Origin of the sequence: Photobacterium frigidiphilum (assembly GCF_003025615.1) — a bacterium.
Classification (GTDB): Bacteria; Pseudomonadota; Gammaproteobacteria; order Enterobacterales; family Vibrionaceae; genus Photobacterium; species Photobacterium frigidiphilum.
Genome location: NZ_PYMJ01000022.1, coordinates 57,672 through 99,185, shown reverse-complemented (window position 1 = coordinate 99,185; position 41,514 = coordinate 57,672). Strand labels below are relative to the sequence as shown.

The 41,514-nt window shown below is 41.0% G+C and carries 32 protein-coding genes and 1 pseudogene (1 of these 33 cut by a window edge); 19 read left to right on the top strand and 14 right to left on the bottom strand.

The features are described from left to right. Window positions 1–109: 109 nt before the first annotated feature. Both C9J12_RS19170 and aguA read left to right on the top strand, forming a co-directional pair. Window positions 110–895, top strand: a pseudogene (locus C9J12_RS19170) (amino acid permease); the annotation flags it as partial. 33 nt (window positions 896–928) lie between these two features. After that, window positions 929–2,020, top strand: coding sequence for an agmatine deiminase (gene aguA / locus C9J12_RS19165; RefSeq protein WP_107244176.1), 1,092 nt, complete (start codon window positions 929–931; stop codon window positions 2,018–2,020). Window positions 2,021–2,107: 87 nt separating this feature from the next. On the opposite strand, the gene C9J12_RS19160 is transcribed toward aguA, so the two are convergent. The 4 genes from C9J12_RS19160 to C9J12_RS19145 form a co-directional block, all read right to left on the bottom strand. Next, window positions 2,108–3,322, bottom strand: a complete 1,215-nt coding sequence (locus C9J12_RS19160) for an OFA family MFS transporter (RefSeq protein WP_107244175.1) — start codon at window positions 3,320–3,322, stop codon at window positions 2,108–2,110. A 158-nt stretch (window positions 3,323–3,480) separates the two neighbouring features. Next, complete coding sequence (locus tag C9J12_RS19155; protein ID WP_107244174.1) at window positions 3,481–4,203, bottom strand: LytR/AlgR family response regulator transcription factor; 723 nt, start codon at window positions 4,201–4,203, stop codon at window positions 3,481–3,483. Window positions 4,204–4,213: 10 nt separating this feature from the next. After that, complete coding sequence (locus C9J12_RS19150; RefSeq protein ID WP_170111822.1) at window positions 4,214–5,848, bottom strand: sensor histidine kinase; 1,635 nt, start codon at window positions 5,846–5,848, stop codon at window positions 4,214–4,216. A 168-nt stretch (window positions 5,849–6,016) separates the two neighbouring features. Then, the gene (locus tag C9J12_RS19145; protein WP_107244172.1) at window positions 6,017–6,934 is read right to left on the bottom strand and encodes a DMT family transporter; all 918 of its coding nucleotides are present in this window, start codon (window positions 6,932–6,934) and stop codon (window positions 6,017–6,019) included. 178 nt (window positions 6,935–7,112) lie between these two features. Between C9J12_RS19145 and C9J12_RS19140 the strand changes: the two genes are divergently transcribed. Continuing rightward, on the top strand, window positions 7,113–7,562 hold the full coding sequence (locus tag C9J12_RS19140) for an Lrp/AsnC family transcriptional regulator (protein ID WP_107244171.1): 450 nt from the start codon (window positions 7,113–7,115) through the stop codon (window positions 7,560–7,562). Between the two features lie 157 nt (window positions 7,563–7,719). On the opposite strand, the gene hpf is transcribed toward C9J12_RS19140, so the two are convergent. Then, on the bottom strand, window positions 7,720–8,076 hold the full coding sequence (gene hpf / locus C9J12_RS19135; protein ID WP_107244170.1) for a ribosome hibernation-promoting factor, HPF/YfiA family: 357 nt from the start codon (window positions 8,074–8,076) through the stop codon (window positions 7,720–7,722). Between the two features lie 664 nt (window positions 8,077–8,740). Between hpf and C9J12_RS19130 the strand changes: the two genes are divergently transcribed. The 6 genes from C9J12_RS19130 (at window position 8,741) to C9J12_RS19105 (ending at window position 15,529) form a co-directional block, all read left to right on the top strand. After that, a complete protein-coding gene (locus C9J12_RS19130; protein ID WP_011221896.1) occupies window positions 8,741–9,466 on the top strand; it encodes a response regulator in 726 nt (241 codons plus the stop codon). A gap of 145 nt (window positions 9,467–9,611) precedes the next feature. Further along, window positions 9,612–11,057 (top strand): ATP-binding protein, encoded by a 1,446-nt coding sequence (locus tag C9J12_RS19125; RefSeq protein ID WP_107244177.1) that lies wholly within the window; start codon window positions 9,612–9,614, stop codon window positions 11,055–11,057. An 83-nt stretch (window positions 11,058–11,140) separates the two neighbouring features. Further along, on the top strand, window positions 11,141–12,403 hold the full coding sequence (locus C9J12_RS19120) for an ABC transporter substrate-binding protein (RefSeq protein ID WP_107244169.1): 1,263 nt from the start codon (window positions 11,141–11,143) through the stop codon (window positions 12,401–12,403). 493 nt (window positions 12,404–12,896) lie between these two features. Next, window positions 12,897–13,181 carry a FeoA family protein gene (locus C9J12_RS19115; protein WP_011221893.1) on the top strand — a complete coding sequence of 95 codons (285 nt, stop codon included), beginning with the start codon at window positions 12,897–12,899 and terminating at the stop codon, window positions 13,179–13,181. 145 nt (window positions 13,182–13,326) lie between these two features. After that, window positions 13,327–15,330, top strand: coding sequence for a ferrous iron transporter B (feoB, locus tag C9J12_RS19110; protein ID WP_107244168.1), 2,004 nt, complete (start codon window positions 13,327–13,329; stop codon window positions 15,328–15,330). Window positions 15,331–15,340: 10 nt separating this feature from the next. Continuing rightward, window positions 15,341–15,529 carry a FeoB-associated Cys-rich membrane protein gene (locus tag C9J12_RS19105; protein WP_107244167.1) on the top strand — a complete coding sequence of 63 codons (189 nt, stop codon included), beginning with the start codon at window positions 15,341–15,343 and terminating at the stop codon, window positions 15,527–15,529. Window positions 15,530–15,610: 81 nt separating this feature from the next. Here C9J12_RS19105 and C9J12_RS19100 read toward each other — a convergent pair whose 3' ends face one another. Both C9J12_RS19100 and C9J12_RS19095 read right to left on the bottom strand, forming a co-directional pair. Then, window positions 15,611–17,290 carry a di-heme oxidoredictase family protein gene (locus C9J12_RS19100; protein WP_107244166.1) on the bottom strand — a complete coding sequence of 560 codons (1,680 nt, stop codon included), beginning with the start codon at window positions 17,288–17,290 and terminating at the stop codon, window positions 15,611–15,613. A gap of 361 nt (window positions 17,291–17,651) precedes the next feature. After that, complete coding sequence (locus tag C9J12_RS19095) at window positions 17,652–18,572, bottom strand: DMT family transporter (RefSeq protein WP_107244165.1); 921 nt, start codon at window positions 18,570–18,572, stop codon at window positions 17,652–17,654. A gap of 92 nt (window positions 18,573–18,664) precedes the next feature. On the opposite strand from C9J12_RS19095, the gene C9J12_RS19090 reads away from it, so the two are divergent. Further along, a complete protein-coding gene (locus C9J12_RS19090; protein ID WP_107244164.1) occupies window positions 18,665–19,591 on the top strand; it encodes a LysR substrate-binding domain-containing protein in 927 nt (308 codons plus the stop codon). A gap of 258 nt (window positions 19,592–19,849) precedes the next feature. On the opposite strand, the gene C9J12_RS19085 is transcribed toward C9J12_RS19090, so the two are convergent. Further along, on the bottom strand, window positions 19,850–21,076 hold the full coding sequence (locus tag C9J12_RS19085; RefSeq protein WP_227876413.1) for a DUF3179 domain-containing protein: 1,227 nt from the start codon (window positions 21,074–21,076) through the stop codon (window positions 19,850–19,852). Between the two features lie 113 nt (window positions 21,077–21,189). Then, window positions 21,190–22,092, bottom strand: a complete 903-nt coding sequence (locus tag C9J12_RS19080; protein WP_107244162.1) for a LysR family transcriptional regulator — start codon at window positions 22,090–22,092, stop codon at window positions 21,190–21,192. Between the two features lie 331 nt (window positions 22,093–22,423). Here C9J12_RS19080 and norR point away from each other — a divergent pair, with 331 nt between their 5' ends. From norR to C9J12_RS19065, 3 genes are all read left to right on the top strand, one after another. Beyond that, entirely contained in the window at window positions 22,424–23,992 is a 1,569-nt protein-coding gene (norR, locus tag C9J12_RS19075) for a nitric oxide reductase transcriptional regulator NorR (RefSeq protein WP_107244161.1), read from the top strand. A 187-nt stretch (window positions 23,993–24,179) separates the two neighbouring features. Beyond that, window positions 24,180–25,844 (top strand): hydroxylamine reductase, encoded by a 1,665-nt coding sequence (gene hcp, locus C9J12_RS19070; protein WP_107244160.1) that lies wholly within the window; start codon window positions 24,180–24,182, stop codon window positions 25,842–25,844. A gap of 192 nt (window positions 25,845–26,036) precedes the next feature. Beyond that, window positions 26,037–27,389, top strand: a complete 1,353-nt coding sequence (locus C9J12_RS19065) for a hybrid-cluster NAD(P)-dependent oxidoreductase (RefSeq protein ID WP_107244159.1) — start codon at window positions 26,037–26,039, stop codon at window positions 27,387–27,389. 437 nt (window positions 27,390–27,826) lie between these two features. Here the strand turns inward: C9J12_RS19065 and C9J12_RS30755 are convergent, their stop codons facing one another. The 3 genes from C9J12_RS30755 to C9J12_RS19055 all read right to left on the bottom strand — a co-directional run bounded on the left by C9J12_RS30755 (window position 27,827) and on the right by C9J12_RS19055 (window position 32,113). Next, window positions 27,827–27,985: a hypothetical protein gene (locus C9J12_RS30755; protein WP_006228515.1), complete on the bottom strand. Its 159-nt coding sequence runs from the start codon at window positions 27,983–27,985 to the stop codon at window positions 27,827–27,829. A gap of 299 nt (window positions 27,986–28,284) precedes the next feature. Continuing rightward, window positions 28,285–31,254, bottom strand: coding sequence for an alkaline phosphatase family protein (locus C9J12_RS19060; RefSeq protein ID WP_107244158.1), 2,970 nt, complete (start codon window positions 31,252–31,254; stop codon window positions 28,285–28,287). Window positions 31,255–31,456: 202 nt separating this feature from the next. Further along, window positions 31,457–32,113 carry an outer membrane beta-barrel protein gene (locus C9J12_RS19055; RefSeq protein ID WP_227876412.1) on the bottom strand — a complete coding sequence of 219 codons (657 nt, stop codon included), beginning with the start codon at window positions 32,111–32,113 and terminating at the stop codon, window positions 31,457–31,459. 360 nt (window positions 32,114–32,473) lie between these two features. Between C9J12_RS19055 and C9J12_RS19050 the strand changes: the two genes are divergently transcribed. Continuing rightward, window positions 32,474–34,456 (top strand): bifunctional metallophosphatase/5'-nucleotidase, encoded by a 1,983-nt coding sequence (locus C9J12_RS19050; protein WP_107244156.1) that lies wholly within the window; start codon window positions 32,474–32,476, stop codon window positions 34,454–34,456. A gap of 102 nt (window positions 34,457–34,558) precedes the next feature. Here C9J12_RS19050 and C9J12_RS19045 read toward each other — a convergent pair whose 3' ends face one another. Then, window positions 34,559–35,464, bottom strand: coding sequence for a LysR substrate-binding domain-containing protein (locus C9J12_RS19045; RefSeq protein ID WP_107244155.1), 906 nt, complete (start codon window positions 35,462–35,464; stop codon window positions 34,559–34,561). Window positions 35,465–35,559: 95 nt separating this feature from the next. On the opposite strand from C9J12_RS19045, the gene C9J12_RS19040 reads away from it, so the two are divergent. The 4 genes from C9J12_RS19040 (at window position 35,560) to C9J12_RS19025 (ending at window position 39,575) form a co-directional block, all read left to right on the top strand. Beyond that, window positions 35,560–36,168 (top strand): LysE family translocator, encoded by a 609-nt coding sequence (locus tag C9J12_RS19040; protein WP_107244154.1) that lies wholly within the window; start codon window positions 35,560–35,562, stop codon window positions 36,166–36,168. A 396-nt stretch (window positions 36,169–36,564) separates the two neighbouring features. Continuing rightward, complete coding sequence (locus tag C9J12_RS19035; protein ID WP_107244153.1) at window positions 36,565–37,551, top strand: TRAP transporter substrate-binding protein; 987 nt, start codon at window positions 36,565–36,567, stop codon at window positions 37,549–37,551. Window positions 37,552–37,608: 57 nt separating this feature from the next. Then, window positions 37,609–38,169: a TRAP transporter small permease gene (locus C9J12_RS19030; protein WP_107244152.1), complete on the top strand. Its 561-nt coding sequence runs from the start codon at window positions 37,609–37,611 to the stop codon at window positions 38,167–38,169. A 2-nt stretch (window positions 38,170–38,171) separates the two neighbouring features. After that, window positions 38,172–39,575, top strand: a complete 1,404-nt coding sequence (locus tag C9J12_RS19025) for a TRAP transporter large permease (RefSeq protein WP_107244151.1) — start codon at window positions 38,172–38,174, stop codon at window positions 39,573–39,575. 420 nt (window positions 39,576–39,995) lie between these two features. On the opposite strand, the gene C9J12_RS19020 is transcribed toward C9J12_RS19025, so the two are convergent. After that, entirely contained in the window at window positions 39,996–40,862 is an 867-nt protein-coding gene (locus C9J12_RS19020) for a hypothetical protein (RefSeq protein ID WP_107244150.1), read from the bottom strand. 522 nt (window positions 40,863–41,384) lie between these two features. Between C9J12_RS19020 and C9J12_RS30750 the strand changes: the two genes are divergently transcribed. Next, window positions 41,385–41,514, top strand: the 5' portion of a protein-coding gene (locus tag C9J12_RS30750; RefSeq protein ID WP_170111818.1) for a hypothetical protein. 38 nt of this gene lie beyond the right edge of the window; the window shows 130 of its 168 coding nt (coding positions 1–130); the start codon lies at window positions 41,385–41,387; its stop codon lies off the right edge, out of view.

The window sequence follows — 41,514 nt, the reverse complement described above, 5'->3', positions numbered from 1 at the left end:
AGTCGATCGCTCAATAACATTTTTAACCAAAGTGATCGGCATCGATGTTATTAGGTGATCGCCATGAATGGTATTGGCTGATCGGCATCAGTGTTATTGAGCGATCGGGATGGATGAAAATATGCAAGATGTACGTGACATGCCAAAAGCCATTTTTCTTGCCGCAATAATTACAGCCTTTCTTTATGTATTTGGTACTGTTGGTATTTTGATGGCATTGCCCGTTCAAGATATTGGCCTAGTTGCTGGTATTATCGATACGTTACGTAAATTGTTTGGTGAAGGTGATTTTGGTCAGATGATGGTCTATATTATCGGCACAATGGCACTGCTGACCTTCATTGGTAATATGGTGACATGGACAATGGGTGCAAGCCGTGCAGCAGCAGAAGCCGCAAGTGAAGGCGAACTGCCTGATGTCGTCGGTAAGATGTCTAAAAAGCATGATACCCCTATCGGTGCTAATAATATTACCGGTGCACTCTCGACTGCAGTTATCTTAGCGTATGCCATCTTTGCCCAAAGCAGTGATGAATTATTCTGGTCAGTGTTTGCATTTTCGAGCTGTATTTTCCTACTTCCTTATTTATTCATGTTCCCGTCGTATTTGAAGTTACGTATTAGTGATAGCCAATGTGAGCGTCCTTTCCGTGTACCTGGTGGCATGGGCGTGCAGTGGTTATTAAGCATTGTGTGTTTCCTTACTATTGCACAGGCTGTCGTGTTGTTCATTTTCCCTGATTTAATTTCATTCACTGTTAATTGGACATATAGCGCACCCGTATTAATTGGTGTGTTGCTGACTATTGCGATTGGCGAATATTTATTGAAGTTGGCTATAGCTAAGAAAAAACAAGCCAATAAATCAGAAGATTACCAAGAACATACTGCATAGCGATGGTATATATAAATTATAAAGGTGAATATCATGACTAAACAATTAAGCACAAGCCCAAAGCAAGATGGATTTAGAATGCCAGCAGAGCACGAGCCTCAATCTGCTATATGGATGGCATGGCCAGAGCGTACCGATAATTGGCGTTATGGTGCAAAACCCGCGCAAGCGACATTTGTAGAAGTCGCCAAAGCCATTGCGAAAACAACACCGGTCACTATGGTGGTAAGTGCCGAGCAGTTTGAAAATGCCCGCGTAGTATTACCGAGTTATATTCAGGTACTAGAAATGAGTACCGATGATTCTTGGATGCGTGATATCGGCCCTTCGTATGTGGTGAATGATCATGGTGAACGACGCGGTGTTGATTGGCACTTTAATGCGTGGGGCGGATTGGTTGATGGGCTCTATTTCCCATGGGATAAAGACGACGCTGTCGCACGAAAAGTGTGTGAAACGTTAGGCGATGATAGCTATCGTGCTCCTATCGTACTAGAAGGTGGCTCTATTCATGTGGATGGTGAAGGAACGTTATACACCACTGAAGAATGCTTGCTTCACCCAAGCCGTAATCCTGATTTAACTCGTGAAGAGATTGAAGATGTACTGAAATCAAATCTCTCTATTGAGAAGGTAATATGGATACCCCAAGGTTTGTATAACGATGAGACTAACGGTCACGTTGATAACTTGATTCACGTTGTACGCCCAGGTGAAATTGCACTGACATGGTGTGATGATGAAACGGATCCTCAGTATCTTATTTCACGAAAAGCGATGGACGTATTATTGACCGAGACTGATGCCAAAGGTCGCCAGATTAAAATCCATAAACTGCCGATGCCGGGCCCACTGTATATTTCAGAAGATGAAGCGAATGGTGTCGATGTATCAGAAGGGATGGAGCGAGTACCTGGCGAGCGTTTAGCGGGATCTTATGCAAACTACCTGATTTCAAATAATCATGTTATTTATCCGTTATTGGATGAAGTACATGATAAAGACGTCGCGCTGTTGTTAGCTGATTTATATCCAAACTATGAAGTAACGGGGGTGAATGCGCGTGAAATATTATTGGGTGGCGGAAATATTCACTGTATTACCCAACAAATTCCTAAGGTTTAATGAAGTAATCTATTCGTCATTGAGAAGATAGGGTGGAAAAAAAGAGAGAGCAATTGGCTCTCTCTTTTGATTTTTTGTGGTGAAGGGTTAAGCCATAATTGGTTGGTCAGGAAGATTATCTTGCTGTGAACCAGGAAGCTTGATAGTGAGCGCAATGATGAGCGAGATCACTAATAGCGCCAACATAAGGTAGAAGGTTGCTACGAATCCACCGAAGAGTGAGGCGACAATAGAGCCAACAATACTGCCGATACCAAAGCCAAGGTAAATTAAGCCGTAGTTTTTCGTTAGGTTGTTTAAGCCGAAGAAATCACTGATCAATGATGGGAACACGGTAATCGTGCCACCAAAACTAAATGCAATACATGCGACTGCAAAATAGAAACTAACTGTACTTTGGTGAGCAAAAAGTAGCGCACACACACCGATTAAGCAGATGAAGAGTGCAATAGCGATCACTTTAATACGGCTAATGTTGTCTGAAAGAATTCCCAGCACTAAACGGCCACTTAAGTTCGCGACGGCAATAATAGCGACTGATGTTGCAGCGATTGCCATAGGAAGATGCTCATAACTCTCACCGATATCTTTCGCGACACCAATAACATACAAGCCACTCATACAAACAGTTAGAAATACCAACGCTAGCATCCAGAACTGTGAGCATTTCACTGCCTCTGCTAGGGTGTAATCACGAACAGGCGTTTCTGCAGTATTTTGTTGTTCTTGTTTAGGGGCATCTTTCATCATTAGGCCACCAATAATGACCATGACCATGGCAATCACTCCCCAAGTGTTAAAAGTATTTTCTAATCCGGTATTCGTTAGGAAATACATATTGATGTATTTAAACCCAAGGCTACCTAAACCGTAAGCACCAATGGCACAAGCAGAGACCAAACCTTTACGCTCGGGAAAGAGCTTCACACAGTTCGATAAGGTCATCAGGTAACCGGTGCCGTCGGCAAAGCCCACTAACAAACCCGCGAAGACATACAATAAAATAAGGTTAGATGCATGGGCTGTCAGCAATAAGCTTGCACCCAATAATAGGCCAGAACAAATAGTGACTTTACGTACACCAAAGCGTTCTTGTAATTTACCAGATAGCGATGATGCAACGGCTAACGCTAAACTTAAAATACCAAAAGAAAAAGCCACACGGCTAACAGGCTCTGATAGCTTGTCTGCCAGCTGTGAGTTAAATAGACTCCACGTATACACCGACCCTAAAGCAAATTGGGTGATGATAGTGCCAAGCAACGTAAAGAGTCGATCTCGGTTTGATATCTGAGTCGCCATAACGTTAATCTCCAACGAATTTAAAAGCGTTAAGGTGACGTGTTTGTCACCTTGTTAAGCCACTAAAATACGGTGTACGTTGGAGATAACAATAGGGCGAAAAGAATAAAAAATGAAATGCAATAAGTGCGGAATGAAGTGCAATATAGCGGCATGAATTACAATTTCATTAATTCACGAAATGCTTTTATATTGCTACGACTCACTGGTATTTCACTACCGATATCGTGCACTTTAAGTTGGTAGGTGCAGTTTATCCAAGGAATGATTTCTTGAATCTTTTCTATGTTCACACAGTAAGAACGATGGGTGCGGAAAAAACTGTTTTCAGGTAAGCGATTAATTAATTCACTCATGGTGAAAGGGACAATGAAAGCACCTTCCTTGGTAAATACATTAGTTACTTTTTCATTGGCCATAGCATAATAAATATCGTCGACAGCGGTAACGAAAATGCGGTTGTCTTTAACCAAGTTAATGGTTTTAGCCCTGACTTTTTCGGGGGAGGTTACTTGGCATTGATGGGTTGCTTCTAGTTTGGCTAATAACCCGATGATGCGTTTTTCGTTCAGTGGCTTTAGTATGTAATCAAAGGCTTCAAGTTCAAAAGCATCGACCGCAAATTCTTTATAGGCTGTAGTAAATACAATATGCGGCTTTTCAGAAAATTGATGAATGTTACGTGCTAGCAACATGCCATCGATCGACGGCACATTAATGTCTAAAAAAGCAATATCGACCTTATGGGTTTGGAGATACTTAAAGGCCTCTAAACCATCCTCAAAGGTAGCAATAATCTGGATGTTACTATGGCGCTCAATTAAATACGTCAGCTCTTCCCTTGCTAAATATTCATCTTCTACGATTAGGGCTTTCAACATGGTGCGACCTTTATTTCAATTCGTTGACGTAAAATACGACTTCTGTGCCTTGCTCAAGACGTTTGATGTATAAACCTTCGCCATACAATAATGAGATCCGCTGATGTACATTCATTAAACCAATATGGTGGCTTTCCATCGTGCCGTTATAGAGCTTATCAATGGCATTTTGGCTAATCCCTATTCCTGTGTTTTGAATAGTTATTTTGAATCGTTCAGCATCCCGCTTTACCGAAATATTCACTTTACCGGGCTGACGAGAAGGCTGAATACCATGCTGAATCGCATTTTCTACCAGCGGTTGAATTAATAAACAGGGAATAGTGGGATGCACATCATCGACATCAAACGTTACTTCTAGCTTGTCACCAAAGCGAGCTTGCTCAATGGCGACATAATCTCTTACTTGTTGTAACTCTTCTTGGATATCGATCAAGTCATTATTACGTTCGAGGTTATATCGCAGAAAATCCGCTAAATTAGCAATCAATTGACGGGCTTTATCAGGATGAATACGCACTAACGTTGAAATCGCATTCAATGCGTTGAATAAAAAATGCGGATTAATTTTGCTTTGTAGTGCAGAAAGCTCTGCTTTGCTGGTCATGGCTTTTAACTGTTCAAGACGTGAGACTTCCATCTGAGTGGAAATCAATTGCGATAAGCCTATGGTCATTTCACGTAATGACGGCCGAATGCGGTGTGGCTGGTGGTAGAATATTTTTAACGTACCGCTAACGGCACCGTTTTCCCACAGTGGAATAATTAACAGTGAATGAAAGCCGTGCACATTAAGATTATTACTAATGATTTGCTCGCCAGTATTGACGGCTTGTTGGGTCATCAAACTGATTTTATGGTAGGCATCCAAGTAGTTTTCTTGCCCTATACCGACGTAAGCTAATACGTCTTTAACATCGGTAATAGCGACGGCATCTGCCTGGGTTTCCTCACGAATAATACCGCATACTTTCGTTAGCGAATCTCGATGATTATTTCGAAAATAAGGCAGGGTTTTGTTGGCGATATCGAGGGCAAGCTTTGCTTGTTTGGCTGCGATTAAATCTTTCTCTTCATCTAAATCTTGAACCAATTTGATAATAAGCCCAATGCACACCGCCCCTGCGATCATGGGTACGCTAATATGTTCCACAATGGTATAAGCCAACTGCTTATCTTCAGACAAGCTCACAATTAAAATCATGGTTAAGATTTCACAGAACATACCTGCAAGAATCCCCCATTTTGCGTACGATTTTTTGTGGCATCGAAAATGAATCCATGTTGCCAATAGGCCCGCAATCGTACTGGAAATTAAACAAGCTACCGAGGTGGGGCCGTCCATGTCGATAAGGTAACGGTGTAAGCCTGAAATAATGCCAGCAGGAATACCCACCCAAGGACCAAAAATGATCCCACCAGACAAGACCGCAATAATACGAACATTAATGAGTGAACCATCAACATTGACGCCCGTGTAGGTACTAAAAACAGCAAATAGAATGAACAGTGCAGAGATGAGTGCTGTTTCAACGGGGTGTCGTTGGGTTTTGATAACAATATGTTGGAATAGGTTGGTACGCGTTAAGAAAAATAATGCCATTAGCATCAGTGCTGCGCGTTCAAATACCGCCAGCAGCATCATAAATTGTTCGGTGTACACAGAGAAAAGCCTTAGTGTGGGGTGGATAGAAGAGATGTTTAGTTTTGATTGTACATGGGGCGTGTCTTTAACCCCACAAGTTGTGGGGCTTGAAAAGATAGTTTGCTGAAATGGTGTGTCCGTGATTTTTTAGGTAAGAGTTAATGTTAATTAACCCACTTTTATTGCGACCTTCTTGGTTGTAATTATCTCACTGGCTGAAATAGCCCCTAGAACTATCAGCATCATCGCCAAAATGGTATTCATATTCAGTGACTCAGTAAACATAGGCACGGCAATTAAAGCGGCTAACACAGGGGTAAATGATCCTAGTGCGGCACTCATTTCAGCGCCTAAACGTGAAATAGCATAGCCAAAAGTGAAGTTCGCAATAAGCCCGGCGGCAATACCTTGGATCATAAAATGAAAAGCAATCTCACTGCTAGGTGCATTCAGTAAGTTAAAATCAACGAAACCCAATAAGTACAAAACAGGTAAACAGATACATGCCGAGAGTGATAATACCGCCCCGCCTTCAATAGGGGTTAAGCCCGATACTCGCATCGCAATAGTAAACCACGCCCAACTGAAGCTCGCCATTAATAGCAATGCATGCCCCGTGGCGATTTGACCGCTTCCACTTAATAGAGAGGTTGCTAGAAACAGGCAAATACCAAGAAATATCAGCATAATGCCGGCTTTTCGCATTGAAGAAATACGTTCCCGATAGCAAATAGCCGCAATAGACGTTACGAACAAGGGCAAGATACCAGGAATCAAAGATGCACCATCAGCAACGGGTGCTAGGCGTAGTCCATTGGCAGCTAATAATAAGAAGGGTAAGCCAGCACCCAATGCGATAGCAAGCAGATAGCGTTTCGGGGTTTGTTTGATTTTTATTGCTTTAGGTAAAGCAAGCCAGCCAAAAACTAATGCGGCAGGTAAGAAGCGTAACAGTGCTATATCCCCAATAGTGAGTGCTGATTGGCTTGATGCGCGTAGTGAGATGAAAAAACTTGCCCAAATCAGCAATGTCACCCCCATCGCCATTAAACCTAAGCCGAATTCTTTTCTTTTTTGGATTTCCATGTCTCACCATTCTCATATCGATAATTGATAGCACAGCTTGTGCAGTACTTTATTATCGGTAACAACGGTAGGGTAATGTTGGCAAAGTAGTGTTGGTTGTTACTCAATATTGGTGATAGTTTCTAATATAGAATGATAAATTGGCTATTTTTATCAAAACTAGAAAAGGGATAAGCTGGTGGATAAAAAAGATAAGCAAATATTGACTGAACTTCAGAGCGATGTTCGCAAAACAACGGCTGATATTGCCGAGAGTGTCGGGCTATCGACGTCTCCTTGTGCTCGTCGAATTAAAAAGTTGGAATCAGACGGGATTATTTCGGGTTACCAAGTAAAACTGGATCGGCAAAAGCTGGGTTTGATGATGACATTTTTTGTCAATGTAAGCCTAAGTAACCACCGCGACCAAGCCATTAGTGAATTTGAAAATGCGGTGAATTGCATGTCAGAAGTGATCAGTTGCCATGTGATTTCGGGGTCATACGACTATTTACTGGAAGTGGTGAGTAAAGATTTGACCCATTACGAATCGTTTATGCGAAAGCTACAAACGTTAAGTATGGTAAAAGACATTAATACTAATTTAGCGATTAGACCGGTTAAATCGGGAACACCATTACCGTTATAAAGATGAGTCGTAGGTATCATTTGCGATGCGATGCGATGCGATGCGATGCGATGCGAATGTAGAGAAGGGGAATTAGTTATATGTCGTTCTACTTTATGTAAGTCCAACCTCGTGTGAGATCGAACTTACAACCATTTATTAATCAATCTGTGAGTGATTAAACTAGTTTCATCTCTTGGATGATATCTGAAGCAATTTCAGGTTTTGTGCTAGTTGGCTTTGCGTGTAGGTCTGCTTTTAATTGACCTTTTCGGTTATGTAAGCCTGTTTCTAGCTTTTTCAATGCTGCAGCAATTGCTGGGTACATTACGCTTTCTGTTGCTTTTGCTGAAACTCGTACACCCTCATAATTAGTAAATACTTCTACGCGGTGTTGGTTATGTTCTTTCGTGATAATAATGTCTGAGCTTACTAGATCTGGGAAATGAGAGACGATTTTGCTGAATTTACTTTCAATGTCTATTCTTGTCTCGTCACCTAGTGACACATGGTGATTTTGAATGTTTATTTTCATAAAGTCACTTCTCTCTTACTTGTTAGCCTGTAATTAAGTTATAGCAAAATGAATGTTATTTACGAACACAAACGGTCAAAAATGACGAGTTGATCGAGATTGCTGGCAAAATGACCACAGTAATCAAGGTGAACTTTTCACGTCTAACACGTTGATAACGTGCACGATTTATCTATGGCACGTTGTTCAGATTACATTTAACTTATTGATTAACAAAAGATTAAATTATCACTGTCTTTTGTATGAATACTTTGGTTAGACAGGTGATTGCTATAATAGGTTCGATTTTTATGAGAATGAATCGCATTATTTTTTTGAGCTTCTTTGTTCAAAGATGAATTATTGTAAAAATAGTGTTCAAGCGGGTTCAATTGTTGATAGGAGCCAAGATGAATTCTTTCGGTATGGTGTGGATGATTGTGCTTTTATCTAATTTATAGTTAACAACACCTATGCACATGGTTGTTTATTTGACTGGTACAGTGATTGTCATTTTGGTTGTAAAAGCCGCGAAAATTCGTTTGAGCGATTATTTGCTTTAAAAAAACACTGTCTAAGTCAAAGTTTCTATCAGTTTGCAGTGATTTCCCTTTAACATTGATTAACACTATCAATTCTGTGTTAATCAACCGTGTAATGTTGCTAGGTTAGAAGGAATTCCATAATGATTGCGAACAAAAAGGTGCTCGTCGTTGATGACGATCAGGAGATTCGCGAGCTCTTAGACGAGTATTTGACCAAGTCTGGTTTTACTGTCACCACCGCAGCTGAAGGTGAAGAAATGAAGCGCCGTTTAGCGGGTGGATACCCTGACTTAATTTTAATGGATGTGATGATGCCGGGTGACGATGGGTTCACTTTGTGCCAATACATTCGTAAAACGTCGGATGTGCCAATTATTATGCTGACAGCCGTGTCGGATGAAATGGATCAGATCATTGGGTTAGAGCTCGGTGCAGATGATTATATTGCGAAACCTTTTAGTCCTAGGCAGTTAATGGCACGTATTAAAGCATTATTGCGTCGTGTTAAACCAACCGTCACGCAGAAAATGCCTGAAACACCCAAGTCTATTTTGTTCTCTCATTGGCGTTTAGAGACGGCTTCTCATCGTTTATATGATTTAGAAAAGGGCAAAGATTACGAGTTAACTGGCAGTGATTTTTCGTTGTTAATGTTGTTTTTGTCGCGCCCTAATGAAATTTTAGATCGCGATACGATTTCTTGTGCCACACGTGGTCGAGAAGCCTTACCATCAGAGCGTGGTATTGATGTGCAATTAAGCCGATTACGTCAACGTTTAGGCGATAAAGGCAAAACGCAGCGTATTATCAAAACAAGCCGTGGTAATGGCTATATCTTCATCCCTGAAGTGAAATACGAAAGCTAGACTTCATTTTTCTATAATGCCAGCCGAAAGACAATCACGCTTAGGTTGGCTCCCATCTTCTTTTTTTCGATAAACAATCCAGACGTGTTTTGATACTTTTGGTATTTCAGGTATGAGTGGTTTATTGCAAAAGGCGACTATTCAAATGACATTGAAATCTCTTTGGCCGAAGTCTTTATTGGCTCGCACGCTGTGGTTTACACTTCTGGCTGTCTTTCTTGCTCAAATGATTGCGACCATGATTTGGTATGGTCAATCAAAACAACGTGATCTTGAAGGCTTAGAATCTACCTCGGCCAGTATGGCTAACATGTTTGCCTCTACGGTTAATTTCTTTCAATCCTTGCCATTAGAATATCGTCATATTGTTTTAGACCAATTACGGAATATGGGTGGCACACGTTTTTTTGTCTCCTTTAATACCGAAGAAATTCTCATTACACCCATTCCTAACTCTGTGATGAAAAATACGGCTGTTACAGTCTTTGAAAATGTATTGAGTGAAAAGTTACCAAGACTTGATGAAATCAAAGTGGAATTTTCACGACCTGAAACATTACATGTCTTAAAAAATGATATTTTACTGAGTGATTTACCACCGTCTTGGGCACACTACACATTGAGCTTAGAGCCATTGAATCCGCCCATCTTAGTGGTGCAAATTGAGCTTGCTGAAAATGAGTGGTTATATATTGCAGCGTTATTGCCAGCCCCTTACGTGACACTCGAAGATGAAATTATTACTAAGCAGCAAGTTATCTTCTTGGTTTTCATTACCGCATTATTGCTTTTCTTCACTTACTTAATGATCCGTCGTCAAACCAAGCCATTAAAGCGGTTAGCGAATGCTGCCAATGCATTGAGTTTAGATATTTATCAGCCACCTCTAAAAGAAGAAGGGGCGAGTGAACTTGTAACGGCAACTCAAGCATTCAACCGGATGCAGCAGAGGTTACGACGTTATATAGACGACCGTGAACACCTGTTTTCATCGATTTCTCATGATTTAAAAACACCGATAACGCGGTTGCGTTTACGGGTGGAATTGATGGATGATGACACCAAAATTGAGAAGTTTAACCGCGATCTTGATGAATTAGAGATGATGGTAAAAGGGGCGCTGCAAACTGTGCGAGATACCGATTTACATGAAAACCTCGTTAAAGTGGATCTGTCTGAAATGCTGCACAGTATTGCGGAACGTCATAACACAGGACAAATTCGAGTGGTGATTCCTGATACCAAGGTGTCGCCTCTAATGGGTAAGCCCCTCGCCTTGAAGCGGTGTCTAAGTAATCTTATTGATAATGGTGTGAAATACGGAAAGCACGTTGAGCTAATTATTTCAGATGAGCCTGAAGACGTCGTATTAATCATAAAAGATCAAGGCGATGGTATTCCAGAAGCATTATTAGAAGATGTGTTTGAACCTTATTTTCGTGTAGCGAAAGATGATGAAGGGCACGGCTTAGGCATGGGGATTGCTCGGAATATCTTGCATGCCCACGGAGGCGATCTCACTATCCATAATTCAGATCAAGGTGGATTAGAGGTCAAAGTCTTTATTCCGCGATTAATTAAAACTGTTTAGGGTCTCTATTTAAAGAGAAGTCATTTCAAGTACACATTCCACATAAGAACGTCTTATTGTGGTTATAGCATATAGAGCAAGACATGAAATTATCCCGAACATTGCTGAGTATTACATTTGCTCTCACGCTTTCAGGTATGGCAACCAATAGCCATGCTGGTGAGGTGGAAGTACTTCACTGGTGGACATCTGGCGGTGAAGCGAAATCTGTTGATGTACTCAAGCGAAAGATAGAAAAGCAAGGTAACAGTTGGAAAGACTTTGCCGTCGCGGGTGGTGGTGGTGAAAGTGCCATGACGGTACTGAAAACGCGTGCAGTATCAGGCAACCCGCCTTCTGCTGCGCAAATTAAAGGACATGACATTCAAGAGTGGGGACGGTTAGGCTTTCTTACTAGCCTTAATGATGTAGCGCAAGTTGAACAATGGGATCAGGTTATTCCCGCTGTTGTTGCGAATATCATGAAATACGATGGCACCTATGTGGCCGTGCCTTTTAATGTTCACCGGGTGAATTGGTTATGGGCGAATCCTGCTGTATTTAAGAAAGTGGGGGTGACGGTTCCTACCACACTTGATGAGTTTTTTGACGTCGCAGATAAGATTAAAGCGGCTGGCATTATTCCACTGGCTCATGGTAGGCAAGCTTGGCAAGACGCCACATTATTTGAAACAGTTGCTTTAGCCGTTCTGGGTTCTGAAGATTACAATAAGGCCTTTGTTGAGCTAGATATGGATGTATTGTCTGGCGAAAAAATGGTGGATGTATTTACACAGTTTCAAAGAATGAAAAACTATATCGATCCCAGATCGGGGGGGCGTCGTTGGAACTCAGCAACCGAGATGGTTATTAAAGGCGAAGCGGCCATGCAAATCATGGGTGACTGGGCCAAAGGTGAATTTGCAGAAGCAGGAAAAGTGCAGGGGAAAGATTATATTTGTGCCCCTGCCCCAGGTACAACAAATCAATTCACCTTTAATATCGATAGCTTTGCTTTTTTCAAACTCAGCGGTGCAGAAGAAGATAAGCAAGCACAGAAAGACCTTGCGAAAACAATCATGACCAAAGATTTTCAGCAAATATTTAATTTAAATAAAGGGTCGATACCAGTTCGAACCGATATGAACATGGCAAAGTTTGATCAGTGTGCACTTGACTCGATGGCAGCCTTTAAAGCAACCGCACAAAGTGGTGACTTAGTGCCAAGTATGTCGCAAGGGTTATCGACGACCAGTTATGTACAAAGCGCCATCTTTGACGTGGTCAGCACTTTCTTCAACCAGAAAAATGCAGATCCTAAAGAAGCCGCGCATAAGCTTTCACGGGCTGTTAAAGCGGCAATGTAATGTGATTTTATGGTAGTTCTATAGATTACGAGATACATAACGAAAGCGCACATCAACTGCGCTTGAATAGTGGAATTGTTGCAAATAATCAGATAAGGCAGATCTACCCAGTGATGAGCTCAATGATTACGGGTAAACAACCTCAACATTGAAGAGGCGATTCATAAAGGTGGATCTCTCCTTACAAAAAGCTTATTGGGCTCAAAATCAGCGACATCCCTAACGGCGCATCACTTTGATACCCTCGCAAAACCTGCGCCATGTACGCTTCGTTAGCGGCTTGGCATGCATTTGCCTAACATCTTCTAGCACCACTTTCGCAAAAATATAATTCACCACTAAAGAGGTATTGATCTGTATCAATAGATTAAAGAGTGAACATAGTAAGATGAATGCAAACTATAATAGTTATCATTTAGTCAGTGTTTTTATGACGTTAGTCAGAACAGAGAGATACGCGAAGGCTAAAAATGCTATATCTGGATAAGTAATTATGAACAGTACAATATTTAATGACGCAATGACATTATCATCAGAAGACTTAGAAACTACACACCAAACAGCTCAAAACTTATCTCAGGCAAAAGTGAATCAAGAATACCTTATTAAAGGTGTGGTTGCAGGCGATGCCGACATTGAAAACTTCCTATTTACACTGGGGTGTTTTAAAGGTGAAACCATCACATTGATTTCGATACTGTCAGAGAGTTACGTCATCAGCATTAAAGATGCGAGATACAGTATCGGAAGTGACTTAGCACAAGCTGTGCTCGTCTAACGTTCATATATAAAAATACAAGCGATTAACGCTTGGCAATCTTAAGGTGACAATCAATCCAGCGGAGGATTGTCATGCCTACCTATAGTAATGATTATCATCATCATTGTTATTATCATTACTGTATATTATAAGGAAATTTGTTTTGAAAATAGCATTAGCAGGTAACCCTAATAGTGGAAAAACCACTTTATTCAATGCGTTAACGGGGAAGACCGCCCATGTTGGCAACTGGGCGGGAGTTACCGTAGATAAAAAAGAAGGACTAGTAAAGAAAGCGTTTAATAAAACGGATGCTGAAATTACTGTCGTTGATTTACCCGGCGCTTATTCAATGTCACCTTTTTCTTCAGAAGAAGCGATTACGCGAGATTTTGTGAAGAATGAAAAGCCAGATGTGATCCTTAATATTGTCGATGCCACAAATTTAAGTCGTAGTTTATTTTTCACTACTCAACTTTTAGAGCTTAATATTCCGGTTGTAGTGGCACTGAATAAAAGTGATTTAACCAAAAGCAAAAAAACAATCATTGATATTCAAACATTAAGTAAATTGCTGGGATGCCCTGTCGTTGAAACGACCTCTACAAAAAGCGCTAAAAATGGTTTAGATAATGTTGTATCTACAGCCATTGAGCTTACAGGCAAACACCAAACTGTGCCTTTCGTTAGTGATGATGTTGATTTAAGCAATGCTAAATTAGTCGAAGCTTCAGATATTAAACGCTTTAAATTTGTAAAAAACATCGTAGAAAAAGTAGAACAAAGAGAAGTCAAAAATAATAGACAAACAGTACAAGATACTGTCGATAGGGTTGTCGCTAATAAATGGTTAGGACTGCCTATTTTTGCAGTGATCATGTGGAGTGTATTTTCTATTTCACAAACCCATTTAGGGCCGATTTTAGCAGATCTTTTGGTGGGTTGGATTGATGCATTTTACGGTTTAGTAGAAGGATTATTAGGTAGCGACGTTTCACCTGTATTAGGCGCGTTACTGTTAGACGGTATAATCGGTGGTGTTGGCGCTGTAGTCGGGTTCTTACCCTTGATCATGGTGCTATTTTTCTTGCTCGCATTACTTGAAGATTGTGGTTATATGGCACGTGTTGCGGTCATTATGGATCGCTTTTTCAAACATCTTGGTTTATCTGGTAAATCAATTATCCCAATGGTTATTGGTACTGGATGTGCAATTCCAGGCATCATGGCAACAAGAACAATACAAAACGAAAGACAAAGAAGAACAACTGCGATGTTAACCCCATTCATGCCTTGCGGTGCGAAACTTCCAGTCATTGCATTATTTGCAGGTGTCTTTTTCAATGATGCAGCATGGGTTGGAACATCTATGTACTTTCTAGGCATTGCTATCATCACCTTTGGTGCATTGGTTGTTGTGCGTATCACGGGCGAAAAAAATGCGCGCTCATTCTTCATCATGGAATTACCTGAATATCGATTCCCAAGTGTAAAACGAGCCGTTATTTCTACTCTCTCAAGAGCGAAGGCATTTATTATTAAAGCGGGTACCATTATTCTGCTATGTAACGCCGTTGTACAAGTAATGCAAACATTTAATTGGCAGTTTGAGGTGGTTGCTGAAGGTGCCGCTGGAACAAGTATCTTGGCAAGCATTGCATCACCATTTGCATTAGTGTTAATACCACTCGGATTTGGTGTATGGCAATTGGCGGCAGCTGCAATCACAGGGTTTATTGCAAAAGAGAATGTGGTTGGCACATTAGCGGTTGTTTATGGCATTACTAACTTTATTGATACAGAAGAACTTGCATTGATTTCTGGCGGTTCAGATGTTGCAAGCATTATGGGCTTATCTTCAGTAGCTGCATTATCGTACTTGATCTTCAATCTATTTACGCCACCATGTTTTGCTGCTTTAGGTGCAATGAACGCAGAAATGGAAGATAAAAAATGGCTATGGGCAGGTATCGGATTCCAATTTGGTATGGGTTATGTCGTTGCCTTTATTACTTATCAGATCGGTACTTTAATCACAACAGGAGTATTAGGCCAAGGGTTTATATACGGCCTAGCGGTTACTTTGATACTTGTAGGGACTTTGCTTTACTTTATATATAAAGGTGAAGGCTTGGCTCAAAAAAAGTTAAATATGCATACAGCATAGGGAACTCGTTATGACAAATATAATTGTATCTCTCGTAATAACTGTGATTATTGTGCTCGCTATTTTAAAAATAGTCAGTGAAAAGCGTAAAGGTTCAACCTGTATCGGATGCGCTGAGAGTGGCCAATGTAGCTCTGCTAAAGCAGTGAAAAAAGCCCCTTTTATAGGCCAAAAAATAGAACTCAAGCAAGTGATATAAAAATTTCATCATTAAATAATAAATAAGCCGAAAAAAGTTTATACACTCTTTTCGGCTTATTAGTATCAAATACTCGAAGTGTTATCGTCTTGTTCTTTGGAAGTAGACTGGTTCTTCAGGTGCAGTAGGTGCTACAGGTTCAGAATAAGTAGGTGCTTCAGGTTCTGTAGGTGCGACAGGTTCAGAATAGATAGGAGCTTCAGCTGCTGCTTCTTCATCTTCCTCAGCTAACAATAAAATATGATTTTCAACATAGGCAACGAGTGCTTGCTTGTAAGTTGGAGAAAGTTGCTTGAATAGTGAACGCGAGGTTGCAGCTTCTCCACCGTGATTCATGACGGCATCGGTGATCGTTGGTGAGCGACCATCATGCATGTAAGGTGCGGTTGATCCAGCTCCCCATAGTGGTTGGGTTATAAACACAGATGCACCAGTGCCTTCCTCATCGACTGATTCTGCAACTTCATACCCAAGATCATGACGCTTTAGGTCTGAATATATATCAACACTGGTACGCCCATAATTGTCTTTTTTAAAGTTACCAAGGTGTACAACATTGCCATTTGGCAAGGTAATAATATTATCTGGCATGTCAGCAGCTAAATCGAAGGTGATAGCATTCGCCGGTGTTAAGCCGTGGCTAGCAGGTGAATCCCCGTTAGGGAATAGGACGTCTCGGTGCGTGGCACTTTGGCTTGGCTCACTAAATATTGAGTCATCAAGGTAAAGGGTTGGTACGTGACAAGAAGCGCACTGCACTTGGTTAAAGAGATCTTTACCCTTTAGAATATCCGCTTTTTCTTGGTAGCTTAATTCCATTAAACCAAGATCAGCTAACTCTGTTTTAGTGACTGGACGAGGTTGGCCTGCTTGGTAAATAGCAAGCGCGGTAATGTCTCCGACACTAATTTCATTGATTATACCATCATAGTCTCCATCATAATTACCCACAAGTTCTGTTGCTTGTAACCCTATCTCGTTATTTTCTGCTCCTCTAACAAAGCTTCGAATACTAAGTTCAACCCCTTTCCATTGTAAGGGTTTAACGATCAAGTCTTCATCGACACCTTCTACCATCGAAGTGTCTACGCTGCCGTTTGGGTTCGCTTTTATTTTTCCGAAAGAGATATTTTTTGCAATTAAATCTTTAGTCACCATAATGTTATAACTGGTTGCTTTTGCGATAGCCGCAGCTTTTATTGCAAGTAGTTCTGCGGTCATCTCTTCTGCTAGTTTTTGTTTCGCACCAATACCAAAAATATGCGGAGGCTGGCGAGTAATGAAGTCTCTTATCATTCCGGTACGCTTCGGATCGCGAACATTATTGGCTGAAATAGGGCCTGAACCATCACTAACCGCTTGGAAGTGGCACTCAATACAAGCCTGAGAGTTTGGACCTGTTACTCGGGCTGGAGTGTGGTTTGCCCATTCCCCGTAACCGTCTAAATCCATTCGGGGAAACTTCGCATAACGTTGACCGCCTCCAACATTTGCCCCTGCACCATCTAGCTCATTTGCAGGTACTTCAAATAATTCGTCACCGACTTCAAAGGCGGTAATAAATGCTGCGGCAGGATCATTACTAACAAGTGTATTAAGGTCAGATTGTTCTATGTGCTCTAATTGAGGTTCATTCGTTTGGCTACTCTGATTTAAATCACTCGAACCAGACGCGTTGGCCTGCGAAATAGCAAATAGCACAAGTAAAGAAGTCAAAGTTCTTGTTGGACGTCGTTGTCTTTTATTTTTAATGTGTATCATAACTGCCCCTATTTGATTTTATTAAATAATCTGAGGTGTTCTTCTTGATAGCGTTATATTGTCGCCACCTTTTTGTGTGAATTATTACGGTTATTAATAAGGATAACCAGTGTAGTGATTATAACAATGTGGATTAAGCTGATTGTTGGTTTTATATTAATGTTAAGAATGATGTTATTGATGGTGAGATTGGTTTTAATATAATTAATAATTAAATCACAATGATAATAAGTATGTTTATTTTAAGAAGGGTGTTAATTGTAAGAATTTACTAATTATCATCCAATGGTCTGATTATTGGATGGATTGTTTACTTTTTAGTTATCCCGCACTTATTGTGCGGGTATATTTTTATCGTAGACTAGTTTTCTATGAGTCGAACTTTTATTTTCCTTACAATTAAGGGAAGGAAAGTATTAAGTAAGGTGGCAATAATAATTAAGCTTATGCCCGTTACTTTATTCCATTCTAAAGGTTGGTTGAAAAACATGATTTGCCAAACGGATGAAAATATCAAGTTAGTGAAAATTAAAGGTGCGAGTTGTGAACTTGAATTGGCTAATTGATAAGCCTTAACTCGGAATATTTGGGTATTTACGATACACACAGCCAGTAAGATCAACATAGATAATAATGTTTGTATATCAGCTATATCACTTGCTGTTTGTTGAAGTGTTGATTTGTTGGTTTGAAAGAGAACTAAAGGGAGTGTAATAACCGCAGCAAGTAGAAAGCCCCAAGCGTTAAGTGCAATAGGCGATAACGAACCTTTACTCACTCGGTACAAACTTATTTGAGAGCCTGCATTAAATACCCCAGCCCCTAAACCCACGAGAAGTTCAGGTTTTAATTCTACTCCTGATGTATTACCTGCCATTAAAAGCACACCTGTAAATGTGATTGCTAAATTGATCAAGGTGGCGCTTTGTATTTGTGTTTTGAATAATAGTTTTTCTAACAAAGGAATAAAAAGAGGACCGGTGCTAAATAAGACAACCGTTTCGACTAAGCTAAGGCGATTGATTGCAAATAAAAAGCATAGTTGGCTTGCTGCGATACAAAAAGCGCGTAAACCTAATGCTTGCCACATTTTTCTATCGGGAACAGCCCATTTGGTTAGTGCCATTAACCATAACAACAGTACAGCTGGAAATAAAAAACGTAGAAAGCTGAGCATTTCAATACTTAAACTATCACTCAAAAACTTAGCCAGTAAGCTATTGAGAGATAAGCTAAACGTTGATATCAGCATGAAAATTACAGGGCGTAAGTCAGTTGTCATTTTACCACTCCTTAGAGACTAAAAAGTGTAGAACGGTTGCACTCATCAAAAAAGCGAATAATATTAACTTAAACTGTTAGGAAAACTTACAGATGAGAAAGTTAATTCCTCTTAAATCTATTTATGCTTTTGTGGCTGTTGCAGAAACGGGTAGCATGACTGAAGCTGCAGCGGTACTCAGTGTGAGTCACTCGGCAGTAAGTCAGGCAATAAAGGCACTAGAAACTCAGCTAAGTTTACCTTTATTTCGTCGGGTTGGTCGTCGGGTTGAATTAAACCAGAATGGTCAAAAATATTATCGAAAAGTCGCTCCTGCGTTAGAACAAATTGTGGATGCCAGTGAAGAGCTAATGCATCACAATAACATCAATCATAATCGTTTAATGGTTAACATGGTGCACTCGCTAGCTTTGCATTGGTGGATCCCTCGTGTACCTGAATTTCAAGATATTGCTCCGCATATTGATGTCCGTATTTCGAACTTAACGCAGACGTTTGATCTGAATCGAGAAGGTATCGATGTCGCACTGATTCACGGTAAAGCAGATGAATGGAAAGTGTATTACTGTGAAAAGTTAGGGAGTGATGAGCTAATTATGGTCTGTAGCCCGCATTTACTTGAAGGGTTAGATGATAAATCCCCTGCAGCCCTGTTAGATAAATACCCAGCTATCTTTGTGACGAACCTGCGCCGAAAATACGATTGGTTAGTATGGTGTGAAGCTAATGGTTTTATTGTGCCTAAGAAGCAGAAGAATTTAACCTTTACTGCTTCTATACAAGCGGTACAAGCCATTACTCGACGTTTGGGGGTATTGATTACACATGAGCTATTTGTGCGTGATGATATTCGTCATGGTGTATTAACCAAGGTGGGTGAAGCTGTGCCCAATCCACATCAAGATTTTTATTTTGTATGCCCGCCTGAAAAATTAACCCAAGAAAGTGTACTTACATTGCGCTCTTGGTTGCGTAAAGAATTTATAGGATCGGTACAAACACGTAACGGTAATAAATAGGCGCTCACCGTATTGTTATTCAAATGAGTAGGACGGGATGTCATGTCACAAAGTCACCTGTTATTTAACGCGTAGGTATGCTTCTTAAAATGATGGCGTTTAGTGTCATTGTGTCTGTAAGGCATATGTTAAACAGCTAACCAGTATAAAGAGGTTGGTCATGATAACTGAACTCAGAATTAATGGAATAATTGAGCCTTATCTGAGCTATTCAACAAAGCCTTACATTAAAGTCCTTCGAGGGTGAAAGAAGAATGACTAAACGCGGTTGATATCTGTTTCTGGGAAGAAGTTAGCCCAGATGATCCAGTACGCGGCAGCCTTAACGGTTTCTACTCGTGGTAGCTTCCCGTATGGGGTCTGACCGTAAAAGTCAATTTCAGTGAGCGTTTCACCTGTTGTGTTGTAGAAAATACCTAGGCTTTCAAACTTGTAGTCGTAGCTGACAACAATCTCTTTTCCGCCAACTGTTGCATTGATTGGCTTGTCGTGAGACTTAACGAAATCCACTGTGTACGCTACATAGTCGTCGCCGATATTCAGACCATAAACTAGCTCTTTGTTAGGCAGACGCGTGTCAATATGTTTGATGGTCGGGAAGGTTGGGTCGACGCTGGTTGCTTGATCGACAATCGCATGGTCGAAAATCAATTCCATAATAGGGTCATAGATTGCTAGGAATGGGTTTTCCCAGAATGATGCCTTCATATCCTCAACTAGGTAGTCGTTAACAAAAACCTCACCCTCTGGGAAAGCCTTGGCAAATTTTTCAAATGGCATACGGTAGGTTGGCCATTCGCGCATTTTAGCGTCAACACTGTTGTTGCGATCGGCTTCTGTTTGTCCCCATAGCTGTTGAATGGGTTCGCCGCTATTTTTGTCATACATGACCAGGTTGTTTTCCAATTGGTTCATTGGCGCAAGATCGAGTTTCTGACCGTTGATTTCCGGGGTGTAAGCCATACCTAGGTTGGTTAGGCCGCAGTAGGTCATAACGACGTTTTCACCGCCTAGCTCGCCGTTACCGACAACGTGAGGTCGAAGCAGCTGCTTGTCTGAGTGTGCACGGGCCTTACCGTTGATTTCCAGAACAATCACGCTTTCGTTAGGCGCATAGTATTTGGTTGCCTGTTCAACAGACACGAATACGCCGTTATCCATACGCGCACGCATCATGATATGCGGGTTGATCATACCGCTGTAAAAATTGAAGCAGAATAGCAAGGTAAGGAAAATCAGTGGCTTATTGTTGATGATGTCGCGTTGTTTGTATTTGAGATAAAGGACGGCAAAAAATGCGACCAAGCCGATAAACGCAAGTAGATAGCGGTTATACCAAACCAACATAGTGCTTTCTCGGGGAGACTGGATAAACCACTGGCTGATATCGGCCAAGTCTTTAAACAGGAAACCAACACAAATCTGGGCGAGGATCATACAGGCCCAGAAAATGCCCTTGGAGTGTTTTTTGATAATGTCTTTCATTGTTATATTCACTCTGGTAGTACTGATGGAGTGAGTCTAAAGCGGGCAAATTGGAAGATAAACCGTCTGTGCTGGAATGAACTGTGCCAAAGTATGGCACAATAAGAATGGTGTTACTCGATGCTCCCCTCGATCGAGTCGATCCTAGCCTGTAAAAGAGCTTCAACCTCATCAAGAAGCAGCTTTACTTTATTGGGAACATAACGACGAGAATGGTAGACACCGTAAAGCACTTGCTGAAATGCGTATTGGCCGCCAAATAGTCTGACAAGTTTGTTTTCCTTAACCTCGTTGCTGACCATGATGGTTGGCAAACAGCAAATTCCCTGATTTGCCACAGCCAAGGCTCTTAGCACATAAGGTGAGTCGACAGTACATTTGTGGGTTAGTGGTAATTCTTGTTGGTTAAAGTACCACTCCATCGCTTTTTGATTGTTCTGGTTCAGGGTTAGGGTAGAAAATTGGTGAAGATCGGCGGGAGTCTTGGGCTCGCCATCAATTGCTAGATAATCAGGGCTAGCGAAGTAATCATAACTTAATGTTGCCAGTGGGCGCGCGATAAACGAAGAGTCCGATTGGGTGCCAATATTGAGCAGTAAGTCAAAGCGCTTTTCAGCCATTAAGTGCTGAGGCTGGGAGTCCGAATGAAGGTTTAAAGAGATGTCTGGGTAGTCCTGACAGAATTGTGCAACATGATCAACACAGAGTTCAAGAATGCAGTCCGGCGCGTAGAGCGTAAGCTTACCGGAGTAATCCCCCTGCTTCTGGGCGATCTCTTTTTCAGTGGTCTCGACTTCCTTTAAAATCTGCTGGGCTTTGTGGTAGAAGGCTTCACCGACTTCGGTGAGGTGTAGGCGACGGGTTGTTCTTTCTAATAGTCGGGTTTTCAGGCTTTGCTCAAGATCCCGAATACGGCGGCTGACCGTTGATTTAGGGATCTCGCAATAGTCGGCTGCTTTTGTAAAACTACCTTGTTCAACTACCTTAACAAATAGTTCCATATCATCCAGTTTCACACGATTAACCCCCTGGTTCTGAAACAATAAAGTCTATCACAGTCCCTCTGTTGCAGAATAGTTATCACTGTTAAAAATTAACCAATTAGAGGGGCGGTAGCAGAGGATATATGTCCCGTTATTGGCTTTGTTGAATCGCTCAGGTACTGCTCAATTATTCCATTAACGCCAAACGCCATCATTACATTAAAGCCGTATTGTAAATGATATGTGCGCTAAATTAGCCCAGATCAACAAAAGCGCAGTTATCGCGGCGTTTCAAAAGACTTCCATTTACAGCCATTACGTCATGATGTAAAAATCACATCACTCTCGATGTTAAGGCTTCTGCATGCAAACGACTCTCGACCAAGCAATGTTACAAATTGCACTCGATCTCAATTTAAACTTGCCTTCAGGGCACCATTACCAACGTTTAATGCAGTCACTGCAATCAGTACTACCTTGTGATGCTAGTGCTTTGTTTATTCTGGATGATTCTGGTTTATTGTCTGCAGCTGCCGTCAATGGTTTATCAGATGAAGTACTCGGTCAGAAGTTTGATCCGCAGCAACACCCTCGTCTTCACGCTATTTTAACCAGTCGTGAGCCGGTACGATTTCCTGCAACGTCAACTTTACCCGACCCATTTGATGGATTATTAAAAAATGATCCAAACCGCTCGATAAACGTGCATGACTGTATGGGTTGTAGTTTATATGTTGAAGATCATTTAGTCGGGCTTATCACTCTTGACGCTATGCAGGTCGGGGCTTTTAACAGCATTGATGATATTACCGTTGCGACCTTTGCAGCGTTAGCCGCGGCGACAATTAGAAATGTAAATCAAGTTGAAGCCCTACGAAAAAGCCATCGCCAACAGAAAAACATGAATCAAGTCTTGATCCAAGAAGCGCGCAAAAAAGGTGGCGAGTTAGTGGGTGTAAGCCCCGAGATCCAAAGCCTGCGTGATAATATCAGTATGGTTGCCTACTCTGATTATGCGGTACTCATCAGTGGTGAAACAGGCACAGGTAAAGAGCTCGTCGCTCATGCTGTACATTCAAATTCGTCACGCGCCACACAGCCGATGATTTACGTAAACTGCGCCGCACTACCAGAGTCACTGGCTGAAAGTGAATTGTTTGGTCATGTTAAAGGTGCCTTTACTGGCGCAAACAGCCATCGTGCAGGTAAATTTGAGCTGGCTGATGGCGGTACGATATTCTTAGATGAAATTGGTGAGTTACCTTTATTAATGCAAGCAAAATTGCTACGCGTTATCCAACAAGGTGAAGTGCAACGTGTCGGTGCAGATAAGAACTTAATGGTTAATGTCCGCATTATCGCTGCCACTAACCGTGAGTTAACCGAAGAAGTCGCTGCAGGTCGTTTTCGAAGTGACCTATTTCACCGCTTAAATGTATTCCCAATAAACGTACCCCCGCTGCGTCATCGACAAGGTGATATAGCGGTATTATCTGGGCATATACTTGACCGAGTTCGTACCCAATTCAATGTGGCTAAATTACAATTACACCCAAAAGCCTTAACTGCACTAACGGGTTACAGTTGGCCTGGTAACGTCCGAGAATTAGAACATACCTTAATGCGTGCAGGCCTACGGGCTATTCAGGCACAGCAAAGCTTGATCTTACAGGAACACCTGTCTGATGAAGTGAGTCATACTTACTCCTACTCGGCAGAATCAGAAGCAAATGATCTGCCCACGACATCGTTTGAACTACGCGGTGCCGTTGAAACTTATCAAACCAAGCTTATTTCCCATGCCTTACAGCAATCAAACTTTGTGTGGGCGCAAGCAGCGGATTTTTTACAGATGGATCGCGGTAATTTATACAAAATGGGGAAGAAGCTTGGCATTGAACCCAAAGAATTACGTACTGCAGAGCTAGTATAAAATTAATATAAACGCACTTGATGTAATTATTACATCGGGTGCGTTGTAATAACCACATCAAGTGTTATACCGACAAAAAACAAAAGCATTAAAAATCAATAAGATAAAAGTTGGCACGTTAAGTGCTATTAGTTCTCCAAATCATCGTTAATTCGATATTAATAATATAATTATAACGGAGTCCTAAATGTTCTGTATTCAATGTGAGCAAACTGTCCAAACCCCTACGGCTAAAGGTTGTTCTTATACTCAAGGTATGTGTGGTAAAACGGCTGATGTGTCTGACCTACAAGACGTATTAGTATTTAACTTGCAAGGCGTATCTTTCTGGGCAGAACTAGCGCGTAAATACAACATTATCGATGCTGAAATTGATGCTTGGGCACCACGTGCTTTCTTCTCTACATTAACTAACGTGAACTTTGTGCCAGAGCGTATTACTGAATACACTGAAATTGCCGAGCGTTATAAGATTCAATTAAGCACCCAAGTAATGGCAGCAGCAGCAGCAGCTGGTGAAGTATTACCTGAATTATCACCAGCAGCGCAGTTTGTGTTACCAGCAACCGCTGAAGAGATCATGAACTTTGCACCTGAAGCGGCTGTAAACCGTGGTCACGAAGAACTGCATGAAGACATCATTGGTCTACGTTTATTATGTTTGTACGGCCTTAAAGGTGCTGCAGCATACATGGAACATGCAAATGTACTTGGTCAAAGTGAAGAATCAATCTGCGCTGAATACCACCAAATCATGGCGTTCTTAGGTACTGATCCAACAGATGCAAATGCTCTGCTTGAAACATCAATGCAAATTGGTCTACTTAACTACCGCATTATGGAAATACTTGACCGAGGCGAAACAAATACCTTTGGTCACCCACAACCAACACAAGTAAACGTAAAACCTGTTGCTGGTAAGTGTATTCTTGTTTCTGGTCATGACTTACATGATTTAGAAAAAATTCTACAACAGACTGAAGGCAAAGGCATCAACGTTTACACCAATGGTGAAATGTTACCTGCACACGGTTACCCAGAATTAAACAAGTACCCACACTTAGTGGGTAACTTCGGTAGCGCTTGGCAGAATCAACAAAAAGAATTTGCTAACTTCCCTGGCGCAATTGTGATGACATCTAACTGTCTAATCAATCCAAACGTAGGTCAATACGCAGATCGTCTATTTACGCGTAGCATTGTTGGCTGGCCTGGTGTTGTTCATATTGAAGGTGATGATTTCTCGCAAGTTATCGAATGTGCATTAGCACAAGAAGGTATTGCGCATACTGAAATCGAACACATGATTACTGTTGGCTTTGGTCGCAATGCATTAATGGCTGCTGCACCTGCAGTTATCAATGAAGTTAAAGCGGGTAACATCAAACACTTCTTCCTAATCGGCGGTTGTGACGGTGATAAAGAAGAACGTAGTTACTTCACTGACATTGCTGTTAATACACCTGAAGATTCAGTTGTACTTACTCTGGCTTGTGGTAAATACCGTTTCAACAAGAAAGAATTTGGCGACATCAATGGTATTCCTCGTCTATTAGATGTGGGTCAATGTAACGATACTTACTCTGCAATTCAGTTAGTGTTAGCATTGGCAGAAGAGTTTGATTGTGGTGTGAACGAGCTACCATTAAGCATCGTTTTATCTTGGTTCGAGCAAAAAGCGATTGTTGTATTATTAACGCTATTCGCTTTAGGCATCAAAGGTATTTATACCGGCCCAACAGCACCTGCATTCTTAACTGACAACTTAATCAAAGCATTACAAGATAACTTTGATATGCGCAGTGTTGGCGATGTTGAAACTGACTTAGCGACTATGTTAGCGGGTAAATAGTATTGGCTAATAAATAGTGATCGTTAGCAAATCGAGCTCGCTAATAAATAGTACTCGTTAATAAATAGCGATCATATGCTGCATTGGTTAAAGGCGTTCGACAGTTATCAAACATCGATCGACTTTAATCAATGCTCATTCCCCTTCTTACACACATTCAACCTTTAATTATTACAGCCATGGGTGCAAATAATGTCTTCTTCGAAAACGCCTTCATCTACACTATCAGCACCGGCTCTTAAGCCACTTAAACTAAATAGTTCAGGTCTTGGTCAATCAACAAAACCTTCATCACCAAAGCTATCTACACCTAAGCTGAGTTTTTCACTCGGTGGTGATTCACAGAATACCGCTAAATCAGACACCACAAAAACATTTGCAAAGCCGCTATTTGCTAAACCAAAGTTGGCTGCACTCTCTCTTGGCGAATCAACCGCAAATGCTATTAAAAAACCAGCGCCATGGTCACCATCAACAACAGCATTAATCTTAGTCAAACGTGAAGTAGAAACACATGACTCGATGAGCTTTACCTTTGCAGCCGCCAATGAAACATTGTTTGATTTTAAGCCCGGTCAGTTCGTGACATTAGCCGTCAAAATAGATAACAAAACACATTATCGTGCTTATTCAATTAGTTCTGTACCGCAACAAAAACAATTACGCTTAACGATTAAACGCGTACCGGATGGTTTAGTGTCTAACTGGCTTGCAGACAATCTAAATATCGGTGATAGCTTGTCAGCATTAAACATTGCGGGTCAATTCAATAGCAGTGATTGCAAGCACAAGTCTAAACTACTGCTTATCAGTGCGGGTTGTGGTATCACCCCCGTCATGTCGATAGCCAAAACATTGTTAACGCATGATAGCGATACTGATATTGAATTCTTACACTGTGCCCGAGACAAAGACAACGTTATCTTCCATGATGAAATGAAGACGTTACTTTCTCAGCATAAACACTTTAACGTGCAATTACTGTTAGAAAACAGTGAAGGTTTTGCAAGTTTTAGTGCTGATGACAGTGCTAATAAAAAGACGGATAGCAGTGCTTTGTCACATCAAACTGGCATGGTGAGTTCAGACGTTATTCAACAGTTATATCCTGATCTGAAAGAACGCACTATCTTCCTGTGCGGCCCTGTTGGCTTTATGAAAGCGGTAGAGAATATTGCTCAAGAAAGTGATTTCGATATGGCAAACTTCTTCCAAGAAAGCTTTACCCCTGCAGCAAATAACGAGCAACAAGATCAGATCTCATCAGACGCTTCAACAGCCAGTGTCATGTTGCACGTTCCTGATTTTTCTGTAGAGAAAGAGGTAGTACAAGGTTCATCACTATTAGAAGTATTAGAAAATAATGGTGTACCTATTATTGGCGCTTGTCGCGCTGGTGTTTGTGGTTCATGTAAATGTAAAGTCACCAAAGGCTCAGTAAAGTCGACCAGTACTGAAACGCTTACCGCTGAAGAAATAGCACTAGGGTTTGTATTAGCCTGTTCAAGTACCGTTGAGGAAGATGTTGCTGTAGCACTCAACTAATACTCATTATTGCTTCATCATTTAATATAGTCTTCATGGCCAATCTATTTAGATTGGCTTTTTTATATGTCACTTACGCCAAATAGTATTATTTTACGAAGCATACCTACGCGTTAAATAACGACCGTGAGTACAACCTGATTCTCTAGCAAAGAGGATAGTGTCGGTTTTAGTGGGATATTTTACGTTGCTCTAAACAGAATAGAACAAAAAGGAAAGTTGTCGTTAATTACAGGGTTAGTGATTGATTTAATCGGGTGGTTCTACGTTATTTATAAGCGTGGAGGCTGTGTGAGATTACATGGTGAATGTAATCTCATACAAAAAGCAGTTCATTTAACATAGCTTCATGTCTCCAATACTTTGTAGGGCTGTCTTTTATTGGCAGGGCTACATTTCTACATGTTGCGGTTATGAACGTATAGCAGGGTTGTTGTTTATGCTTTTAACAGTTCCGAAGCGATGATTGTGCTTACCGGAATCAGTAAGAGCATGAACGAGACTTCTATATCGGAAAACCAATTATGGTTAAGAGCATGAGTACCTAACGCGACAGCAGCGAATGCGACGAGTGGATACATGATTGATTTTTTCATTTTTCACCTTGCTGAGTATTGCCTCTAAAAAGAGAGGAGGGCGAACTTTCGAGGCGTAATAATCAATCTGAATCGATGAAATAGATAGTTTTTTGAGTGAAAGCTCAATTTTCAAGAATGAAACGACGATCAATATTTCTATAAATATCAGCGAGGTATTACTCGAAATTAGGTTTTGTTCACAAGGTAGTCAGTCGTTTTATATCTTTATTATGAAGGGATATTCGTCACTAATAAATAAACAGCCCGCATATCGGGCTGTTTTTGCATTTGATCACTCTTTATTCAATACCGCAGCTTTACGGTTTTATTGCCAGTTCAGGCAGTACTGATGGGAATCCCCAACCATTTTCACCAACAACGACGTTTTCGCGTGTGATGTATTGATAAATTGTGGGAGCGAGTGAGCCATTAGCCACCGACTTTAATTGTTCGCCATTACCAACTGGCGCGCCCCAGAATCCAATAAATGCATCTTTTTCAAGGTAGTGTTCACCAGCATGTCGCCCTGGCACTATGGTGTTATAACCAATGCCTTCTTTGGGAAATAGATTAACGGTGCCTGCGCGATCTTCATCATAAAGATGGGCGAGCTGATTCACCGAATCAGGCCGTGGCGTCATACTGGTTAGCTGTCGCCATTGCTTTTGATTACACCAGGTATCAGTATCATTTTCTTGTGCGTCTGTGATACACATCTTAATGAGTTTTTGTTTTTCGTAATGTTCTTGCGGGGTTAATGCTCGGCTATAAGGATTGGTAGACTCAATGTCGAGTAATTGCGGTATGTTACTCGTTGCGAGTGAGGAATAAAAAGCCCGTTCTCCCTCTCGCTGAATACTTTCGTCAATACGTTTACCATCGCGATGAGCGACAAGACGAATAGTACAACGGGTGAGGTTACAGTTACTTTCACGCACAACCAGATAGTCGAGAGTTTCACTTAAGCGGTTACTGATCTCACTGATCATATCGATGGATTTATCTTTAACTGTGCTATCTAGCGGTCGCCATTGCGTTAATTCGTTGTAATGAGGTTGGAATGACCACCCCTGTGCCGAGTTAAAGAAATCCATCATGAAATTACCTCCAGCTGTCGAGGCAACCACAACATCGATACCTTTATTCGTTGGATAGTTCAGTGCATTGGTTATCTTTGGCCCTTCGCCCTCATCGGATGATATTTTTTCTATTTTTAAGGTAATGCTATAGTCTTTTTCGAGTTGCTCTAGTACTTGTTTTTCAGGGTTTAACGCATAGAAAACGGGCGTTAATCCATGATCACCTGCCATTCCCCACAATGTTTGATCATAAATTTCCGCATCTTTATAGGCTTGAGTAAATTGTGTTAACCAGTAATCGAGGCGGTTTAATTCCCCTGTGGGCGCAATGACCTCGTCACTGAAAGGGCCAGTGAAGTGGGCAAAGTGATCCGGCCATGGATTATAGATCAGTGTGTAATCGGGCATACCCTGTTCATCACGTTGTGCCAATTGAACAATCTGTTCATGGATGTGCTTTTTCTTGGTAATACGAGTGAGCGGTGTCCATAGGCTAATGTCTTGGTAATTATTGATCTGCTTGATCAAGGCCGATCTTGCTGCTTTTAGTTCTTTCTCAACTTCTGCGCGGTTAGTGAGTTCACGTAAACAGCGTTGCTCACCAAAATCACGTATTGCTTCACCGACGCCGAGGTTGATTAATCCGTCATAACTGACCTGTGCGTTCCAATCGTATTGTGCATTACAGTTCAAGGTTTTTAGGTAATTAAGACGATCAAACATTGTTTGTACATGGTTATCTTCTATCAGGCGATCGAGTTGCAAAGCATCGTTACCGAAGAAGTAATAGGCGCGATCTATTTCACGGTCAACAAAGTGAAAATTAGGAATGCCTGTGCCGTCATTACCCGCTACATTTGCCCCTGTCATTATGATAGGAAGGTTTCGTACGCTAATCGTGGGTGTCGATGAAATACCGGATTTCGCAATACTACGAGAATAGTTTTGATAAAGAGATTTGAAGAACGGTAAGTAATGCGCATCGTTTGTTGATGATGGGTTATTTGTTGCTAACGATGTTAAATAATCCAACTGTTGCTGGTGTTCAGGCTGGATTGTCTCTTCGTGTTTTGGTTGGTATTTAATCGCGTTAAGATGCGTAGCGTAGGCATGATCAATAAATGGATTATACGATTGAGTCGGTGAGTTGTTTCCTGCCAGCGCATTGATCATGCCTTGCTGTAAACCATCAACCGTTATTTGTACGCCATAACGTTTATTATTTTGGCTTTGTAGAAATTGAATCAGCTCAGACGGATTCTGATTGAATGTATTTTCCATCCAACGGCTGAATGCATCGATACGGTGTTGTTCTAATGAGTATTGGCGGTAGCCTTTTAAAACATTTAAGCGAACGAAATCGACCAAGGTTATTGTGATTGCTTGAGCTTTATTATTTGGCTTATGGGCATTTTCAGGCTTGGCATCATCAATAATTGCCATGATTGCCGCTTTAATTTCACCGTCTTCTATCGATTGGCTATATTGGGCCATTAGCTCAATAACTAACGCTTGAATTGTATTAATGGCAGTCAGATCATCAGGGCTTTTCGTTAGGTATGTGTAGCGTTCAGGCAGATTATTACCCAATAACCATTCATCGTTATTAAAAAGGGTATCGTAAATAGTGACCATTGAGGCGATGAACTGATTATTAAATGATAACCCTGTATTTTTAGCCGTATTATCGGCTGTTGCTGTCGAATTTATATCGGGTTCATCGTAGTTCAATAATGAGTGCTCGTACTGCTTTAGAGCTTGTTTTGTGTATACCGTTTGCAGATATTCTTTGAATATATCGGTGTTTTCTAACCCGGTATAGCGGTCGTAAAACATATACAAGAAGTGCCCAAGTTGTATTGAATACAAAGGGTTAGTTAAGCGGCTGATAACTCGAGCTTTCACTTTAGCATCAAGTGGAAGTGTTAGTATGTATGCGTCTAAAGTGACACCACCAATCGTAAATAAGGTCGCATCACGGGTGGTGACTGCTGTCTTATTGATACCCGAATATATTTTTTCTTTAATGATCTGAGTGGAATTATAGAAAGCACCGACAATAGGCGTACTACCAATATCAGCTTGTGCTGAAGGGTTGAGCATACAGCTGCTTATTAAAGCAGCAGAAAGCATGAGTCGATACGGCTTTCGTGGATTTTTTGAGGCGTATGTTAATTCTACGCAGTGGCGATAATCGAACTTCACCATTTCTAGTGCTCCATTCATGATGATTAATATACCCAAGAAAACTCGCCCATAAAGGAGGGATGTCGGCTATACAATGGCAAATTCCGTTTGCTTGATTCTAAACCATGAACCATAAATACGTAGAAAAAATATGTGGTAAATAGAGCGGTAACAAATTTTAACGATCACATTGGATTTGTTACCACCTGCTATTTAGTGTGAATTAAAAGCTGTAGCGATAACCGACTTGGTAATTGGTCTCATCTAGGTTATCCCAATGACGGTAACCTGCATTTAACTCTAACGCAGAGTGTTGTGTGAATTCGATCAAGTTGGTGAGGCGCAGTTCATGTTGCCCTTTGTTACCAAAATCGGCATAGCGGTATGACGGTTCCATTTGTAGCCAACTTAGTGGTTTGAAACGCAGCCCTAACTCTGCAGATAATCCGCTACCATCTTGGCTGAATGAACGTTTTTTACATTCTTTATTGTTGTCTAAAAGACCACAGCCAGTATTGATATCCCGTTCCGCTCTGTAGCCTGAATAGCCCATAGATGCATATACGCTAGTGTTTGTCGCTAGCGGAATGTAGTAGCCCAGTGCGAGGTAGTCTTGGCCTAATGTTGACGAAGAGCGGGTAGTGGCGCCAGTGCGGTATTCTGCAAAGAAGTGGTCGTAAAAATTCCAGCTGCCGCGAAAGTAAAGCCCATGTAAGTATTTGCTGTCGTCACTATTGTTGTATTTGTCAGCAAAATATTGCCCCATGCCGTTTTCTGCAACACGGGTGAATTGATAACCACCAGAAAGGAAAGAGTAAGACTGAGTGGCATTGGCGGTAAGGCTAGTGAGTGCTATTGCTGCTAAAAGTAATCGTTTCATTGTCATTATTGTTATTTATTTAAAAGGTAGAGGTATGATAAATATCAATAGAACAATATTCAATAAATAATTGCACATTGTTTTATAGGTGTATTCGCCTCTGTGTTTATAGCCGTTTTTATTGCGATAAAAGTATCTTTTTCAACAGAAATGGGTATTTGAAGTAATTTAATTTATTTTAATGTGAATTTGCTGGTGAGCTCTCAATATATTAAAGGTAAAAAAGAATATTATTTTCAGTACAAGGAATGACCGCAAGCGTTTGCGCGGTAAAACAATATTGGCTATAGTGCCTGCGCCTCGCTGCTGCGGGGCATTTTTGTATATAAATCTTATCAAACCGATTAAAAAGGAAAGTGAATGACGTTTTTCAAGCCACTTACAGCATTATCTGTTGCCTTGATTCTTGCTGGCTGCTCACAAAGCTCTCAACCTGACGCTGTATTTAATTTAACAGTGGCACATATTAACGATACTCACTCTAACTTTGATCCTGTTAAGTCGAGCTTTGAAGCGAACGGCAATAAAGTCTACAACGAGTTCGGTGGATACCCACGCTTATTGACGATGGCTGATGAATACCAACAAGATGCAAAGCAAAGAAATGACAGCTTTTTGTTCTTACATGGTGGTGATGCGTGGCAGGGTAGCGCTTACTTCAAACTGAACCAAGGTGCGATGAATGCTGAATTGCTAAGTAAAATGAACATTGATGCAATGGCATTGGGCAACCATGAATTTGATTTGAATAACAAAAAATTAAATAAATTCATTGGTAGTATTAATTTTCCTGTTTTAGCGGCAAACATTGATGCTAGCGAAGATGCCGATCTAAAAGATCAAACTAACCTACGTCCATTTATGGTTTACGCATTTGATGGCAATCAGAAAGCCGTTGTTGATGATCTAGATAAATTACCAACCGATAAAGATCTGGTAGCGGTATTCGGTATCGTACTAGATGATATGGCAAATATTTCACCCAACACGGGTGATGTGCAGTTTTTTAATATGGTTGAATCTGCGCAGACTACCGTTGATATGTTAAAAGCCAAAGGTATTAATAATATCGTTGCAGTGACACATATTGGTAATTCAGTTGATGTGGATATCGCGTCAAAAGTGAATGGTATCGATCTGATTGTTGGTGGCCACTCACATACATTATTGGGCGATTTTACTAATTTAGGTATGAACAATGACGGCATCTACGCACAATTGGTGAGAAATCCAAATGGTGTAGGTCAGACGTGTGTTGTTCAGGCGGGTCAATATGCTCAAGCGATTGGTCGTCTGCAAGTCGGTTTTAATCAGCAAGGTGATGTCGTTAACTGTAATGGTAGAAACACATTATTAAGCAATGATGAATTTTATACTCAGCCCGCACGCCAAAAAAATGAAAAGTTTGACGCAGCAGCCACACAACGTGTTGTTGAGTTTATTGAGCAAGAAGATAACATCGAAATTACGGATGAAGATGCAAACATGCGTAATTTAATCAATGTTAAATATAAGCCAGCGGTTGATAAAGCATACGGAAAAACAATCGCACAAGTACCTGTTGAGATTATTCATGAGCGTCGTCCGGGCGATCGTGGTACCGACAAACACGGTTCAGATGTTGCACCTTTAATTGCTGAAGGTCAGTACTATTGGGCGAATACAGCAGCGGTACAGAAAGTGACTGGCATGAAGGTGGATTTTGCACTGATTGGTGCTGGTGGCATTAGAACAAACATTGAAGCGGGCGAATACCGTGAAGGTAATGTGTCGTTAGAAATGCTGCCATTTTCTAACTTTATGTCGGTACTGCCCGTTAAAGGTAGTGCGATTAAAGCATTAATCGACAGTACAGTAACCGCGACCTTACCTGAAGGGTCACATGCGGGTAAGTTCCCTTATGGCGGTCATATTCGTTACAGCTTTACTGAAACAAAAGCGCAAGAAGCAGGCAAACTTGATGCTGTTGAGATAATGACAGGCACAGAAGCAAACCCAGTGTGGACGAAAATTGATAACAACAAGGTGTACAACATTGCGCTGAATAATTACAACGCAACGGGTAACGATGGTTGGACACCACTGTATGAAGCACAGAAGAACAGCTCGGGTCGTGTCGATTTAGCTTACGTTGATGGTAAGTTAACAGGCTATGATGTGAAAAATATCGCGAAAGTCGGCAATAAATACAAAGTAAATTACCAAGGTGCAGCGCCTAATTGTAAAGCGGCAAACACTGTGTGTAATACAGATGCTCAAGCGATGATTGATTACATTGCGGCAGAACGTCAAACAGTTATGCCATTAAACTACGAAGTGGTGACGTTTAATCGCGCACAATAAACAGTTTTACATGTTGTTTTAGTATTGTTTAATACAGACAGTGTAACGCTATTTAAGGCCATCAAAAATGATGGCCTTTTTTGATCGTATCAGTTAATCGTGTTAGTTAATGTTATCTGTTGGGATCATTTGCGATAACTGCTGTTGAAGCCAGCTAATGAATGCGGTGTGTTGTGAATCATCGGTATGGCGTTCTTTGTATACCACGTAATCGTGGTGGGAAGAAATGAAGCCGAAAGGAGCAATAAGTGCCCCACGCGCTAAATCATCTTTCACCAAGGGATATGATCCGATGGCAATACCTAACCCGTCGATAGCGGCTTGTAAGCAGAAATAAAAATGATCAAAATGACGATGTTGTCCATCTAACAATACTGTTTGTTTCGCGTCTGTTGCCCATGTTTGCCAAGCTGTTGCACGAGTATGTGTGTGCAATAATCGCAAGGCTGCTGTGTGCAAAGAGGTATTCTCGTTTGCTTCGTTAGGGCAAATTGTTTGCCAATATTCTGGTGAACAAACAGGACCGACCCACTCCTCTACTAAGTGTACTTTGTCATAATCTTGATCTAGAGCGAAATCATCACGGCGAATTGCGAGTGAAAAACCAGCCCGTTGTAAGTTTACTGATCCGCCTGCGGTTGATAGACGCACATCAATATCGGGATGTTGATCTTGGAAATTGACTAAACGCGGCATTAGCCAGCGCATGGTCAGTGTTGGTTCACAAGAGACATCAATGGCTGTATGTGACGACATTATGACTTTATCTATTCCCACTTGTAGCGTGCTAAAGGCATCTTGGGTGTAGTGTGCCAAGGTTTCACCATCTGATGTAAGGCTGACATGCCGTCCATGACGAACGAACAGTGGCTTACCTACATAGTCTTCCAATACTTTAATTTGTTTACTGATGGCACCGTGTGTCAGGCACAACTTTGTTGCAGCCTCTGTAAAGTTTTTAGAGGTGGCGGCAGTATGAAAAATTTGAAACGCTTTTAAATGCCTCATGTGAATTAAGCTCACAGTTAAAGTGACTTTTATTCGATTTTAGCGAGTGATGAAGTTACCTACAATAGCTACATGTTGTTATGAAGGAGTGAGCAATGGAAATTGTAGGTTTATTGTTATTGGGTATCTTAATCGTTATAAGTCCTGGGGCTGATTTTGTTTTGGTGGTAAAAAACAGTTTAGCCAATGGTCGTCGTGCTGGCTTATTAACAGCGTGTGGCATTAGCACTGCGATTGGTATACATGTCGGTTATTCAATGCTAGGCGTTGGTTACTTAATTTCACAGAATGCGGTGTTATTTTCACTGGTTAAATATGCAGGCGCAGGGTATCTGTTCTATTTGGGAATTACTGCATTGTTTGCCCGCACGTCTGTGATGTTAGAGAAAGGACATACGACGGATCTGTCTGGTGCTGCGTATTGGCGACAAGGCTTTTTCTGTAATTTGTTTAACCCAAAAACGATGTTGTTCTTCATAAGCTTATTCAGTCAAATTATCACAGCTGAAGGCAGTAGCCCTGTGTTGGCAGTATTGTATGGTGGATATCTTGCACTACTTCACTGTTTATGGTTTGGTCTTGTGGCTTATGCTTTATCTGCACCTGCATTTGAAGGTTATGTGAATCAGTGGAAGCAACGAATTCAACAACTATGTGGTGTGGGGCTAATGGGATTAAGCGTGGCATTGGTATTAAAAAGTTAGGGTTATTTAAATATGATGCAATGGGCTGCCGCACGATTTGTAGGCTGAAAAACAGCGGTTAGCTCACAATTTTCGGTTGTTCGCTTATCTATATGAAAAAACATGCTTAATTACAAAAGGGGTGTATTTGTGCCCCTTTTTTCTGCGGTACCTCTCATCTTCCCTCTTTAGTTGCAAAATTGTTATTTTTTGTGTCAATTAGCCCTGTTCATTTTATCAATATTGCGACCATAATTTAACGTGAGCTTAACATTTAGTTTTGATCACATGATGAATTAGTCAATTCGACAAGGTGAATGTAATACCACTTATCGTTTGTCTAAGCATTTTTCAGGACATCCCACTTTCATAACAATAAAAAGTAGTGGGTTTATTTAAGGATAAGAGGACATTGAAATGAAACATCTGAAGACGACACTTACAGCGTTAACACTTGCGTTTGGCGTAGCGGGATTTGCACATGCTGCACCTATCGAAATCAAGTTCTCGCACGTTGTGGCAGAAAACACACCTAAAGGACAAATGGCGATTAAGTTTCAGCAATTAATTGCCGAGCGTATGCCAGATAAAGTCGAAGTGAAGGTGTATCCAAATTCACAGCTTTTTGGTGATAATAAAGTGCTAGAAGCTATGATTTTGGGTGACGTTGAAATGGCTGCACCATCGGTATCAAAGTTTAATAAATACACCAAGAAATTACAGATTTTTGATTTACCTTTCTTGTTTAAAGATATGGATGCGGTCGATCGTTTCCAGCAAAGTGATTCAGGACAAGAACTACTGAATTCATTAAAGAAAAAAGGCTATGTTGGTTTAGGTTATTTACATAATGGCATGAAACAAATTTCGGCAAGTATCCCGCTACAACTACCCGCTGATGCGAAAGGTAAGAAGTTCCGTATTATGAGTTCAGATGTATTAGCAGCTCAGTTTGAAGCGCTTGATGCAGTTCCTTTGAAAAAACCATTTTCTGAAGTCTTTACGCTACTGCAAACCAGAGCCATTGATGGGCAAGAGAATACATGGTCTAACATTTATTCGAAAAAATTCTTCGAAGTTCAGCCTTATATTACTCAGTCAGATCATGGGGTATTGGATTACTTAGTGGTGACTTCAACGGAATTCTGGATGGGATTGCCTGATGATGTACGTGCTGATGTGAAAACTGCACTTGATGAAGCCATTGTTTACGGTAACAAAGTCGCTAACGATAAAGCCATGGCAGATAAGCAGGCAATCATTGATTCAGGGCGAAGCAAAGTCATTGTACTGTCTGATGACGATCGCCAGCAATGGGTCGAATCAATGAAACCCGTATGGAAGCAGTTTGAGAAAGAGATTGGTCCTGAGCTGATTCAAGCGGCCGTTGCCTCAAACCAGTAATACCATTGTGAAAGATGCCAGAGCTTGCTTTGGCATCTTTGCATTAGGAGCAAGGGAATGATTAAGTTTCTTCATAAGTTCGAAGAATCAGCAATTGGATTATTATTAGTCGCGACAACATTGTTGGTATTTATCGAAGTTGTTTTACGGTTTGTCTTTAATACGGGTTTGTTGTGGGCACAAGAGTTAACCCTTTATATGTCGGCGTGGATGGTATTAATGGGAGCCTCTTGGGGTATTCGAGAAGGAGCACACATTGGTGTCGATGCTTTTGTAAAAAAACTGCCTAAATCAAGTCAAAAAGTCGTTACGTTAATTGCATTGGCAATGTGTCTCGCGTATTGCGGCATGTTTCTTTATGGCAGCTGGATTTACCTGAGTAAGATGCATTTGATTGGCATCGAAATGGAAGATTTTGCCATTGAAAAATGGAAAGCAATGAGTTGCTTATTGTTTGGCTTTTTATTACTGACATTACGTATTGTTGTTTTGGCGATTCAAGTAATTAAAGGTGAGCGGCTTGGTTTTGGCTTTGCTGATGAAGCCAAAGAAAGTATGCATCTCGCTGAAGGTAATGATCAAACGGAATTACCCCCTAGCAACAAGGAAGGGCAGTAGTTATGACTATTTTTGCATTATTCGGCTTACTGTTTTTCTGTATGTTTATTGGTATGCCCATCGCGATTGCGCTCGGGTTATCAAGTGTCGCAACTATCTTGCTATTCTCGAATGATTCACTGGCTTCTATTGCCCTAAAGTTATTTGAAGCAACCAGTGAACATTACACATTATTAGCCATTCCATTTTTCATTTTATCTTCTGCTTTTCTATCAACAGGAGGAGTTGCCAAACGATTAATAAATTTTGCCATTGATGCTGTCGGTCATATTCGTGGTGGTCTTGCAATGGCATCGGTGATGGCGTGTATGTTGTTTGCGGCAGTGTCGGGGTCTTCCCCTGCGACGGTTGCGGCAATAGGCTCTATTGTTATCGTTGGTATGGTGAAGGCGGGTTACCCGAAAAGCTTTGCGGCTGGTGTAATTGCGAATGCGGGTACATTGGGCATTTTGATCCCTCCTTCTATTGTGATGCTGGTTTATGCGGCAGCAACCGAAGTATCGGCATCCCGTATGTTCATGGCGGGTTTTATTCCAGGCCTGATGATGGGCGGTATTTTGATGGTTGCCATTTACATTGTTGCCCGTATTAAAGGTCTGCCATCACAACCGTTTCCAGGTTTTACGTCATTACTTATTTCGGGGCTGAAAGCGCTTGGCGGTTTAATGCTCATCGTCATTGTACTGGGGTCTATTTATGGTGGTATTGCAAGCCCGACAGAAGCGGCATCTGTCGCGGCGGTGTATGCATGGTTTGTCAGTGTTTGGGGCTACCGCGATATTGGTCCGTTGAAAGGCGTACCTTGGCGATATAAGAACGAACATATTATAAAAGCGGTAGTACGTAATACGGTTAGCTTTCCATTGGTATTAATCCGTTCATTTACCGATAAAGAAGTTAGCCATGTTGTGAAAGATGCGGCGAAAGTCAGTATTATGCTGTTGTTCATTATTGCTAATGCAATGCTGTTTGCACATGTACTTACAACGGAACGTATTCCACATATGATCGCCGAAACCATTGTGAGTATGGGGTTACCCGCCTGGGGATTCTTAATTGTCGTGAATATCTTGCTGTTAATTGCAGGTAACTTCATGGAACCCTCAGCAATACTACTGATAATGGCGCCAATCTTGTTTCCTATTGCAGTTCAACTTGGTATTGATCCTATTCATTTAGGTATCATTATGGTGGTCAATATGGAAATAGGCATGTTAACCCCGCCTGTAGGGCTTAATTTATTCGTAACGGCAGGAATAACAGGTGAGAGCATGGGGTGGGCAATTCGTGCGGCATTGCCATGGCTGGGCTTATTATTAATCTTCTTAATGTTGATTACTTATATTCCTCAGATATCGTTATTCTTACCTGAATATATTGATAGCCTACGAGTGCCAATACAGTAGTTGGATTTAAACTGTTGAAAATATATTTATGGTTTTTAAGGGGCGGCTGCATATTGTTGCTGCCCCTTTTGGTTATATATCTAGGTTATTCCTCTTCTAGGTGCTCACCTATAAACCTCAATCAATTTTGGATTCAAGAGGCTCCAATTTGCTCTACTTGCAACCATTAAACCGTTATTTTTGTCATATTGAATGTGATTTCTATTTAAGCTCACTTCTATATGCACCGCTGTTATGGTCTCAACTTGGATATATGTTGAAAGGTTATAATGAACAGATTGCCGTATGATTTAAAAAGGGAAATGACGACCTGTGAATTTAATGGTTGGAAGTTGTGGGTGTTGATAATGATCATAACCCACGACTCTGGTTTGCGACAAAACCTAGAAAAGGTTTCATCATTCTATTTACAACTTGAGACTATCCATTACGGGATACATTAACGGCTAGCAACCTCTTCCTGGCGCTCTTGTAGAGCTTATTTAAAACCTTCTTGGGGTTTGATAGGTTCCACTTCAACGATGCTATGATTATCACTCTCTTTCTTGATTTTGTATTCTTACCAGTAGGGTTTCTTTTCATATATGAGTAATATCGTTCAGTAGATTTTCTTCCCCTCATCGCACGATAAAACTCTTCATCAACTATGCGATTGCCAATGAAGTCCCTAATTAGAGGTGACAAATATCCACATGCTGATACTGATTCTATTCCCCTATGCCCAACGCCATATGTGTGAAGCTTGCTTGATGGCTGCAATGACAATGCTTGCTTCCTGTCATTTGCGCAGAATGGGTCATAAACAACCGTTATATGCATGTTATGCTCTGGCAGTGTCACGCTGTAAAGGGTAGGGGAGAATAGTAGCGCCCTATCTATCATCAAATGGCGAGACAGAAGCAATGCACCACAGGCCCCCATACTCACGGCATAAGCTAACCGCTCTTTATGGTGTTGAAAAAGAAAAGAGTTAGACTTTGCCCACTCAAAGAGCTCTATTTCTTCGTATTTGTGATCCGTAGAGATTGTGTTGAACGAAACAACATTAACTCCTCGTGATGATAAGTATTTAAACCCCCAAGGAAGCTCGCCGTTATCCACCTCATGGGGCGTTAGCGATGTACCTGCTGGAGCAAATGCAAATACAATGGGACCATCGTCAATTATGGCGCCTTGTATTAAAGTGTTTTTTACTGTGACCCTAAATTCGCGATTCTTCTCCACCTGTGATCTATTAGAAACCTCTTGAGATAATTGCTTTTGTTTTGCTCTATTTTTTTGATTCATCTATCTAAATCCAGTGTTTGTTACGGGCGTTATGGTAAATAGGTCTTACTTGTTCATTGAAACAACAATCTTAATAATATGGCTGAAAGGTCATGTTGAATATCATTCTTAGCCGCAGTTCAGGACTGAAGGCTAACGAAATAGACCTTTGACCCGTATCCAGACTTTCAGTCCTTAATGCTAATTCACCAATGCTAGTCGGTGGTTGTTTGTTTGGAGTCACAATACATTCTATAGATAGTGAATATGTTCACGATAATAAATGTTGTCTACATCATTGTACCGCCAATCGACTTCAGGAATAAATTTTTGTTAGCCAATAAAATGAAATGTTGAGCGCGCATGATTACCTTGGGCTTTGAATAGTCTCTAGGTTGTTACTGATGCCCCAAAGATGGTCAAAACTTCATAGCTATGCCCAACACTGGGTAACTAAATGATAATTAGATAAAAAACACATTACGTGACTAGATTGCGTTCTGATTGTTTGTACATGTACTGACAATCGAACGTATGGTACATATGACCGCCGAAACAGACTACCTGCATGGGGGGGCAATTCGTGCGGCATTACCATGGCTTGGCTTATTATTGATTTTCTTAATGTTGATTACTTATATTCCTCAGATCTCATTATTTTTACCGGAATATA

Coding starts and splice junctions, on each gene's coding strand:
- aguA (WP_107244176.1), top strand. CDS start 929: ATGACTAAACAATTAAGCACAAGCCCAAAGCAAGATGGATTTAGAATG.
- C9J12_RS19160 (WP_107244175.1), bottom strand. CDS start 3,322: ATGGCGACTCAGATATCAAACCGAGATCGACTCTTTACGTTGCTTGGC.
- C9J12_RS19155 (WP_107244174.1), bottom strand. CDS start 4,203: ATGTTGAAAGCCCTAATCGTAGAAGATGAATATTTAGCAAGGGAAGAG.
- C9J12_RS19150 (WP_170111822.1), bottom strand. CDS start 5,848: ATGATGCTGCTGGCGGTATTTGAACGCGCAGCACTGATGCTAATGGCA.
- C9J12_RS19145 (WP_107244172.1), bottom strand. CDS start 6,934: ATGGAAATCCAAAAAAGAAAAGAATTCGGCTTAGGTTTAATGGCGATG.
- hpf (WP_107244170.1), bottom strand. CDS start 8,076: ATGAAAATAAACATTCAAAATCACCATGTGTCACTAGGTGACGAGACA.
- C9J12_RS19130 (WP_011221896.1), top strand. CDS start 8,741: ATGATTGCGAACAAAAAGGTGCTCGTCGTTGATGACGATCAGGAGATT.
- C9J12_RS19125 (WP_107244177.1), top strand. CDS start 9,612: ATGACATTGAAATCTCTTTGGCCGAAGTCTTTATTGGCTCGCACGCTG.
- C9J12_RS19120 (WP_107244169.1), top strand. CDS start 11,141: ATGAAATTATCCCGAACATTGCTGAGTATTACATTTGCTCTCACGCTT.
- C9J12_RS19115 (WP_011221893.1), top strand. CDS start 12,897: ATGAACAGTACAATATTTAATGACGCAATGACATTATCATCAGAAGAC.
- C9J12_RS19105 (WP_107244167.1), top strand. CDS start 15,341: ATGACAAATATAATTGTATCTCTCGTAATAACTGTGATTATTGTGCTC.
- C9J12_RS19100 (WP_107244166.1), bottom strand. CDS start 17,290: ATGATACACATTAAAAATAAAAGACAACGACGTCCAACAAGAACTTTG.
- C9J12_RS19095 (WP_107244165.1), bottom strand. CDS start 18,572: ATGACAACTGACTTACGCCCTGTAATTTTCATGCTGATATCAACGTTT.
- C9J12_RS19090 (WP_107244164.1), top strand. CDS start 18,665: ATGAGAAAGTTAATTCCTCTTAAATCTATTTATGCTTTTGTGGCTGTT.
- C9J12_RS19085 (WP_227876413.1), bottom strand. CDS start 21,076: ATGAAAGACATTATCAAAAAACACTCCAAGGGCATTTTCTGGGCCTGT.
- norR (WP_107244161.1), top strand. CDS start 22,424: ATGCAAACGACTCTCGACCAAGCAATGTTACAAATTGCACTCGATCTC.
- hcp (WP_107244160.1), top strand. CDS start 24,180: ATGTTCTGTATTCAATGTGAGCAAACTGTCCAAACCCCTACGGCTAAA.
- C9J12_RS19065 (WP_107244159.1), top strand. CDS start 26,037: ATGTCTTCTTCGAAAACGCCTTCATCTACACTATCAGCACCGGCTCTT.
- C9J12_RS30755 (WP_006228515.1), bottom strand. CDS start 27,985: ATGAAAAAATCAATCATGTATCCACTCGTCGCATTCGCTGCTGTCGCG.
- C9J12_RS19060 (WP_107244158.1), bottom strand. CDS start 31,254: ATGGTGAAGTTCGATTATCGCCACTGCGTAGAATTAACATACGCCTCA.
- C9J12_RS19055 (WP_227876412.1), bottom strand. CDS start 32,113: ATGAAACGATTACTTTTAGCAGCAATAGCACTCACTAGCCTTACCGCC.
- C9J12_RS19050 (WP_107244156.1), top strand. CDS start 32,474: ATGACGTTTTTCAAGCCACTTACAGCATTATCTGTTGCCTTGATTCTT.
- C9J12_RS19045 (WP_107244155.1), bottom strand. CDS start 35,464: ATGAGGCATTTAAAAGCGTTTCAAATTTTTCATACTGCCGCCACCTCT.
- C9J12_RS19040 (WP_107244154.1), top strand. CDS start 35,560: ATGGAAATTGTAGGTTTATTGTTATTGGGTATCTTAATCGTTATAAGT.
- C9J12_RS19035 (WP_107244153.1), top strand. CDS start 36,565: ATGAAACATCTGAAGACGACACTTACAGCGTTAACACTTGCGTTTGGC.
- C9J12_RS19030 (WP_107244152.1), top strand. CDS start 37,609: ATGATTAAGTTTCTTCATAAGTTCGAAGAATCAGCAATTGGATTATTA.
- C9J12_RS19025 (WP_107244151.1), top strand. CDS start 38,172: ATGACTATTTTTGCATTATTCGGCTTACTGTTTTTCTGTATGTTTATT.
- C9J12_RS19020 (WP_107244150.1), bottom strand. CDS start 40,862: ATGAATCAAAAAAATAGAGCAAAACAAAAGCAATTATCTCAAGAGGTT.